A 56,811-nucleotide genomic window follows, 5' to 3' on the forward strand; every position below is an offset into this window, starting at 1 on the left:
AGCGCTGCCGGACATCGTCGAGTTCGACGCCGAGGTGGCGGGCCAGGTTGCGCACCAGACCACCGAACAGCGAGACGACGACACCGGGTCGGAAGGCCATCGGGGTGGCGTCCCCGCGAGCGCTGCCGAATCCCATGGCGGTGCCGGTGTATTCGAAGTCGTCGTAGTTGCCGTAGTCGAAGATCTCCTGCACGGTCACCGATTCGGCGCGCACAACCAGGCTCAGTGCCGCATGCACCGCGGTGTCGCCCGAGTACCCGGGATCGATGCCGTTCACGTAGAGCGAGGCGTTGCCGACCGCACACGCCTGTTCGAGCGGCGCCCGTAGCCAGTCGTCGGCCTGATGGGGTGTCACCAGCCAGACCATCGACGTGCCGACCACATTGACGCCCGCGGCGAGCAGCTTCGACATCTCCTCGACGGCTTCCATCGGCCGGGTCTCCCCCAGCGCGGTGTACACCACGCAGTCGGGGTGCAGCGCGATCAACTCGTCGATATCGCCGGTGGCGACCACACCCGTCGAGTCTGGGAGGCCGCAGAGTTCCGCGGCGTCCCGGCCGATCTTGTCGGCACCGGAAGCGTGCACACCCACCAGTTCGAGGTCCGGCCTGCCGATGATCGCCTTGAGGGAATGCCTGCCGACGTTGCCGGTCGAGAACTGGACCACTCTGCGCACCACGGAATCCACTCCCCCACGCCTACCAGCTGAGTTCAGTCAATGGAGTTCTTTCCGGAGAATCGTTACTGTTGCCCAATGGCAATGGTGGACAAGCCTTCCGCACGCGACGTCCGTCGGCTCCAAACGCGTGAGCGGTTGTTCGGGGCGGCGGTGGCCGAGTTCAAACGGGCGGGACTGGCTGCCGCCGAAGTCCACGCCATCGTGGCGGCCGCGGGCGTGGCGCACGGCACTTTCTTCTTCCACTTCCCGACCAAGGAACACGTGCTGCTGGAACTCGAACGGCGCGAGGAGGAGCGGATCGCCAAGCAGCTGGGCCGGTTCAGCGCCACCGATCGACAACTGGGCGCCGTCTTCGCGGAGTCGGTCCGACTGGTCCGCGGCCTCGAACGACGCCTGGGAGCGCTGCTGTTCAAAGACTTTCTCGCACTGCACTTCTCCCCGACACGACCGCCGATCGACGAGAGCGCACAGCACCCGGTCGTGATGGCGGTGGCCGAAGAAGTCGAGACTGCCAAGGCCGAAGGCCGGGTGGACGACGACGTCAACCCCGTCAACACCGCCGTCTTCTTCCTGCTCGGGCTCTACGCCCTGCTCACCACCACCCACGGGTGGCCGGGCCAGCAGGCGATGATCGACGACTACCTGAATCGAACACTGCGCAGTATCGGTGCCGAAAAGGATTGATTTCCGGAGTTCGTTGACTATCGTCAGTCAACGTGGGAATCCCCGCTCCACCTCCGGCTCCGGCGTCCGGCCTCGACGAACACCTGGAGCGCTCCCGGGAGGCGCAGCGCCAGGCGGACCGGTGGCTGATCTCGGGAAGTTTGCTGATCGGCACGGCCGTGCTGGGCGTGTTCGGCCTGCCGTTGTTTCTGCGCGGCGTCTACCTGCTGCGCAAGGCCCACCGCGACGGACTCTCGGTCCGCCCGATGCTGGTCACACTGCTCGGCTACTGCGTGATCGTCGACGCGGCCATCAACACGGTCGGGTGGGCCCTCGACGTCCTGGCCAATCACTCCCTACTGGCGCGGATTCTGTTGAACGGTTGGGGAAATATGTTCGACGCCGGCTATTTCTGGCACTACAACGAACTCTGGGTCGGCGGCGCGACCGCCTGGTCGGAGAAACCTCTCGAACTCGCGCTCATCCTCAGCGTCTTCACGATGCGCATCGCGGCGGCGATCGGATTCCTGCAGATGAAGCGCTGGGGCCACCAGTGGATGATCATCACCTGCTGGATGGGCGTGGTGATCTGGTGTGTCTACGTGCTCAACATGACGATGTATGCGGACATGCGCTACGCCGGTGTGGTGTTCCCCGTCATCGGCTGGTGGATCTACGACATCTTCTACATCACGCCGTTTCTGGCGATCCCGTATCTGCACTCCGTCAACCGCGAGATCTTCACCGACTAAGTCATCAAATTCGTTGATTCAAGTCAGTAAATAGGTTAGGAAAGAGTGCACCGACCGGGCGCGGTCGAGTACCCGCCGGCGAGGAGGACTGAGGTGGACTGGGTCTGGGAGATCCTGCGGTACGTGGGCGCCTGGGGCGGCACCGGGTTGGTGATCTGGTTCTGGTACTGGCTGTTCTCCAATCTCGGGACGTTCTAGGGATGCCGGAGCTGTCGGACACCTCTGCGATGGCGGTCGAGCGCAGTTGCGCGCTGACCGCCGTCGCGCTGAGCGACCGCCGCCGCAGTGGGGCGCGGTTGGTGACCGGCAGCAATCGCGGTTTCTCGCTGAGCTCGTCATTGGACACGGTGTACGTCCCTTACCCCATCCCCTACCGGGACTGGAATCGCCGCACCCTGAGCTGCGGTGTGGCACTGCAGTGCGCACCGTCGAAAGAACGTCTGGCCGATTACCGGCTGGGCGAGCTCTCGACGCGGGAACTGCTCGCGCTCCATCGGGTCGAAGCGCAGGTGGCAGCCGGGTGGGTGTCCCGCCACTGGCCCGGACTGATGCGGGAGATCCGGCGCCTCCTGCCCGAACTCGACATCGTCGGCGACGAACTGGACGCCGAGGACATGCTGGACCGGGCGATCGCGCTGGCGCGTACCAACCGTCCGCTGGCAACGGACCCGCTCACGGGCAGACTGCCAGCTTCTCATACTGCGCCACAGGGAATCTCGGACAGATTGCGCCGGTCGTTCGGCCGGATGCCGTGGACGACCACCCAGAAACGACGCCCACAGCCTTACTCGGTACCCGTCGGCGGCGACGGCGGTGTGCGCAACCCCAACCTGCCCCCGCCGAGTCGGCCGCAGGACAACGACGCCGACGTCACCCCCGAGCACCGGCCCGGCATTCCGTATCCGGAGTGGAACGCGTGGAACCAGAGCTTCCTGCGCGACCACGTCGCGGTGCTCGAACGCGTCCACCGCACCGAGAAACGGCATCCCGACGCCGTATCGGCCGGACTGCGCCGGTATTTCGAGGAACACACCCATCGGGCGATGCGGAACCGGCTGGAGGACGGGTCGGATCTCGACGTCGACCAGTACGTCGGCCACTACACCGACCTGCTCACCGGGATGGCGCCCGAACCCCGGGTGTTCCGCGAACTGCTGCCGAGCAGCCGCGACGTCACGACCGCGCTACTGCTCGACGGCAGCTCGTCGCTCGGTGTGCAGGGCGGGCGGATCTTCCAGCTGGAGTTGGCCTGCGCGGACGCACTCTCAAAGGCGATGACCGCCGCCCGCGAACGGCACGGAATCTTCGTGTTCACCGGCAACACCCGCCACCGGGTGGAGGTGAACTGCCTCAAGGGTTTCGAGGATCGTCGCTTCGTCCCACCCGGGAAGCTGGGACTCCGCACCGGCGGATACACGCGGCTGGGCGCGCCGCTGCGCCACCTGACCCGCCGACTGCTCGACCAGCCATCGGAACGGCGCCTGCTCATTGTGATCGGCGACGGCATGATCTCCGACGAGGGCTACGAGGGACGGTACGCATGGGCTGATGCGGCTCACGCCGTCGAGGAGGCCGAGGACGCCGGCGTCGCGATGTACTACGTCGGAGTCGGCCCGGCCAGGGTCGACCCGCTGCCGGAGGTCTTCGGATCACGCCGCTCCCAACGCATCCGACGGGTGGAGGAACTCCCCCGCGTCCTGGCCCACGTCCACAGAGAACTGGTGGCGGTATGACAGACAGCACGTACTACGCCATCGGCAACGAGGTCCGGCTGTTCGAGCAGTCCTATCGTCGACGCCTTCCGGTGATGCTCACCGGACCCACCGGATGCGGCAAGACCCGACTGGTCGAGCACATGGGTGCACTGCTGGGCAGACCCGTCGTCACCATCAGCTGCCACGACGATCTGACCAGTTCCGATCTCGTGGGCCGGTTCATGGTGACCGGCGGGGACGTCGTCTGGGCCGACGGACCGCTGACGCGGGCGGTGAAGGACGGCGCCATCTGCTACCTCGACGAGGTGGTGGAGGCCAGGCACGACTCACTGGCCGTCCTGCACTCGCTGACCGATCACCGGCGCAGCCTCTACGTGGACCGGGCGGGCGAAGTCGTCGCTGCGCCCGAGACGTTCATGCTGGTCTCCTCGTACAACCCGGCCTACCGCAGCTCGCTGAAAGACCTCAAACCGTCGTTCCGGCAACGCTTCGTCACGCTGCCGATGCACTATCTACCGCCCGAGCGGGAGGCCGAGGTCATCGTCGCCGAGACCGGTGTGGACCCCGACTCCGCGCACCGGCTGGTGCGCTGTGCCGTCGCCATCCGCACCGCCGACGAGGTGTTCCATTTCGAACCGCCGTCCACCCGGGTGCTCGTCACCGCGGCCCACCTGATCGCCGCAGGCGCAACGGAACTGGAGGCGGCACAGGCATGCATCCTGGCCCCGCTGTCCAGCGACGGCGCCATCGGCGATGGTCTGCGCGAAATCGCTGCGGCCGCACTGTCCGACGCCGACACCGGCTCGAGTCGTTAGGGAAAGGGGGCCACCATGGTCGATCAGCAGGAACGCAAGCGCAAGCGGGCGCTCATCGTCGTCCAGATCGTCATCTACGGATTCCTGCTGACGATGTTCCTCATCCAGCTGTACATGTCCTTCGCCCGGGGGTGGTGGGATCTGTGAAAGTTCCCTCGCTGCGGCGTGGTTCGGCAGACAAGCCGCCGCCGGTCGCGGCCACCGGACCGAGCCTCGAGGAACACCACGAGCAGTCGCGCCTGGCACAGCGGCGTGCGGACAAGTGGATGATCGTCGGCGCGGCGCTGATGGGGATGTGGGCGCCCGGCCTGATCGGCTTCCCGATCTTCATGCGCGGTGTGTGGTTGCAACGCCAGGCGCAATTGGCCGGGATGTCGGTGCGGCCGATGATCGTGACGCTGATCGGCTACCTGGTGCTCATCGACGGGATGCTCAACAGCCTCGGCTGGGCGCTGGACATGGTCGGCAACCACACGCTGATCAACCGCGTCCTGATGGTCGGCTGGGGCAACATGTTCGACGCCGGCTACTTCTGGCACTACAACGAGCTGTGGGTCGGTGGTTCGGGCGCCCCCGGCGAGAAGGCGTACGTCATCGGCCTGATCCTCACGGTGTTCTCGATGCGGGTCGCCGCCGCCATCGGCTTCCTGCAGATGAAGCGCTGGGGACATCAGTGGATGATCGTCACCTGCTGGATGGGCATCGTCATCTGGTGCGCCTACGTACTCAACATGACCATGTACGCCGACGTCCGCTACGCCGGCGTGGTGTTCCCGGTGATCGGTTGGTGGCTCTACGACATCTTCTACATCACCCCGTTCCTCGCGATTCCGTATCTCCACACGGTGAACCGCGAAATCTTCACCGACTGACCCGGTTTCGCGAAAGGATCAGGAGAGGCCCGTGAGCGCACCGCAAACCACCGGCGATACGACCGAAGACCTGCCTCCGGGCACCACCCCGTACTACGCGCGCATGCACCGCTACATCAAGCGGGCGGTGCTGGTGTGCCTGGTGGCGCTCGTCATCGAAGGCGCTTTCACGCTGCCGTTCATGGCGGTGTACTACGGCTACCCGACTTTGAGCTTCACCGAGATCTGTAGCGAACTGCTCAAGGTGCGCTACTCCGACGACGCGCTCGAGTGCAAGGTGCCCTACCCGCCGCTGGGGCCGCCGGAGGGCGCCGAAGGCAAGGACACCGCCCAGGACGAGTGGGGCGTACAGCCGGTCCCGAAATACCACCGGCTCGGGTTCCGCGAACTGGTGCGCATCCATGAGGAGCGCGAAGCGCGCCAGGCCGCGGAACGTCAGGCCGGCCCGACGCCGTGAGCGACGGTTCGGTCATCCCCTGACGGGCCGAGTGGTACCCCGTAGTACCCTGGGCGAGTTCGCCGGGCACGTCCTATTAGGACCACCCGGTCGGCTGCAATACGGGGAGCGGCGGTGATGGCGGCGGCTTGGTCGACTTACCTGCGGTCCGCTGCCCGCCACTACGAGTGGATCAGCGACTACCTGGCATCCCGAGGTATGACCACGGCCGTCCGGGCCATGATGGCCGGCATCGCGGGATCGCTGTCGATCTGCCTGTTCGTCCTGCTCCACTTCGACGGCCCGGTCAGCGATCTGCAGGCCGCTCTGACATGGACCGCGATGGCCGGCGGCATCTTCGGTGTCGTGTTGTGGGCGTGGCGGTGGCCGACCCATTTTCAGTCGATCCTCTTCGCCGTCGTGTCCAACGCCTCCATCGCGCTGTCGTGTCTGGCCTATCCGAATCCGCACGGGACGCTGGTGGGAAGCGTGTCGTTCGCGACGATGGCGGCCTACATCGCGTTCTTCCACTCGACTGCCCTGGTCGTGTACAACTTCCTCGTCACCACGGCGGTCGCCGTCAGCGCAGCGTGGCGGATCGCGCTGACCGGACACCCGGCGATGGGCATCGTCGACCTGTTCATCGTGCTGCAGATCAACGTCGCCATGCCGGTGGCGATCTACGTCCTGGTCCGCGCGCTGCGCAAGGATCTGGTGCGCGCCGAGGAGGATCCGCTCACCGGGCTGCTCAACCGGCGCGCGTTCTTCCTGCACAGCGCGAAGTTGCTCACCGGACAGCAGCCCGGCTCCGAGGGCCATCTGTTGATCGCGTTGGTGGATCTGGACAAGTTCAAGCGGATCAACGACACCTACGGCCACCAGGCCGGCGACGGCGCGTTGATCGCCGTCGCCGAGGCACTGCGCCGGGCCGCCGGGGGTGAGGACACGGTGATCGGCCGTAGCGGCGGCGAGGAGTTCGTCATCGCTGCGGTGCGCAGTTCGGCGGACCCCGGATCGCTCGCGGAGCAGATCTGCGCGGAGGTCGCCGCACTCCCGATTCCCATCACCGCCAGCGTCGGCACCGCGACGATGCCGCTGGCGGATGCCGAAGGGACACCGGACGCGTCGTGGATCGACCGGCTCATCAGTGCCGCGGACGCCGCGATGTACGACGCGAAGCGGGCGGGCGGGAACCGCTGCCACCACTTCGGCGTCGCACACCGCTGAGGGTTCCGGCGCGCGCCGAGATCAACGTTTCGCCCGATTCCACTCGCACTTTTCCGCCCGTTTGATCATTTGGGCGGAAAAAAAAAGGGGGGTCAGGCGGGGGCGAAGACCGCTTTGAAGCGCTCCAGCGATTCGCGGATGTCGTTTTTCAGTGCCGAGGCGACGACCATGCCGATCGGGCCGAACAGCGCGGGGCCGCCGAGGTGCACGTCGAAGGTGACCGTCGAACAGGATTCGTCGCCGTTCTCGGCCGGGCGGACCTTGCCGATCATCTTCACCTTGACGCCGCCCTTGCCGTCACCGTTGAGGGTCATGGTCTGCGGCGGCTTGTAGTTCACGATCGTCCACTGCATCCGGGTCGCCAGGCCCATGACCTCGACGATCGAGTCGATCCGGGTCCCCTTCTCCAGGGTCTCGGGCAGCTTGGACCGCCACACCCGGTGGATGCTCAGCCATTCCTTGTATCGCGCCAGATCGGACGCGCACGCCCACGCCTTGTCCGGCGGCAGCGGCACGTCGACCGAAACCGAGAGCTTGGCCATGGGTCAGGGGTGCAGCGGCGGGTTCTGCGGGTTCACGGGACCGCCGGGGTTGTTCTTGTCGACGTATGACCGCGCGGCGCTCTGCGCCTTGTTCACCTTGTCGGTGTACTTGCCCTGCGTCTTCTGGTCGAAGAAATCGCCGGCCTTCTCGATGGCCTGGCCGGCCTTGTCGGGATTCTTCGACACCCAGTTCTTCACCTTGTCGAATAGAGCCATGACGTCAGCTTACCGGTCACGCCAGAGCCGTCGGCGTTCGCCGAGGACCCGGCCCTGCACCCACCACAGCGCCTCGATCAGCACTGCCCCGAGCGCACCGATCGCGAGCGCGATCGACGTGACCTCGATGTTCGTCGGGTCCAGGATGAACAGTTCCTGCGCCAGGGGCAGCGAGAAAATCACCAGGTAGGCCAGCGCCGAACCCGCCACCAGCGCGATCCGCCACCACTCGTACGGCCGGGCCACCACCGCCAGCACCCATACCGCGCTCACGAGCAGTGTGATCAACGCGGCGGTCGACGCCTGCACCTGCTCGGTCTCGGTGGCTGCGCGGCCCTGGTAGGCCACCAGATACGACACGAACGTCGCGGTGCCCACCACCACTCCCGACGGCAGCGCCGCGGTCATGACGCGGCGGACGAACCCGGGTCGGGCGCGTTCGTGGTTGGGCGCCAGCGACAGGATGAACGCCGGGATGCCGATGGTGAACCAGGCGGCGATCGTGACGTGGATCGGCTGGAACGGGAACAGCAGCGGGTCGGTGCCGAACAGTTTCGAGCCCAGCCCCGCCAATCCGACCAGCACGGCCAGCAGCACCGAGTAGACGGTCTTGGTGAGGAACAGATTCGAGACCCGTTCGATGTTGCCGATCACCCGGCGGCCCTCGGCCACCACGTAGGGCAGCGTTGCGAACTTGTTGTCCAGCAACACGATCTGCGCGACGGCGCGCGACGCCGGGCTGCCTGCGCCCATCGCCACGCCGATGTCGGCGTCCTTGAGCGCCAGTACGTCGTTGACGCCGTCGCCGGTCATCGCCACGGTGTGCCCGTGCGACTGGAGCGCATGCACCATCGCACGCTTCTGATCCGGCCGGACCCGCCCGAACGTGGTGTGGGTTTCCAGCGTGTCGGCAAGTTCGCCGACGGCCTGCGGCAGGTTCCTGGCGTCCATGCACTCACCGTGCAGACCCAGCGAGCCGGCGACCGCGCTCACCGACACCGCGTTGTCCCCGGAGATCACCTTGATCGACACGTGCTGGCTGGCGAAGTAGTCGAGGGTGCCGCGGGCGTCGGGGCGGACCCGCTGTTCGAGCACCACCAGCGCCACCGGGGTGACGGTGCCCGGCGCATCGGGATGGTCGACAGGTAGATCCGAGGAGCCGAGCAGCAGCACCCGCAGCCCCTGCGAGCCGATCTCCTCGGCCTGTCCGGCGACGGGAGAATCCGGATCCAGCAACACATCCGGGGCGCCGATCACCCAGTTGCCGTGGGCACCGAACGAGACGCCACTCCACTTGGTGGCCGACTTGAACGGTGCGGTCGCGGTGGCGGTCCAGCCCGGCGGATCCGGGTACGCCTCCGCGATGGCCAGCATGCTGGCGTTGGGTCGGCTGTCGTCGGCGGCCATGGCCGCCAGGACGTCCTCCACGTGATCCTCGGTGATGGCGCGCACGTCCGCCAGCCGCATCCCGTTCTCGGTCAGTGTGCCGGTCTTGTCGGCGCACACCACGTCGACCCGGGCCAGCCCCTCGATCGCGGGCAGTTCGTTGACCAGGCACTTTCGCCGGCCCAGCCGCACCACACCGACCGCGAACGCGATCGACGTCATCAACACCAGACCTTCGGGCACCATCGGCACCAGCGCGCCGACCATCGCGAGTACCGCACGCTGCCAACCGGATTCGGTGGTGAACAGCTGCGTGTAGATGGTGAGCAGGCCCGCGGGCACGAGTAGATAGGTGATGAACCGCAGGATCTGGTTGATGCCGTTACGCAGTTCGGATTTCACCAGCGTGAACTTGCTGGCCTCCTCCGCGAGCTTGGCCGCATACGCTTCCCGCCCGACCTTGGTGGCCCGGTAGGCGCCCGTCCCGGCGACGACGAAACTGCCCGACATCACGTGGTCCCCGGCGTCTTTCGCGATCGGATCGGCCTCACCGGTGAGCAGCGATTCGTCGACTTCGAGGTTGGCGTCTTCGACGACCTCACCGTCGACGACGATTTGATCGCCGGGTCCCAGCTCGATGATGTCGTCGAGCACGACCTGACTCGGGGACAGCGGCTGCGACGTGGACGAGGACCCGGTGCCGGTGCCGGTGCTCCTGCGCACCACGGGTTTGGCCTGTCCGACGATCGCGAGTTTGTCCAGGGTCTTCTTGGCCCGCAGTTCCTGGATGATGCCGATCGCGCTGTTGGCGATGATCAGCAGGCCGAACGCGCCGTTGATGAGCGAGCCGGTCGACAGCACGATGACGAACAGCACGCCGAGGATCGCGTTGATCCGGGTGAAGATGTTGGCGCGCACGATCTCTCCGGTGCTGCGCGCCGCCCGCGTCGGGACATCGTTGGTCTGGCCTGCCGCGACCCGCTCGGCGACCTGCGCGTCGGTCAGCCCGGTGACCACCGCCAGGCTCATTTGACGAAGACTCCGTCGTGGTGGTCGTCGAAGTACTCCAGCGTCAGGCGGTCACCGTCGAAGGTCGCCTTCGACACCGAGCCGGGCGGGGAGTTCTCCGAGACGAACTCGAACGTGAACACGTTGGCGTCCCAGTGCTTCAACGGCCAGGTGTCGCCGCGCGGGCCGATTCGCAGTCCGAGCGTGCCGCCGGCTTCAGTGACCGTGGCGGGCCCCCAGAACGCGTTGTCGTAGACGCCGGCCAGGCTCGCGGGCGGCGGGGACGGCGCCGGGTTGACCGGGCGCGGCTTGCCGACGAGGTCGCCGACCGGCTGCTCCATCTGCTCGAACGGCGCTTTGTACAGCGCATACCAGTCCTCGCGGACCTCGCCGAACTGGACGAGGTCGGCGAACTGGGCGGTCAGCGACTCGGGCACTCCGGACGGGGTCGCGTTGGTCAGGGCGACGATCGCGACGTCGGCCGACGGCAGGATCACGAAGGTCGTACCGGCGCCCAATTCGAAGGCGCCCGAGTGGCTGAGCTGCTGGCGCGCCCCCGATGTGGTGCCGACGTTGAACCCGTAGCCGTAGAAACCGCTGCGCATCGCGGGCTCCGATCCCCGACTTGCGACGCTCTGCGGGGTGAGCGCGGGCAGCAGCGCATCGGGCTCGATGATCTGCCGATCGCCGGCCTTACCGTCGGCGAGCACCATCGTGAGCCATTTCGTCATGTCGTTGACCGACGAACTCACTCCTCCGGCCGGCCCCTCCGCGTCGGCGTTGCGGACGTAGCGCGGCTCGTACCGGCCGTCCACATGAATGTGGCCCACCGCACGATCGGGTCGGGCCTCGTAGTCGGCGAACCGGGAGCTGGTCGACGTCATCCCCAGCGGCCGGTACAGCACCTCCTCGCTGAGCGTCTCCCACGACTTGCCGGCACTCGTGGCCACCGCCTCCGCGCCGGCGGTGAGCCCGAAGTTGGTGTAGGCGTAGCTATCTCGGAACGGAGCAAGCGGAAGCTGCCGCAACCGTTCGAGAATGGCGCGTCGGTCGTAGCCGAGGTCCTCGAGACGGTCACCGGCGTGGTCGGGCAGCCCGGAGCGATGCGCGTACAGATCGCCGACGGTGACCATCTGCGTGACTGCGGGGTCCGACAGCGCGAACCACGGCAGCTTCGACACCACCGGGGTGTCCCAGCCGATCGCACCCTCGCTCACCTGCTGCGCGACGACGGTGGCGCCCAAGGGTTTGGACAGCGACGCGAGCTGAAACACCGTGTCGGGGTCGACCTTCGCGCCGGTGCGAACATCGGTGACCCCGAAGCCCTTGGCATACACGACGTCTGCCCCGTGCACGACGGCGACCGCCATCCCGGGGATCCCGGAATCGGTCATCAGCTTCTCGGCGAGCCCGTCCAGTTGGGCGACGGCCTTGCCGACCGCGTCTTCGGGCAGCGGCATGGCGGGGACGAGCGGGGGCGGCACATCCGACAGCGTGGGCGCCGCGGCGGGCTGCGTCGACTGCGGCTCGGCGGCCGGTCGGGAATCGCACGCCGCCACGAGGGTCAGCGCCGCGGCGAGCGCCGCGAGCGGCAGAAGTCGGGGGGTCACAGCTGCACGCTAGCGCGTCAGAGTTCCCACCACGGGTCGATCATGATCGCGTCCCGTTCGATCCGCTGACCGGGTTTGGGCACCGCGACGTGCACGCCCTGCTCGTCGGCGGCCGTCAGCAACCGCTCGACCGGCTCCGCCCACGGGTGCGGCGCCAACCGGAACGTGGCCCAGTGGATCGGCACCAGCAGCCCGGTGCCGGCATCGGTGACGTCGCGGTGGGCGCGCACCGCCTCCTCCGGGTTCATGTGGATGTCCGGCCACGCCGGGTGGTAGGCCCCGATGGGCAGCAGCGTCAGATCGAACGGACCGTGCGCCTCGGCGGTGTCGGTGAAGCTGCGGGTGTAGCCGGTGTCGCCGCCGAAGAAGACGCTGTTCTTCGGACCCTTGATCGCCCACGAGGACCACAGCGTGGTGTTGCGGGTGAACAGGCGACCGGAGAAGTGCCGGGCCGGGGTGCACACCAGGGTGAGATCGCCGAGCTGGTGGCTCTCGTTCCAGTCCAGTTCCACGATGCGGTGTTCGGCGATACCCCACACCCGGAGATGGGCACCGACGCCGAGGGGGACGACGAATGGGGCGCGCTGGGTGCGGGCCAACCCGAGGATCGTGTCCATGTCGAGGTGGTCGTAGTGGTCGTGGCTGATGATGACGGCGTCCACGGCGGGCAGTCGTTCCAGCGCCACCGGAGGTTCGTGCAGCCGCTCCGGGCCGATGTTGCGCGACGGCGAACACCGCCGGCTCCAGATCGGATCGGTCAGTACCCGATATCCATCCACTTCGACCAGCACCGAGGAGTGCCCGTGCCAGTACGCGGCCAGTCCGGCGGCGTCGGCGTCGATGCGTGCCGGTTCGACGACCGGGATGGGTGCGCCCGGCCTGCCGTTGCCCGCGGTGACGAGCTCGCGGAGCAGCAGGCGACGCGCCTCGGCGTCGAGGCTCATCGTGGCGGCGGGTTCCGTATTGACGAAGGCGCCGTCGTGGAACTGGGGTGACCGGCGGGCGACTGCCGCGATGTCGGCGGGCGTCGCACCGAGCGACGCCGGGGTGCCCTGCAGTGCGCGCAGCACCCAGCCCCCGGCCAGCAGGGAGGCCGTGCCGAAGCCGAATCGCAGTGCGGCGCGCAGCATGTCAGGCTCCCTTGAACCGCGGCGGGCGCTTTTCGATGCGGGCGACCTGGGCTTCGATGATGTCCTCGCTGGCCCACGCGCGGTCGAAGAGTTCGGTGTGGGCGGGCCACGGGTCCTCGTAGGCGCCGTCGTCGTTGAGGACGCGTTTGGCGTGCTGCAACGCCAGCGGCGCGTAGCCGGCGATCTCCTGGGCCCACGCCTGGGCGTCCGAGAGCGTGCCGAGCCGGTTGGCCATGCCGGTTTGCAGCGCCATATCGGCGGTGAGCCGCTCCGCGGCGAGCAGCATCCCCCGGGCCCGGCCGGCCCCGACCAGCGACGTCAGTCGGCGGATGCTCCAATTGTCCAGCGCGATACCGTATTTCGCGACAGGGAACTGGAAGTAGGCCTCGGGGGCCACCACCCGCAGATCGCAGATCATCGACAGGATGACTCCGGCGCCGATCGCCGGACCGTTGACCGCGCCGATGACCGGCACGGGCGCCTGGTCGATGGCGATGTTGAGCGCCCTGGCCTTCTCGGGCAGCTCGTCGGCGACGCCCTGGCCGCCCGACAGGTCCGCTCCGGAACTGAACACGTGGCCCTGGCCGGTCAGCACGATCGCGCGGACGTCCTCCGACGCGGCCTTCTCGATCGCTTCACGCAGGCCGTCGACGAGTTCGCTGTTGAGGGCGTTGCGGCGCTCGACACGCTGCATCTCGATGGTCAGCACGTGGCCGTCACGGGTCAGTCCAATCATGGCGGCCAGCCTAACTAGCCTTGCTGAGATGAGTCGGATCAGTGCCATACAGCTGCGGGACACGGTGCTCGACCCCGGGTCCTTCCGCAGCTGGGACACCCCGCCGTTGGAGATCGCCACCACCGACGACTACCGCGCCGAACTGGCCGCGGCCGCCGCGGCGACCGGGCTGGACGAATCGGTGCTGACCGGTGAGGGCCGCGTGTTCGGCCGCCGGGTGGCGGTGCTGGCCTGCGAGTTCGACTTCCTCGCCGGGTCCATCGGGGTGGCCGCCGCCGAACGCATCACCGCGGCGGTGCAGCGGGCCACCGCTGAGCGGCTCCCGCTGGTCGCGTCCCCGAGTTCCGGCGGCACCCGGATGCAGGAGGGCACCGTTGCGTTCCTGCAGATGGTGAAGATCGCCGCCGCCGTCGAACTGCACAAGCGGGCGCAGCTGCCCTATCTGGTCTATCTGCGCCACCCCACCACCGGCGGGGTGTTCGCGTCGTGGGGCTCGCTCGGTCACATCACCGCCGCCGAACCCGGGGCGCTGATCGGTTTCCTCGGGCCTCGGGTGTACGAGCACCTCTACGGCGAACCGTTCCCGTCGGGTATCCAGACCGCCGAGAACCTCTACCGGCACGGAGTCATCGACGGTGTGGTGCCGTTGGAGTCGCTGCGGATGACGCTGGACCGGGCGCTGACCGTCGTCGCCGACCCGCCGGATGAACCGCCACCGCCCCCGGCACCGGAGCCGATCGCCGACGTCCCGGCCTGGGATTCGGTAGAGATCTCCCGGCGTCCGGATCGGCCCGGCATCGGGTATCTGCTGCGCCACGGCACCACCGAGCGGGTGCTGCTGTCGGGCACCGATCAGGGCGAGGCCGCGACGACGCTACTGGCCCTGGCCCGCTTCGGCGGTCAGCCGGCGGTGGTGCTGGGGCAACAGCGGCTGGTGGGCGGGATGGTCGGGCCGGCCGCACTGCGGGAGGCTCGCCGCGGGATGGCGCTGGCCGCGGAACTGCAGCTGCCGCTGGTGCTGGTGATCGACACCGCGGGCCCGGCGCTCACCGTCGAGGCGGAGGAAGGCGGTCTGGCGGGTGAAATCGCCCGCTGCCTGGCCGAGCTGGTCACCCTCGACACACCGACGGTGTCGGTGCTGCTCGGCCAGGGGTCCGGCGGGCCCGCACTGGCGATGGTGCCGGCCGACCGGGTGCTGGCCGCCCTGCACGGCTGGCTGGCCCCGCTGCCGCCGGAGGGCGCGAGTGCCATCGTCTACCGGGACCTCGACCACGCCCCGGAACTCGCCGCCGCTCAGGGCATCCGGTCGGCCGATCTGCTGCGACGCGGCATCGTCGACGTGATCGTCGGCGAGCATCCCGACGCCGCCGACGAACCGCTCGAGTTCACCCGCCGGCTGTCGGCGACCATCGCCGTCGAACTGGCCGCGCTACGGAACGTCCCGGCCGAGACCCGGCTGGCGCACCGGCTCGAGCGCTACCGCCGCATCGGGCTGCCCGACTGACATCTGTGGGTCAGCCGCCGAGTTCGTCGACCGCGGTGTTCAGCGCCGCGGCCTGCTCCTCGAGTTCGCGATCGGACAGGTCGGCGCCGTCGGTCCGCCTGAGCAGTTCGGCGCGGGAGATCACCTCGAGCGCACCCTGGTAGCGGTCCGACCGCAGATCGCCCTCCGTCACCACCTCCGCCCGGCCCTCGATGAGGACCAGGGTGGCTTCGCCGTCCGCATCGAGCAGGCCGCGTACATGTGTCGCATCGATCGTCATCACTGTCCCCGTCCGGTCTGGCCCTGCAGGCGGTCGATCATCTCCGAGGCCTGCGCCTTGGTCATGTTCTCGGGCAGCTCCTCCTTGGCCTCGCGGGCCAGGGTCTGCAGGTAGCTGCGCTGCGGACCCGTCATCGGCTCGTCTCCGGTCACCCATTCGGATTGGTCTTTCTGTGCGTTCTCCTGCGGAGCCGCGGTTGGTTGTTCGGTCATGGGGTTCCTATGCCCGCTGGACCGGGGGCCTATGCACGCAGTCGAACATTCGTGCGATGGATCACGACTGCAAGTACCGCTGCAGCGTCGGCCCCAACCATTCCCGCAGCTCGGCGCGTGTCATCGCGACTACCGGCGGCAGCTGCAGGACGTAGCGGCACAGCGCGAGCCCCAACATCTGGGTGGCGATGAGTCCGGCGCGCCGGCTCGCCGACACCCCGTCGTCTCCGGCGACCACCGGCAGCAGCTGGGTCGTGAAGATGTCGCTCATCCGCTGCGCCGCCGCAGGGTTGGTCGCCGCAGAACGCAGGAGCACCACCAGCGCCTCGTCGCGTTCCCAGCGGTCGACGAAGTGCTCGACGAGCCGCCGGCCTACCGCTTCGGGGGCGACCGCCGACAGGTCCGGCAGTTCCAGATCGAAATGTGCGGCCGCGGCGAACAGGCTCTCCTTGTTTCCGAAGTACCGCATCACCATCGACGGATCGATCTCCGCGTCCGCGGCCACGGCACGGATCGTCGTGCGCTCATAGCCGGACTGTGCGAACCGCTCGCGGGCCGCGGCGAGGATGACCGCCTTCGTATCGACGGAGGAACGACGCATGCCAACAACTGTAGGCCAACAGTTGTTGACATCGCGGGCCGACGCGCGCACGATGACTATGCCAACAAGCGTTGGCATAGCTATGAGGAGAGTGGCCATGGCCGATGTCGATGTACTCGTGGTCGGCGCCGGGCCGACGGGTCTCACGCTGGCCTGCGCCCTCGCCCAGCGTGGGGTGTCCGCCGTCGTCGTCGACCGGCAGGCCGAGGGGGCGAACGCGTCACGCGCCGCGGTCGTCAATGCCCGGAGCCTCGAAGTTCTCGCACCCCTCGGCGTCGCGGAGGAACTGATCCTCACCGGCATACCCGCGGCCCGATTCTCCATCCGGGACGCCGCCCGCAGTCTGATCGAGGTCGACTTCTCCCAACTCCCGACGGCGTATCCGTACAGCCTGATGACACCCCAGTCGACGACGGAGGCCGTGCTGTCCCGGCGGCTGACCGAGCTGGGCGGGCGGGTACTGCGGCCCAAAACCCTGGTGGCGCTCCGCCAGGACGAGAAGGGCGTGACCGCCGACCTCGCCGACGGCACGACCGTGCGGACCCGCTATGCGGTCGGCGCGGACGGCATCCACAGCAGCGTACGGACCCAGGTGGGCATAGGGTTCCGCGGCGGCCGCTACGACGAGACCTTCACCCTCGCCGACGTCCGACTCTCCGGTGACGCCCCCGCCGGCGAGGTCATCCTCTTCTGGGCCGCCGCCGGGCTGACCGTCGTGGCCCCACTGCCCGGCGGCGTGCACCGCATCGTCGCGCCCGTATCCGAGGCTCCTGAAGCGCCGTCGCCCGCCTTCGTCCAGCACCTCCTCGACGAGCGCGGCACCGGCGCCGGACGGATGCGCGTCGACGACGTGGTGTGGGGTTCGCGGTTCCGGGTCCAGCACCGGGTGGCCGACACCTTCCGGGTCGGACGGGTGCTGCTTGCCGGCGACGCCGCCCACGTCCACAGCCCGGCGGGTGGCCAGGGGATGAACCTCGGCATCCAGGACGCGGTGGCGCTCGGCGATGCGCTGACAGCGGCACTGGGCGGAACGGATACCGCTCTCGACGATTACCGCAGTGTCCGGCGTCCGATCGCCGAGGACGTGGTGGCCATGACCGATCGGCTGACCCGGTTGGCGACCCTGCCCCGCGCCGCAAGGCCGCTGCGCAACACCGTAATTCGTGCGGCTGGTCGGCTGCCGGCCGTGCGCCGTGGGCTGGCGTGGCGGCTCAGCGGCCTGGTGTACCGGTGAGCAGCGCACCGCGGTGCCGAGTGCGGACGTACAGCACCATCCCGGCGACGATCACCTCGACCGCGGCGACCGCCATCGCCACCGCGATCAGTACCGGGACGTCCCCGGCCGCGGCCGGCGCATGGTGGTGCGCGGGCATCGGGGTGTGGACCGCGAGCATGGCCAGGCTCATCAACGCGACGGTGAGCCAGGCGGTCAGCGTGTCGCGCTGCCACAGGTGCCAGGCGCACCACAGGCAGCCGGCGATCATCGTCGCGAGCACCACCGCCGCCGCCACCCCGCCGGCGTGCCCGAGCAGTGCGGTGTGCACCCCGGCCGAGCCGGCGGCCAGCCCCGCGTAGAGACGTCGCCCCAGCGCAGCCGGCATCACCCCATCCTGACAGGCCGGACGCGCGTCGGCAGCCCAACCGCCGTCGGGATCAGCGCAGATTCGGGGTGAACAGCTCGATGCTGCGTTCGCGCATCTCCACTTTGCGCACCTTGCCGGTGACCGTCATCGGGAATTCCTCGGCGACGTGCACATAGCGCGGGATCTTGTAGTGCGCCAACTTGCCCGACGCGAAGGCCCGCACCGCTTCGGCGGTCAGCGGCGAACGGTCCGGCCGCATCCGGATCCAGGCGCAGACCTCTTCGCCGTACTTTTCGTCGGGTACACCGACGACCTGGGCGTCCTCGACGTCGGGATGGGTGTAGAGGAACTCCTCGACCTCCCGCGGATAGATGTTCTCGCCGCCGCGGATGATCAGATCCTTGATCCGGCCGACGACGTTGCAGTAGCCGTCCGCCCGCATCACCGCGAGGTCACCGGTGTGCATCCACCCGTCGGCGTCGATGGCCTGGGCCGTCTTCTCGTCGTCCTGCCAGTACCCCAGCATCACCGAGTACCCCCGGGTGCACAGTTCGCCGGCCTGGCCCCGATCGACGGTGCGGCCGGTTTCCGGGTCGATGATTTTGACCTCGATGTGCGGGTGCGCGCGCCCGATCGTCGAGGTGCGCCGGTCCATGTCGTCCTCGATACGCGTCTGACACGACACGGGCGACGTCTCGGTCATGCCGTAGGCGATCGACACCTGCGTCATGTTCATCTCGTTGACGCAGCGCTTCATCACCTCCACCGGACACACCGAGCCCGCCATGATGCCGGTGCGCAGCGACGACAGATCGGTCGACGCGAAGTCCGGGTGGCCGAGCATCGCGATGAACATCGTGGGCACGCCGTAAACGCCTGTGCACCTTTCTTTCTCGATCGCGGCCAACGTCAGCGCCGGATCGAAGCCGGGCGCCGGGATCACCATCGTCGTGCCGTGGCTGGTGCAGCCGAGGTTGCCCATCACCATGCCGAAGCAATGGTAGAACGGCACCGGGATGCACAGCCGGTCCTGCGGGCCCAGCGCGATGAGCTCGGTGGTGAAGTAGCCGTTGTTGAGGATGTTGCGGTGCGACAGCGTTGCGCCCTTGGGGAAGCCGGTGGTGCCCGACGTGTACTGGATGTTGATCGGGTCGCGACTGTCCAGCTGCGCCGAGCGGTCCCGCAGCTGGTCCGCGCCGACGGCGTCGGCACCGCGGACCAGCGCCGTCCAGTCGTCGGTGCCCAGGAACACCACCTCGCGCAGGTCGTCGCACTGCGGACGCACCTCGTCGACCATCGCCGCGTAGTCCGAGGTCTTGAATGTCGCCGCCGAGATCAACGTCCGGACGCCGGATTGCCGCAGGACGTAGGCCAATTCGTGCGTGCGGTAGGCCGGGTTGATGTTGACCAGGATCGCGCCGATCTTGGCGGTGGCGTACTGCACGATGGTCCACTCCGCGCAGTTGGGCGCCCAGATCCCCACCCGCTCACCGCGCTGCACGCCGAGCGCGATGAAACCCCGCGCCACCGCATTGATTTCGGCGTCAAGCTCGGCGTAGGTCCAGCGTCGTCCGGTGGCGACCTCGACGAGGGCGTCGGTGTCGGGGTGGGCCGCGACCGTCCGTTCGAAGTTCGCCCCGATGGTGTCCTCGAGGATGGGGGTGTCGGTCGGTCCGGCAGCGTAGGAGGTCATCCGGTCACCAGGTCCTCGTATCGGTATTCGGTGGCGATGGGTGTGCCGGCGGCCCGCTCCTCGCGGTGGCGCAACTCGACGCGGCGAATCTTGCCCGAGATGGTCTTGGGCAGATCGTAGAACTCGATGCGGCGCACCTTCAGATACGGCGCGAGGTGGTCGCGGGCGTACTCGAAGATCTGGGTTGCGGTGTCGGCGTCGGCATTCCAGCCGGCGGCCAGCGCGATGTAGGCCTTGGGCACCGCGAGCCGGGTGTCGTCGGGCTGGGGCACCACCGCCGCCTCGACGACCGCTGGGTGCTCGATGAGCACGCTCTCCAGCTCGAACGGCGACACCTTGTAGTCCGAGGACTTGAACACGTCGTCGGTGCGCCCGATGTAGGTGATGTAGCCGTCCTCGTCGCGGTGGGCGACGTCGCCGGTGTGGTAGTAGCCGCCTTCCGTGACGGCCGCGTTGCGCGCCGGATCGTCGAGGTAACCCGTCATGAGGTTCAGCGGTCTCGGGTCCAGGCGCAGACAGATCTCGCCCTCGTCGGCGGGGGCGCCGGTGAGCGGGTCGACGAGGACGACCGGCACGCCCGGCATGGGGCGGCCCATCGAGCCCGCCTTGACCGGGGCGCCCGGGGTGTTGCCGATCTGCAGCGTGGTCTCGGTCTGACCGAAGCCGTCGCGGATCGTCAGGCCCCAACCCTTCTCCACCTGCGCGATGACGTCGGGATTCAGCGGCTCCCCCGCGCCGAGAACCTCCCGCAGGCCGGCAGGCCTGGCGCCGAGGTCGCTTTGAATGAGCATGCGCCACACTGTCGGTGGCGCGCAGAACGTATTGACCCCGGCGCGGTCGAGTTGATGCAACAGCGCGGCGGCGTCGAAACGGCGGTAGTTGTAGACGAAGATCGTCGCTTCGGCGATCCACGGCGCGAAGAAGCAACTCCACGCGTGTTTGGCCCAGCCCGGCGAGCTGATCGCCAGATGCACGTCGCCGGGCCGCACCCCGATCCACGCCATCGTGGTGAGGTGTCCGAGGGGATAGCTGATCTGTGAGTGCTCGACCAGCTTGGGCTTACTCGTGGTGCCGGAGGTGAAGTAGATGAGCATCGAATCGTCGACCGTGGTGCGCGCGGCGAACGGTCCGTCCGAGGCCGTGTCGTAGGCGTCGGCGTAGGGGTGCCAGCCCGCGACGGGTCCGCCGACGACGATGCGGGTGTAGTCGCCGGGCACGTCGTCGAATTTGGCGGTGTCCGCGACGTTGGCGATCACGTAGCCGGCCCCTCCGCGCGTGATCCGGTCGGCGAGGTCTGCGGGCCCGAGCGCACCGGTGGTCGGCATGATGACGGCGCCGAGTTTGGCGATCCCCAGCATCGCCTCCCAGAGTTCGGTCTGGTTGCCGAGCATCAGAATGACGCGGTCGCCCTTGCCGACACCGTGCTGTTCCAGCCAGGTCGCGACACGATCGGAGCGATCCGCCATCTCGGCGAAGGTGACGCGCTGCTCGCTGCCGTCCTCCTCGACGATCCACAGCGCGGGCCGATCCTGGTTGGCGGGGTCGCGGGCGATGACGTCGAACCAGTCGCATGCCCAATTGAACGAACCGGTCAGCCGCGGCCAGGTGAATGTCTCGGCGGCTGCGCGGTAGTCGCCGATGACGTTCACCAGGTGATCCCGCGCGGCTCGGTAGACATCCGTGTTGGTGCTCATGCTGGCTATGCTCTACATCACACCCGCCCGCCGCTACCCCCGAAAGAGGGTGCTCGTGTCCCGCCCCGTGCCCATGGCGCCGCTGCACTCCCACGGTGCCGATGCGCTGCGGGCGGAGTTGCGTGCGGTGGCCGCGGCTACGGGTCTGCCGGTGACGTTCGGCGGCGAGGTGCAGGACGGCATGCTGCTGCTCAGCGAGTTCTTCGGCACCCGAACCGCCGCGATGCGCGGGTTGGTGGTGCGGCCGAGCGCCGGGCTGGGCGGGGCGAGCCTGGTGGCGCACCGGCCGTTGTCGGTGGCCGACTACCGGCGGGCCCTGTCGATCACCCACGACTACGACGGTCCGGTGCTCGGCGAGGGGATCCGTGCGGTGCTGGCGGTGCCCGTCGTCGTCGACGGGCACGCGCGAGCGGTGCTCTACGGCGCGCACCGCACCGCAGCGCCGATCGGTGGCCGGATCGCCGAGGAGATGATCGCGTCCGCAGAGCGGCTGGCGGTGGAACTGCGCGTGCACGACGAGGTGGAGCGCCGGCTGCGGCTGCGCGAGGCCGAACGCGCGGGCACCAGGGTGGGCGTCGAGCAGATTCGTGAGGTGCACGCCGAGTTGCGGCTCCTGGCGACGCAGTCCCCGGACGGCGACCGGCTCCGCGACCTGGCCGATCGGCTGGCCCAGGCGCTGGCAGGCGACCCGCCGAGCCCGACGTCGCTCACACCGCGGGAAATCGACGTGCTGGTGCAGGTTGCGATGGGGTGTACGAACGCCGAGACGGCGCACCGTCTCGCGCTCAAACCCGAGACGGTGAAGAGCTATCTGCGCAGTGCGGGGACCAAGCTGGGCACCCACACCCGCCACGAAGCGGTCTCGAAGGCGCGGCGGGCGCGACTCATTCCCTAGCGCTGCCCGTGCGAGGATCGACGGGTGTCTTCCGTCACACCGTTTCGCATCGACGTCCCGGACTCCGCGCTTTCCGATCTGCAGCAGCGGCTGACCAACACCCGCTGGCCGGAGGCGCAGACCGTCGACGACTGGAGCCAGGGCATCCCGCTCGCCTACACCCATGAGCTGGCCGAATACTGGGCCCACACGTACGACTGGCGGGCCCGCGAAACCGCGCTCAACCGGTTCGACCACTTCACCACCGAGCTCGACGGCCTCGACATCCACTTCATCCACCAGCGCTGCGGCCGCGACGACGCGTTCCCGCTGCTGATCACGCACGGCTGGCCGGGTTCGATCGTCGAGTTCGCCGACGTCATCGCCCCGCTCAACGACGCCGGCTTCGACGTGGTCTGCCCGTCGCTGCCCGGCTACGGGTTCTCGGCGAAACCCGTGCACGCGGGATGGGGCATCGAGAAGATCGCCGCCGCCTGGGATGCGCTGATGGTACGGCTGGGCTACGACCGCTACGGCGCGCAGGGCGGCGACTGGGGGTCGGTGATCACCGGCCAGATCGGCCGCAACGTCGGCAACTGCGTCGGCATCCACACCAACATGCCGATCGGCCGCGTCCCGAAAGACCTGAGTGCGCCGACCGAGGAGGAGCAGCAGGCGCTGACGGCGATGAAGCGCCGTCAGGACTGGGAGACCGGCTACTTCACCCAGCAGTCCACCCGGCCGCAGACCCTCGGCTACGGGCTGGTCGACTCGCCGGTCGCGCAGCTGGCCTGGATCGTCGAGAAGTTCTACGCGTGGACCGATTGCGACGGCCACCCGGAGAACGCCGTCCCCCGCGACAAGATGCTCGACAACGTGATGCTCTACTGGCTGACCGCGTCGGGCGCGTCGTCGGCACGGCTGTACTGGGAGACGTTCAATGGCGGCAGGAAGGGCGATCCAATCAGCCTGCCGACCGGCGTCGCGTCGTTCCCCAAGGAGATCATCCGGATGCCGCGGCGCTGGTGCGAGGACAGCTACCACATCACACACTGGACGGACATGCCCCGCGGTGGGCACTTCGCAGCGCTGGAACAACCGGACCTCTTCGTCGACGACGTGCGGACGTTCTTCGACACGGTGCGCTGATGGTCGACGCCGATTACCTGATCGTCGGGGCGGGCGCCATGGGGATGGCGTTCGCCGACACGCTCGTCGCCGAGAGCGACGCGACGATGGTGATCGTCGACCGCAACGATCAGCCGGGTGGGCACTGGACGAACGCCTATCCCTATGTGCGGCTTCATCAACCATCGGCGTACTACGGGGTCAACTCCCGCGATCTGGGCAGCGGGGCGATCGACCTCGACGGCCTCAACGCGGGCTATCACGAGCTGGCCGGCGGCGGCGAGGTGTGCGCCTACTTCGACGCGGTGCTGCGTCAGCACCTGCTGCCGTCGGGCCGGGTGACCTATCTGCCCATGAGCGAACACCTCGGCGACGGCCGGATCCGCACGTACGCCGGCGACGAGATCTCGGTGCGCGCCCGCCGCATCGTCACCAGCCACGTCGAGATCGTCGTCCCGTCGATGCGCCGACCGTCGTACGCCGTGGCACCCGGTGTGGACTGCGTACCGCCCAACGCTCTGCCCAGGATTCGTTCTGCCCCATCGCAGTACGTGGTCGTCGGCGCCGGCAAGACGGCGATGGACGCGTGCCTGTGGCTGCTCGGCCACGGCGTTGCGCCGCACCGGATCACGTGGCTCAAACCGCGCGACTCCTGGGTGCTGGACCGGGCGGCGATCCAGCCGGGCGCCCAGTTCGCCCGGCGGGCGCTGGCCGACTTCTCCGGACAGCTCGCCGCGGTACTGGAGGCGGAGTCGTATCAGGATCTGTTCGTCCGGCTGGAGGCCAGGGGTTGTCTGCAACGCATCGACCCCGCCGTCGATCCGACGATGTACCGGTGCGCGATCCTGTCGCAAGCCGAGCTCGCCGAGCTGCGACGGATCGAGAACGTCGTGCGGATGGGGCACGTGCAGTCCATCGAACCGGGGCGCATCACCCTGGACGGCGGGACGGTCGACGTCGCCGACTCCGTGCTCTACATCGATTGCAGTGCAGACGGTTTGAGCCGCAAACCGCCGACGACGATCTTCGACGGCGAGCACATCTCGCTGCAGACCGTGCGGACCTGCCAGCCCGCGTTCAGCGCCGCGGTGATCGCCCACGTGGAGGCCGCCTACGACGACGACAGGACCCGCAACGCGATGTGCGGTCCGGTGCCGTATCCGCACGAACCGGCAGACTGGTTGCGAATGATGTTGGCGTTCAACCGCAATCAGCTGCAGTGGTTCGCCGACCCCGACATGATGGCGTGGGTGGACGCGTCCCGGCTCAACGTCCTGCACCACGTATCGGCCGGTGTGAGTCCGCGGGCGCGGGAGAAGATCGTTTCGATGATGACCTCGCAGCTGCCCGCGATCAACGACAAACTCGAGGCGTTGCTCGTCGAGGCGTGAGAGTGCGGGACGGTCAGGCCAGCGACTGCTGCCACGCCTCGTGCAGTGCGGCGTAATGGCCGCCGCCCTGGCTGATCAATTCGGCGGGCGGACCGTCCTCGACGATGCGGCCGTGTTCGAGCACCAGCACCCGGTCGGCGATCTCGACCGTCGACAGGCGGTGGGCGATCACCAGCGCGGTGCGGTCGGACAGCACCGTCTCCAACGCGCGCTGCACCATCCGCTCGCTGGGGATGTCGAGCGACGACGTCGCCTCGTCGAGGATCAGTACCGCCGGATCGGCGAGGAAGGCCCGCGCGAAGGCGATGAGCTGACGCTGTCCCGCGGACAACCGGCCGCCGCGTTTGGCGACGTCGGTGTCGTAACCCTCCGGCAGCGCCTCGATGAAGCGGTCGGCCCCGACGGCTGCGGCCGCCGCGCGCACCTCGTCGTCGGTGGCGTCGGGTTTGCCGAACCGGATGTTGTCGGCGACGGAGCCGTCGAACATGAAGTTCTCCTGCGTCACCATCACCACGTGCCGGCGCAGTTCACTCTGCGAGAGCCGGCGTAGGTCGGTGCCGTCCAGGCTGATCGAACCCGACGTCGGATCGTAGAAGCGGGCGATCAGCTTTGCGATCGTGGTCTTGCCGGCACCGGTGGTGCCGACGAGCGCGACGGTCTGCCCGGCCGGGACGAGCAGCTCCAGGCCGGGGAGCACCGGGCGGTCGGGCGAATAGCCGAACGACACCGCGTCGAAGGCGATCTCACCGCGCACCGAGGCCAGAGCCACCGGATCGTCGGGATCCTCGATGCCGGGTTTCTCGGCCAGCACCCCGGCCAGCTTCTCGAGCGCCGATGACGCCGACTGGAAGGTGTTGAAGAACTGCGAGATCTCCTGCATCGGTTCGAAGAACATCCGCAGGTAGAGCAGGAACGCGGTGAGGGTGCCGATGGTCATCTCGCCGTGCAGCACCCGGAACCCGCCGTAGAGCAGTACGACGCCGGTGGTGATGTTGCCGACCAGCTTCACCCCGGGCATGAAGATCGCGAGCAGGCGGAAGGTGCGCTCGTTGTCGATGCGGTACCGGTCGGCGACGTCTTCGAAGATCTCCTGGTTGCGGGGTTCGCGACGGTAGGCCTGCACGGCCTTGATGCCGGTCATCGTCTCGACGAACTGCACGATCACCAGCGCGGCGCTCTCGCGCACCCGGCGGTACGTCTTGGCCGACTCGTTGCGGAACCACCACACCAGCGCCACCAGGATCGGGAACGCCGCCAGACACATCAGACCCAGCTTCACGTCCAGGGCGACCAGCAGAACCGCGGTGCCGCCGAGTGTGAGCACCGCGGTGATCAGGCTGTCGAAGCCCGTCTCGAGCATGTCCTGGATCGCTTCGACGTCGTTGGTCGAGCGGCTGACCACCCGGCCCGACGTGTACCGGTCGTGGAAGGCGATGTCGAGACGCTGGAAATGCCGGAAGACCCTGCGCCGCAACTCCAGCAGCACCTTCTGCCCGATCTTGCCGGAGCGGCGCAGGAAGAACATCCGCCCGCTGGCCTGCACCACGACCACCCCGCACAGCGCGCCGACGATCAGCATCAGCTCGCGCGCCGGTCCGCCCTCGAGCAGGGGCGGGATGCCGTGGTCGATCCCGCGCTGCACCAGCAGGGGGACCGAGAGTCGGGCGGCGTTCTCCACCACCACGACGAGGGCGAGCAGGATCAGCGCGGCCTGGAAGGGCTTGAGCAGGTTGCCGAGCAGCGCCCGCGCTTCGCGGCGGCGCGGGATGCTCTCGTCGATCGGGAGATCTGAGCTTTCTGCGCCGTCCTGATCTTCCGGGACGCGTCCGCGCCAATCGGTCGCGGTCATCGCCCGTCCGCCTCGGAGGTGACGAAACGCGGGTCCGCACACGCCTCTTCGGCGGCCTCGTGCGCGGTGTAGGCATGCTGCAGCCGGGCGCGGTCCTCCGCGCTCTCCCAGTCGGCGACGGGTTCGGCGCCGTCGTCGAGCTCGTCGTCGGCGGCGAGCAGATAGCGGTATTGCGGTACGTCGGCGAGCAGCTCAGCGTGGGTGCCGACGTGGGTGATGGTGCCGTTCGCGATGAGCGCCACCCGATCGGCGAGCAGCACGGTCGACGCCCGGTGGGCGACGACGATGCCGGTGACGTTGTGCAATACGCGGCGCAGCGCCTCCTCCACGACAGCCTCGGTGTGCACGTCGAGTGCGGACAGTGTGTCGTCGAGCACCAGGATCCGGGGCTGGGCGAGGATCGCGCGGGCCAACGAAAGACGTTGCCGCTGACCACCGGACAGGCTCATCCCCTGCTCCCCGATGCGGGTGTCGAGACCGAACGGGAGGTCGTAGACGAACTGCGCGGCGGCCACCTCGACGGCCTCGGCGAGTTGCTCGTCACTGGCGTCCGGGCGGCCCAGACGGAGGTTCTCGGCGACCGACATCGAGAACAGCGTGGGGTCCTCGAACGCCGTGGCCACGGCCTGCCGCAGGGCAGGCAGCGAGAGTTCGCGGATGTCGTGCCCGTCCACGCGGATGACGCCCTCGGTCACGTCGTAGAGCCGCGACAGCAGCGAGACGAGCACCGACTTACCGGAGCCGGTGGCGCCGACCAGGGCGACGGTCTCGCCTGGTTCGACGGTCAGGTCGACGTGGCGTAGGGCCCAACCGTCGCTGTCCGGGAAGCGGAACCCGACGTCGACGAGCTCGAGTCGCCCACCGCGCGGGGTCGCGGTGTCGGGGCCGTCGACGATGTCGCGCGGCGCGTCGAAGATCTCGGCGATCCGGTTGGCGGCGGTGAACGACTCCTGGGTCATCGACAGCAGGAAGCCCAACGACGCGATCGGCCACACCAGCGACAACATCATCGTGATGAAGGCGACCAGCGTGCCCATGGTGACCGAGCCGTGGCCCGCCGCGTAGGCGCCGAAGCCGAGCACCACGATCAGCGTCAGGTTGGGGATGATCTCGAGCAGCGTCCAGAACTTCGCCGACACCCCGACGCGCTGGACCTGGGTGTCGTACAGATCCGTGAGTTGCCGGTCGAACCGGTCGTAGACGTAGTCCTCCCGGCCGAACGACTTCACCACGCGCAGCCCCAGCGCCGACTCCTCGACGTGGGTGGCGACGTGTCCGGACTGGTCCTGCGCCAGCCGCGACAGCCGGGTGTACTCGCGCTGGAAGTGCAGCACCGTCAACGTGATCGGCACGATCGAGGCCAGCACGACCACGCCGAGCGGCCAGTACATCGACAGCAGGATCGCGGTGACGACGACGATCTGCAGACCGTTGAGGATCAGGAACACCAGCCCGAACGACATGAACCGCCGGATCGTGGACAGATCGTTCATGACCCGCGAGAGCAGCTGACCGGACTGCCAGCGGCCGTGGAAGCTCATCGGCAGGATCTGCAGCCGGGCGTAGAGGTCCTTGCGGATGTCGGCTTCGACGCCCATCGTCGCCCGTGACACCAGCCAGCGGCGGATGAACCACAGCACGGCCTCGGTGACGCCGATGCCCATCGCGGCGGCGCCGAGCAGCCACAGCCCCCGCTGATCCTGGTGGCGTACCGGACCGTCGATGACCGCCTTGGTCATCAGCGGAATCGCGATGGTGGCGCCGAGGCTCAGGATCGCGACGGTGATCATCGCGATCCAGCGGGCCCGGTAGGGCATCAGATACGGCAGCATCCGCCACAGATCCGAGCTACCGCGCGGCTGCGGACGCGCAGGGGCGATCGCGGGCGCCGAGCGCAGCGCCCGGGAGTCCGGCGTCGTCACGTCATCAGCCCTGTCACTTAGTCAATCTTCCCATTCGCGGCAAGCGAATAACGTCGTGCGGCGATCGGGATCGCCGGTCGGCCGACTGCCGGCCGAACTGGGTGCGGTACAGCTCGGCGTACCGGCCGCGCCGGGCGAGCAGTTCCTCGTGGGTACCCCGCTCGACGATGCGTCCCGCTTCGACGACGAGGATCACGTCCGCGGCGCGCACGGTCGAGAGTCGATGGGCGATGACCAGCGACGTCCGCCCGGCCAACGCCTCGGCGAGGGCCTGCTGGACCGCCACCTCGGATTCGGAGTCCAGCGCCGCCGTCGCCTCGTCGAGAACGACCACCCGGGACCGCCCGAGCAGCAGGCGGGCGATGGTCAACCGCTGCCGCTGCCCGCCGGACAGACGGTAGCCGCGCTCACCGACAACGGTGTCCAGGCCGTCGGGCATCGCCGCGACGACGTCGGCCAGCCGGGCCCGCTCCAGCGCCTCCCACAGCTGCTCGTCGGTGGCGGCCGGCGCGGCCAGCGTGAGGTTCGCGCGGATCGACTCGTGGAACAGGTGGCCGTCCTGGGTGACCATGCCGACGGTGTCGCGCAGCGATGCGAAGGTCAGGTCCCGAACGTCGACCCCGTTGAGCCGGACCGCGCCCGAAGCTGTGATATCCCCGGCGTCGCTTCGCTCCTGCCCGCCGACGTCGTAGAGCCGGGCCAGCAGTGCGGCGATCGTCGACTTCCCCGCCCCCGACGGCCCGACGAGCGCGACCATCTCCCCCGGCCTGGCGGTGAACGAGATGTCGTGCAGCACCTCCTCACCCGCACGCACGTCGGTCGCGGAGAGTTCGGCGACCTCTTCCAACGACGCCAGCGACACCTTGTCGGCCGACGGGTAGGCGAACCGGACGTGATCGAACTCGACGGCGACCCCGCCCTGCACCGGACCGTCGGGCACCGCGACGGCGTCCTCCCTCTCGCGGATCAGCGGGACCAGATCGAGCACCTCGAAGACCCGCTCGAACGACACCAGCGCGCTGGCGATCTCCACCCGGGCGTTGGCCAGCGCGGTCAGCGGCGCGTACAGCCGGGTCAGCAGCAGGGCCAGCGAGACGATCTGGCCGGCCTGCAGGGTGCCGCCGAGCGCGAGCACGCCACCGAGTCCGTACACCAGGGCCAGCGCCAGCGCCGACATCAACGTCAGCGAGTTCATGAACGTCGCCTGCAGCATCGCCGACCGGACACCGATGTCCCGGACCCGGCCCGCGCGCACCGCGAATTCGCGCGACTCCTCGACCGGTCGGCCGAACAGCTTGACCAGCGTCGCGCCCGGTGCCGAGAAACGTTCGGTCATCTGGGTGTTCATCGTCGCGTTGTAGATCGCGCGCTCCCGCGACAGCTGCGCCATCTTCTTGCCGATCCGGCGTGCCGGCACCACGAACAGCGGCACCAGCACCAGCGAGACCACCGTGATCTGCCAGGAGATGGCGAGCATGACGGCGAGGGTGAGTGTCAGGGTGACCAGGTTGGCCACCACGCCCGACAGCGTGTCGGAGAACGCGCGCTGCGCGCCGAGCACGTCGTTGCCCAGGCGGCTGACCAGGGCGCCGGTGCGGGTCCGGGTGAAGAACGCGACCGGCATCCTCTGCACGTGGTCGAACACGGCCGTGCGCAGATCGAGGATCAATCCCTCGCCGATGGTCGACGACAGCCAGCGGGTCAGCATCGACACCGCGGCCTCGGCGAGCGCGACCGCGGCGATCACCACGGCCAGCCCGATCACGACACCCGGTGTGCCGTCGCCGGTGATCTCGTCGACCACCCGGCCGGCCAGCACCGGTGTGGCCACCGCGAGCGCCGCGCTGAGCACGCTGACCCCGACGAACAGCCCGAGCCTGCGGTGGTGGCGCGCGGCGAAGCGCCAGATGCGGCGCAGCAGCGCACGGTCGGCCAGCGACCGCAGATCACCTCCGCGGGCCTGCGCCTGGCGGTAGAGGGTCTGCCTCGCGACCGATTCGATGTTCATGGAGTGCACCGTAGAACCTCAACATTTGTCGAGGTCAATTGTTCCCGGGGCGGCGATTCGGGCCGCGAGGACCCTCGCGCCTCTCCGATCTGCGTTCCTCCATCAGGCAAGATTGCGGATATGGACAGTGGTGTGGGATCGCCCCGGGTGCTGGTGGTGGACGACGACCCCGACGTGCTCGCCTCGCTCGAGCGCGGGTTGCGGCTGTCCGGCTTCGAGGTGTCCACCGCCGTGGACGGTGCGGAGGCCCTGCGCAGCGCGACCGAGACCCGGCCCGACGCGATCGTCCTCGACATCAACATGCCGGTGCTCGACGGGGTGAGCGTGGTGACGGCGCTGCGTGCCATGGACAACGACGTGCCGGTCTGTGTGCTCTCGGCCCGCTCCTCGGTCGACGACCGGGTCGCCGGGCTCGAGGCCGGCGCCGACGACTACCTGGTCAAACCGTTCGTACTGGCCGAGCTGGTGGCCCGGGTCAAGGCGCTGCTGCGCCGGCGCGGTTCGTCGGCGACGTTCTCGTCGGAGACCATCCAGGTCGGCCCGCTGGAGGTGGACATCCCCGGCCGCCGTGCCCGCGTCAACGGCGCCGACGTCGATCTGACCAAGCGGGAGTTCGATCTGCTGGCGGTGCTCGCCGAGCACAAGACCGCCGTGCTGTCCCGCGCCCAGCTGCTCGAGCTGGTGTGGGGTTACGACTTCGCCGCCGACACCAACGTCGTCGACGTGTTCATCGGTTACCTGCGCCGCAAGCTGGAGGCGGGTGGCGCGCCCCGGCTGCTGCACACCGTGCGCGGGGTGGGTTTCGTGCTCCGGACGCAGTAACCCGATGAACGTGCTGTCGCGGATCTTCCGACGGACCCCGTCACTGCGGACCCGGGTGGCGTTCGCGACGGCCATCGCCGCGGCGATCGTCGTCGGCATCGTCGGGACCGTGGTGTGGGTCGGCATCACCGAGGACCGCAAGGAGCGGCTGGACCGCAGGCTGGACGAGGCCGCGGGGTTCGCCATCCCGTTCTTGCCGCGCGGGCTGGACACCATCCCGAAGACACCCACCGACCAGGATGCGCTGATCACCGTGCGCCGCGGCGAGGACGTCAACTCGAACAGCGACGTGGTGCTCCCGCAACTGCCCGTGGGCTACGCCGACACCTACGTCGACGGCGTGCGCTACCGCGTGCGCACCGTCGACATCCGCTACCCCGAACCGATGTCGGTGGCCGTCGGCGCCACCTACGACGCCACCATCGCCGACACCAACAACCTGCACCGGCGGGTGATCATCATCTGCTCGCTGGCCATCGGCGCGGCCACCGTGGCCGGCTGGCTGCTGGCGGCGTTCGCGGTGCGCCCGTTCAAACGCCTCGCCCAGCAGACCCGCCAGATCGACGCCGGCGACGAGGACCCGCACGTCGAGGTCCGCGGCGCCACCGAGGCCGTCGAGATCGCCGACGCGGTCAAGGGCCTGCTCGAGCGCGTCTGGGAGGAACAGGACCGAACCAAGGCCGCGCTGACCTCTGCACGGGACTTCGCGTCGGTGTCGGCGCACGAACTCCGCACCCCGCTGACGGCGATGCGCACCAATCTCGAGGTGCTGGCCACCCTCGATCTCGCCGACGACCAGCGCAAAGAGGTGGTGGGCGACGTCATCCGTACGCAGTCGCGCATCGAGGCGACGCTCGCCGCGCTGGAGCGGCTGGCCCAGGGCGAGCTGACGACCTCCGACGACCACGTGCCCGTCGACATCACCGAACTGCTCGACCGGGCCGCCCACGACGCGATGCGGGTCTATCCCGAACTCGACGTGTCGCTGGTGCCGGCGCCGACGGTGATCATCGTCGGGCTGCCCGCCGGGCTGCGGCTGGCGGTGGACAACGCGATCGCCAACGCGGTCAAACACGGCGGCGCGACGCGGGTGCAGCTGTCGGCGGTGAGCTCGCGGGAAGGTGTGGAGATCGCGATCGACGACGACGGCGTCGGGGTCCCCGAAGAGGAACGCGTCCGGGTGTTCGAGCGGTTCTCCCGCGGATCGACGGCGTCGCATTCCGGATCCGGTCTGGGGTTGGCGCTGGTCGCCCAGCAGGCCGAACTGCACGGCGGGACTGCCGCATTGCAGGCCAGTCCGCTGGGTGGCGCGCGGCTGCTGCTGCGGTTGCCGGGCCCGACGCCGCGCTAACCGCTAGCCGCTAGCGCGTCGAGAGCAGATCGATGACGAAGATCAAGGTTTTGCCGGACAGACGGTGTCCGCCGCCGGCCGGGCCGTAGGCGGCCTCCGGCGGGATCGTCAGCTTGCGCCGGCCGCCGACGCGCATCCCGGGGATACCGTCCTGCCAGCCCTGGATCAGCCCCTGCAGGGGGAACTCGATCGACTGACCGCGGTTCCACGAGCTGTCGAACTCCTCGCCGGTGTCGTACTCGACGCCGACGTAGTGCACCTCGACGTTGGCGCCCGGTACCGCCTCGGCACCGTCTCCGACGATCAGGTCCTCGATGACGAGTTCGCTCGGGGCGGGGCCGTCCGGGAATTCGATCTCGGGCTTCTGTCCTGGGGTGGAAGTCACACTCCCACGTTAGTCCAGGCCGCACTTCGGGCAGACTGGTGCGGTGGCACAGGACCAGGACATCCTCGATCAGGTGAACAAGCTCGTCGCCGAGGAGCAGCAGCTGCGCGAAGCGCTGCAGCACCGGGAGATCGACGAGGGCGAAGAGCAGCAGCGGTTGCGCGCGGTGGAGGTCGCGCTCGACCAGTGCTGGGATCTGCTGCGTCAGCGACGCGCGCTGCGGGAGAGCGGTAAAGATCCGCGGGAGGCCGAGGTGCGTCCGGCCGGCGAGGTCGAGGGCTATCTGAACTGAGCGCGGCAGACGACACCGGAGCCGCCCGGCCGGCGACATTCGACACCGAAGCCGCCCGGCCGGCGACATTCGACACCGTCGTCATCGGCGGCGGGCACAACGGGCTCGTCGCCGCGGCGTATCTCGCCCGCGCCGGCCGGCGGGTGCGCGTCCTCGAACGGCTCGACCATGTCGGTGGCGCGGCGGTGTCCGCGCACGCGTTCGACGGCGTGGACGCCCGGCTGTCGCGCTACTCGTATCTGGTCAGCCTGCTGCCGCGGCGGATCGTCGACGACCTCGGCGCCCGCATCCGCCTGGCAAGGCGCCGCTACTCCTCCTACACCCCCGACCCGGCGACCGGCGGCCACACCGGGCTGCTGATCGGACCGCAGAGCACGTTCGGCGCCGTCGGGGCGACCGCCGACGAAGCCGGGTTCACCGAGTTCTACCGCCACGTCGGCGCCGTCACCGAGCGGCTCTGGCCCACGCTGACCGCGCCGCTGATGACACGCGCACAGTGCGGGCAGCTGCTGGGCCCCGACGACGAGGCGGCGTGGCGGGCGTTGACCGAGCGGCCGATTGCCGAGGCCATCACCGCCGCGGTCGGCAGCGATCTGGTGCGCGGTGTGATGGCGACCGACGCGCTGATCGGCACATTCGCCCGCACCGACGCGTCGTCGCTGCTGCAGAACATCTGCTTCCTGTACCACCTCATCGGCGGCGGGACCGGCGACTGGAACGTCCCGGTCGGCGGTATGGGCGCGGTCAGTGGTGCGTTGGCCGCCGCGGCGGCCGGGTTCGGGGCGGAGATCGTCACCGGCGCGGAGGTAGACGGCGTCACCCCCGACGGCGAAGTGACGTATCGGGCCGACGGCAGATCGCACCGCATCGGTGCCCGGCATGTGCTGGCCAACGTGGGTCCCGCGGTGCTGGCACGCCTGCTCGGCGAACCGCCGCCGCAACCGCCGGCGGGTTCACAGGTCAAGGTGAACCTGATGCTGCGCAGACTGCCTGCGCTGCGGGACACCTCGGTGAACGCCGAGCAGGCCTTCGGCGGGACGTTCCACATCAACGAGACGCTGAGCCAGCTCGACACGGCCTACGACCAGGCCGCCGCCGGTGAGGTGCCGAATCCGCTGCCCTGCGAGATCTACTGCCATTCGCTGACCGATCCGTCGATCCTGTCGGAGAGCCTGCGGGCGAGCGGCGCGCACACGCTGACCGTGTTCGGGCTGCACACCCCGCACGCGCTGATCGCGAACCACGATGAGGACCGGATGCGGAACACGCTGACCGCGGCGGCGCTGCACTCGCTGAATTCGGTTCTGGCCGAGCCTGTTCAGGACGTCGTGATGGAGGATGCGGCGGGCCGGCTGTGCATCGAGACCAAGACCACCGCCGACCTCGAGCACGGCCTGAACATGACCGGCGGCCACATCTTCCACGGTGCGCTGCAGTGGCCGTTCGTCGAGGACGACGAACCGCTGGAGACACCGGCGCAGCGCTGGGGCGTCGCGACCGCGCACGAGCGCATCCTGCTGTGCGGATCGTCGGCGCGGCGGGGTGGCGCGGTGTCGGGCATCGGCGGGCACAACGCGGCGATGGCCGTTCTGGAGAGTTGACCGCGACGCGTTGTTAGGCTCGTTTCCGTGACCGCTCGCTTCGCGCTGACCGCCGCCGGTGCCGTACTGGCCGCAATCGTGCTGGCCCCACCGGCAGCAGGCGGGCCGAGCTACGGCAGCAACGGGGTGTTCGGCGTCGACACCGTGGCCTCACGGGGCTGGGCGACGGCATACATACCGCCGGGGCGCTACCGCGTCGACCAGGCCCCCTCGATGCCGCCGTACCAGAGTGCACCCGGATTCTGGCTGCGCTGCAACGCATTCCCATGCACTGTCGACGTGGGCGGCAACATCATCGCCAGGGGCGACGCGATCCGGGACGTGCCGACCTTCGTCGACATCGCCCCGGGCGACGCGGGTGTGCGGCTCTACAACGTCACGCTGACCCGCGTCTGAGGCTCACCTTTCCGCGCGAAACAGCATTCCCGGCTGCCAAAGCCGAGGCGTGAGCGACGGGAATGCTATTTCGCGGCGGCGGGGCCGGCCAGTTTGGCCAACGTCACGCGCAACGCCGCGAGCTCGCCGGCGTCGAGTCGGTCGAACACATCGGGCGCCGGGTCGTGGATCGCGTCGATGGTGGCCAGCACCGCACGGCCGGCGTCGGTCAGCGACACGGTCTTGCAGCGACGGTTGGCCGGATCGACCGTCCGCACGACCAGCCCGCGCTTCTCGAGATCGTTGACGGCGACCGTGGTGGCCGGGGCGTCCATCGTCGCGGCCGTCGCGAGTTGTTTGACGGTGAGCGGGTGTGCGGCCAACCGGCGTAGCACCCGAATCCTGCTGAACGGCAACCCGGTTCGCTCGATGACGGAGCGCTTCCAGCTGTCCCGGTTGTCGATCACCAGGGCCGCCATCGTGCGCCAGACCTCATCGGCGAGCCCGTCAGCCGGCACGGACCCGCTCCGCGTCCCCGGCGGCGATCAGCGGTGCGAGCCGCTCGGCGGACCGCAACCCGCGCTGGGACGTCGACAGGACGCCGAGGGCGAGGATCACGAGCCCGAAGCCGGTGAACACCAGCCACAGCGGGCGCGCGGCCGCCGCGAAGTCGACGCCCTCGTTCGCGAGCGCCGCACCGGCCACCGAACCACACAGCGCCACACCTAGACTCACGCCGACCTGTCGGCTGGTCGAGGCGATCGCCGACGCCGCACCCGCACGGTCGGTGGGCATCCCGCTGACGGCCGCGTTCGTGATCGGCGCGTTGACCATCGAGAACCCGATGCCGAAGACGGCGAACACGATCAGCAACCACCACACCGGCGTCGTCGCACTCAGACCGATGAGCATGACCGTCGCCGCAGTGATCAGCGTGCCGGCCACCAGCAGCGACGGGCGGGCGCCGAAGCGGCCGACCAGCCGACCCGACAGCGGTGAGAACACCAGCGCGCCGACCGCGACCGGCAGATAGATCAGGCCGGTGTGCACGGCCGAGAAGCCGCGCTGGCCCTGCAGATACAGCGACATCATGAACAGGAACGCACCCCAGGAGGCAAACGCGCAGACCGCGATCGCGGTAGCCGAGGCGAACGGAATGCTCTGGAAGAACCGCAGATCGATGAATGGGTCCCGGCGCCGCGACTCGTAGCGCAGGAACGCCAGTAGGGCGAGCACGGCGGCGACGGCGATCGCGATGACCACCGGGCTGCCCCAGCCCAGCCCCGGTCCCTCGATGAGCACGAACACGAGCCCGAACAGGAACGCCATGCCCAGGAGCTGACCCACCGGATCGACGTCGCGCATCGCGACCGACCGCGACTCCGGGACGAAGACGGCCGTCAGGACGATCGCCAGCGCGCAGATCGGCAGGTTGATCCAGAACACCGCGCGCCAGTCGACGTACTCGATGAGCACCCCGCCGACGATCGGGCCGAGGGCCATCGAGATGCCGACGACCCCGCCCCACACACCGATCGCGCGGGCCCGTTCGACGCGGCCGGTGAACACCTGCGTGATGATCGACATCGCGACCGGGTTGAGCATCGACCCGCCGACGGCCTGCAGGAACCGGGCCGCGATCAGCGTTTCGATGTTGGGCGCGAGGCTGCACAGCAGTGAGCCGACGGCGAACACAGCCAACCCGATGTGGAAGGTGCGACGCCGGCCGATGCGATCGGCCGTCGCGCCGGCCAGCAGCAGCAGTGACGCCAGCACCAGGGTGTAGACGTCGATGACCCACTGCATCTGGGAGGACGACGCGCTCAGATCGGACCGGATGCTGGGGATCGCGACGTTGACGATCGTCGCGTCCATCGACACGATCAGCAGGCTCAGGCAGCAGGACACCAGAATGATGGCCTTGCGCCGTGCGCTGATGCCGACAGAGTCACTCACCAAACAATTGTGAAACTACAACTGTTGCGGTGGCAACTCCGTCGGCCGCCGAAATCGACGAAATGACGGAGATCACTCGACTTTGCCGCCCGTTTGATCATTTGGGCGAGAAAGCGGAGTCAGCGGTTGGCGGAGTCGATGTAGTCGCGTTCGGTGTAGCCGGTGTAGATCTGGCGCGGCCGGCCGATACGGCCCGGCTCCGAGTGCATCTCGCGCCAGTGCGCGATCCAGCCGGGCAGCCGGCCGAGCGCGAACAGCACGGTGAACATCCGCGTCGGGAAGCCCATCGCCCGGTAGATCACCCCGGTGTAGAAGTCGACGTTCGGGTAAAGCTTGCGCTCGACGAAGAAGTCGTCGGTCAGCGCCGCCTCCTCGAGCTGCTTGGCGATGTCGAGCAACTCGTCCTCGACGCCGAGCTTGCCCAGGATCTTGTCGGCCTGCTCCTTGACGATGCGCGCCCGCGGGTCGTAGTTCTTGTAGACGCGGTGGCCGAAGCCCATGAGCTTCACGCCTTCCTCGCGGTCCTTGACCTTGCGGACGAATTCGCGCACGTCGCCGTCGCTCTGCCGGATCTTCTCCAGCATCTCGAGCACGGCCTGGTTGGCGCCGCCGTGCAGCGGACCCCACAGCGCGTTGATGCCACCGGAGATCGAGGTGAACAGGTTGGCCTGCGAGGAACCCACCAATCGCACCGTCGACGTCGAGCAGTTCTGCTCATGGTCGGCGTGCAGGATCAGGAGCATGTCCAGGGCCCGAACAATCTCCGGGTCGACCTCGTACGGCTCGGCCGGGAACCCGAACGTCATCCGGAGGAAGTTCTCCACCAGGGTCAGCGAGTTGTCCGGGTAGAGGAACGGCTGACCGGCCGACTTCTTGTACGCGTACGCGGCGATGGTCGGCATCTTGGCCAACAACCGGATCGTCGACAGCTCCACCTGCTCGTGGTCCATCGGATCCAGCGAATCCTGGTAGTAGGCGCTCAGCGCGTTGACCGCACTCGAGAGCACTGGCATCGGATGCGCATTGCGCGGGAAGCCGTCGAAGAACCGCTTGAGGTCCTCGTGCAGCAGCGTGTGCCGCTGGATCTTGGTGGTGAAGTCCTCGAGCTGCTCCGGGGTCGGCAGCTCGCCGTAGATCAGCAGATAGCTGACTTCGATGAACGTCGACTTCTCGGCCAGCTGCTCGATCGGGTAGCCCCGGTAGCGCAGGATGCCGGCCTCACCGTCGATGTAGGTGATGGCGCTCTTCGTCGAGGCGGTGTTGACGAAACCGCTGTCGAAGGTGGTGTATCCGCTCTTGGCCAACAGCGAACCCAGCGCGATGCCGTCGGCGCCCTCAGTCGCGGGGACGACATCCAGTTCGATCTCGCCACCCGGGTAACTGAGGGTGGCGTGTTCCGTCGCGCTGGACGAGTTTTCGGCCACGGGAAATCCCTTCTGAGCTGGTCGACAGGGCGAGGGGTACCCCCCTCACCGAAGGTAGTCGCTATTGTCGCGCACCGCCTGCGGGGCTGAGTCACCGGTGTCCCATGGCGCCCACAACCGGGCGAACATCGCGTAGGTGTCGCGCAGCCGGCGACACAGCACCGCCGGCTCGATGGGGTCGCCACCGGGCAGCCCCATTCCCCGGAAGGACGTCGCGAACAGCAGCGTCCACGCGTCGGCGACCAGGCGCACCGCCCGGTGGTCGAGCGGTAACCCCATCCGCCGCGCCAACACCACGACCGTCGCCTTCTCGGCAGGTTCGGGGGTGAACGCGAAAGCCGCGGTGTTGAAGGTCTGCGACGCGTTGACGATCGAGATCAGCACCGCCATCCGGTTGAACGCGCCCGGTCCGTTGGGCGCGTCGGGGGCGAAGATCTCCAGCTGCGTGCGCAACAGCGCCTCGAGTTCGGGGATGTCGGTCGGCTGTTCGGCCAGCACGGCCGCCATGTCCTCATCGATCTCGTCGGCGAACGCCGCGATCACCGCTTCCTTGCTCGGGAAGTAGCGGTTGAAGGTGCGCGCGGAGACCTCGGCGGCCGCGGCGATCTGCTCGACGGTGGTGTTGTCGTAGCCCTGGCGGACACACAGATCGGCGGCGGCGTCGATCAGCGTCGTGCGGGTCCGGCGCTTCTTGCGTTCCCGTAGACCGAGCGCCGCTGATTCGTCGACCACGCACGCATCCTATGCGTCTGCGGCCGACGGTCCGGCCTGGCAGTACGCGGGAGACGTCACCGCCGCGGCAGTCCCACGGTGACCGTCAGGAACCGCTGGAAGCTGTCGTCGATGCGGTGCGCCATCAGGTCCGGACCCAACGGATGGCCATCGATGTCGTCGACGAGGTCGTAGCAGGCGGTGGCGATGATGGCCGACGTCACCGACAGCGCGATGCGCACGTTCCGATCGTCCGGGTCGGTACCCATCCGGGCCGCCATCGCGGCGAGCACCCGGCCGGACCGGAACTCCGCCGCGGGCAGTCGCAGCGATTCGGTTGAGTTCAGGATGCGCAACATGGTCGCGATCCGTTCGGGGGTGATGGTGATGGTGTCGTCTTCACCGACCGCGCGCAGGACGTCGACGTGCGACCGGTACAGCGCTTCGAGCGGGGACGCGTCGGCGGGCACGGCCTCCAGGCGGTCGGCCACCGCGTCGGCGAAGTCGTCGAGCAGCGTCAGCAGCACCGCTTCTTTGGAGGCGAAGTAGCGGCTGAACGTGCGGGGCGAGACGTCGGCGAGCGCCGCGATCTGTTCGACGGTGGTGCCATCGAAGCCCTGACGCCCGCACAGTTCGATGGCGGCGTCGACGAGTGTGGCGCGCGTCCGTAGCTTCTTGCGTTCGCGCAGACCGACATCCGGTGCGCCGACGTCTTCAGCCACGGTTCGGATGCTATCGCGCATCCGCGACGCCCATGGGTGTTATGGCATACGACGCATATCGCCGGTGGTCATCCTTTGTCACCTTCCGGCAGTTTCGGGGCGCCGACGCGATAGCGCACGAACGCCGGGGCGAGGGCGGCGGCGACCAGCACACCGATCACGACGAGAGCACCGCCGCCGGCGGCGGCGAGGGTGGTCCCGACCGCCGCGGCGGCCGCGCCGTGGGCGACGTCGGCCACGCGCGGACCGCCCGCGACCACGACGACGAACACGCCCTGCAGGCGGCCGCGGACGTCATCGGAGGCGGCCTGCTGCAGGATCGTCGAGCGGAACGCGGCCGACACCATGTCGGCCGCCCCGCCGATGGCCAGGAACAGCAGCGCCACCCACAGCAGGACACCGACGTGGCCGTCGGCGAATCCGCACGCCACACCGAAACCGACCATCGCCAACCCCCACACGACAATCGAGCCGACCACCGCCAGACCCTGCCGCCGCACCCGCGGCAGCCAGCCGGAGAACACCCCGCCGGCGACGGCGCCCACCGACATCGCCGCGGCGAGCAGCGCGATCACGGTGCCGCCCTCGACCGGGCCGCCGAAGCTCTCGTGGGCGATCTGCGGGAACAGCGCCCGCGGCATCCCGAAGATCATCGCGATGAGGTCGACGACGAACGACATCAGCACCACGCGGTTGCCTGCCAGATACCGGAAACCGTCGAGTACGGCGGTCAGCCCGAATCGGGCCGCGCCCGCGGCGGCTGTCGGCGGGATGGGCGACAGCCGGAAGGTCGCCCATATCGGTGCGATACAGGTGGCGGCGTCGATCAGGTAGAGCGTCGACAGATCCACCCAGTGCAGCATCACCCCGGCCAGTAGCGGGCCGACGATCGCACCGAACTGGAACACCGTCATGTTCAGCGAATTCGCCGCGGGCAGTTGATCTTCGGGCACCATGCGCGGGATGGCCGCCGCCCGAGTCGGCGAGTTCACCGCATAGAACGCCTGCTGAACCGACAGCAGGCTGAGCACCACCCACACGTTGTTCAGCGCGAGCGCGGCCTGCAGCCACAGCAGCACCGACGCCGCCGCCAACCCGCACGAGGTGATGATCAGCAGTGCGCGGCGGTCCATCGCGTCGGCCAGCGCACCGCCCCACAGCCCGAACACCACCAGCGGCACGAGCGCGAACAGCCCGGCCAGACCGACGTAGGCCGAGCTCTGGGTCAGCGCGTAGAGCTGCACCGGCACCGCGAAGATCGTGAGGTTGGCGCCGATGACGGTCGGGATGCCGGCCACCCACAGCCGGCGGAAGTCCGGCGTCCTCAGCGGTGTGGTGTCGGCGAAGAGACCCCGCGCCACCTACGGTTGAAGCCGCTCGACGCGGCCGCCCGTCACTCGAATCCTGTTGTGCACCCGGTTCTCCCGGCCCTGCCAGAACTCGACCACCTCGGGCTCGATCAGATAGCCGCCCCAGTTCGGCGGAACCGGCACCTGCTCGTGCCCGTCGAAGCGTGCGGTGACCTCGGCCAGTTGATCGAGCAGAGCCTGCCGCGAGGCGATCGGGTGTGACTGGTGCGACGCCCACGCGCCGAGCTGCGATCCCCTGGGACGCGTGGCCCAGTAGTCCGCGGTGGCCGCCGCGGACACCTTGTGCACCGCGCCGCGCACATGCACCTGACGGCCGAGGGCGTACCACGGGAAGGTGGCCGACGCGTAGGGCGTCGCCGCGAGGTCCTGCCCCTTGGCCGATCCATAGTTGGTGAAGAAGGTGAGGCCGGTGTCGTCCACGCCCTTGCACAGCACCGTGCGGGTCACCGGGCGCCCCTGGGCGTCGACCGTGCCGACCACCATGGCGTTCGGTTCGGACAGACCGGCCTTCTCGGCGTCGGCCATCCACCTGCCGAGCAGGGCCACCCAGCCGTCGGACACCCAGTCGGCATCCAGGTCGGGGCTGCCGTCCTTCTCCACCGAGCCGTACTCCACCCGCATCGCCGCCAAGTGCTCGTTCTCGAGCTCTGTCACCGCGTCAACGCTACGCCCGACCGCTGCCCACAGCGGGACGGGCCGGGTGCGAGAATCGGCCCATGACCGAGACGTCATCGCCGGTGCCGGAGGACTTCATCGCGGGGCTGGAGGGTGTGGTGGCCTTCACCACCGAGATCGCCGAACCGGACAAGGACGGCGGCGCCCTGCGCTACCGCGGGGTGGACATCGAGGACCTGGTCGGACGCCGCGTCACGTTCGGTGACGTGTGGGCGCTGCTGGTGGACGGGGCCTTCGACGCCGGGCTGACGCCGGCCGAACCGTTCCCGCTGCCGATCCACAGCGGCGACGTCCGGGTCGACGTGCAGGCGGGTCTGGCGATGCTCGCCCCGATCTGGGGATACCGGCCGCTTCTCGACATCGACGACGACACCGCCCGAGCTCAGCTCGCCCGCGCCTCGGTGATGGCGCTGTCCTACGTCGCGCAGTCGGCCCGCGGTATCTACCAGCCCGCCGTGCCGCAGCGCGCCATCGACGAATGCAGCACGGTCACAGAACGTTTCATGACCCGGTGGAAGGGTGAACCGGATCCGCGGCACGTCGAGGCGATCGACGCCTACTGGGTCTCGGCCGCCGAACACGGGATGAACGCGTCGACGTTCACGGCCCGGGTGATCGCCTCCACCGGTGCCGACGTCGCCGCCGCGCTGTCGGGTGCCGTCGGCGCGATGAGCGGACCGCTGCACGGCGGGGCGCCGGCCCGGGTACTGCCGATGATCGAGGAGGTCGAACGGACCGGCGACGCCCGCGCGGTGGTCAGGGACATCCTCGACCGTGGCGACAAGCTGATGGGATTCGGTCACCGCGTCTACCGCGCGCAGGACCCGCGGGCGCGGGTGCTGCGGGCCACCGCCGAACGCCTCGAGGCGCCGCGCTACGAGGTCGCCGTAGCGCTCGAACAGGCGGCGCTCGCCGAGTTGCGCGAACGACGCCCCGACCGCGCGATCGAGACGAACGTCGAATTCTGGGCGGCCGTGATGCTGGACTTCGCCGAAGTGCCGCCGTCGATGATGCCCGCGATGTTCACGTGCGGACGCACCGCGGGCTGGTGTGCGCACATCCTCGAGCAGAAGCGCCTCGGCAAGCTGGTCCGGCCGTCGGCGATCTACGTCGGGCCGGCGCCGCGCAGCCTGGAATCGGTCCCGGGGTGGGACCGCATCAAGACATCGTGACCACCGCCGCATATCAGCAGTTCGTTTCTGCGGCAGATGGTTTCGCGCGCCTGGTCGCGGAACTGCCGGCGGGATGCTGGGACGCTCCGGGTTTGGGTGAGTGGGATCTGCGGGCTCTGGTCGGTCACACCTCGCGTTCGCTGATCACCGTCAGCACCTACCTCGGCACCACCGCGGCAAATGAGGATGTCCGCACCCCCGCCGAGTACTACCGACAGGTCACGCCCGAGGCCCTGGGCATCGATCCGGCCGCCGTGGCGGAACGGGGCCGGCAGGCAGGTCGTGACCTCGGCGACGATCCGGTGGCCACCGTCGATCGGTTGGTCGAGCGGGCGCTGGCCGACGCGGCCGCGGCGGGCGATCCGCTGATCGAGGTGATCGGCGGGATGGGCATCCGGTTGAGCACCTACCTGCCGACGCGGACGTTCGAACTGGTGGTGCACGGACTGGACATCGCCCGTGCGGCCGGGGTGCCGTACGCCCCGCCGCCCGATGCGCTGGCGGCCGCGGTCGACCTGGCGGCGCAGGTCGCCGTCGCCTCCGGGCATGGACCGGCCGTGCTGCTGGCGCTGACCGGACGGGCGTCGCTGCCGACCGGCTTCAGCATCGTCTGAGCTACCACCGCAGATTCGGGACGACCCACTCCAACAGTGGAAGCGGCAACCCGTTGGCTCGGGTGATCTGACTGATCGCCGCGATGCTGGCGGGTTTGGGGGTGCGCTCGAGCTCCGGAGTGGCCGGGTCGGAGCCGAAGAGACCGAACTTCAGGTCGTAGCCCTCGGACCATTCGAGGTTGTCGACGAACGACCAGTAGGTGTAACCGCGGATGTCCATCCCGTGGGCGACGAGATCCTGGACAACCGCGATGTGGCTGACGAGATAGGCCGGCCGTTTGGAGTCGTCGGCGTCGGCGATGCCGTTCTCGGTGACCCACAGCGGTTTTCCATAGGACGCGGCGAGCTCGAGCACCTCGCGGAAGCCGCCGGGATCGGTGGGCTGATTGAAGTCGCTGCACGTCGGGGATGGCTCACACCGCAGCGGAAGCCCGCGCAGGAACGGGAATCCCGGGATCGGGGCGAATCCGAATCCCTGCATCGGCTGCGACCCGTAGTACTGCACGCCCAGGAAGTCGACCTTGCCGACGAAGTCGGCGCGGATCTCGCCGGCGGACCTGCGCCCGTCGAAGTTCGCATCCACCCAGCCGTCGATGACCGCGTTGGGAAACCAGCGGTTGTAGTAGGCGTTCCAGGCGTCGGCGGCTTGATCGTCGAGGGGGTTGCGGGGATCGGCCGGCCGCGCCGGGATCATGTTGTTGGAGAATCCCACGAACGCCGCGGGCCCGTCCGGTGTGGCAGAAGTGGTGTCCCACAGGTGAATCGCGTCATAGGCCGCGACGTGCCCCCTGGCCTGGTTGACCAGCAGGGTCGCGGCGAGGTCGGGGCGCAGCACTCCGGGCGGCCAGGAGGGCACCAGCCCGGGAATCGCCAGCAGTTCGGTCAGCACCGGCGCGAACGGCTCGTTGATGGTGACCCAGTTGTCCACCAGATCGCCGTACTTCCAGGCGACGTATGCCGCGTACTTCTCGAACTCGACCGGCGTCGTCGACGACAACCAACCCGCGCGCGGCGCCGGCAGCCCGAACTGGACCAGCCACCGCGACGCCAGCGGATCGTGGATCCACAGCGGCAGCGTGAAATGGTTCACGGTGACCAGCGGTTCGAGCCCCTGTGCCCGCAGCGCGGTGAACACCTCGCGGTAGTGCGCGACCTCGCCCTGGTTGGCCAGCGCGTCCATCGCCTGCAGATCGGCCAGGCTGACGGTGCCGCCCTCGTCCCTGATGTCGATGGCGGCGGTGGAGGCCGGGAACAGCCGGCTCCATTCGATGCCCATCCGGAACGTGTTCATCCCCAGCACGTCTCGCGCGAGTTCGGCATCCGTGTCGAAGCTGACGTAGGCGCCCGGGCCGTCGTCCGGCACGCCGTGGGTCAGTCCGAACAACTGATTGAACGGATCGTGCACCCACCGATACCAGTCGGAGTAGGGGTCGACGGGTGATCCGGGTCCGCCCTCGGCCTGGAATCCGGAGTGCGCGACGCCCCAGGCGAATTGGTCGGGGAAGCGCAGGTTCATCCCCGCGACGGGGGCGACGGTGACCGTCACGGTCTGCACGGTGCGGTGTCCGCCGCCGGGGTTGATCAGGTTTCCGACGATCGGGATGAGCTGGAGCAGACCGGCGGGACCGTGGGTGTGCGGGCCCGCCGCCTCGTCGCTGACCACGACCGTGAACTCGTCGGTGCCGCCGGTGGCCGCCATCGCGTTCATGGGCCGGTAGGTGAAGGTGCCGGTGTCGTCGATCTCGACCTCACCGCCGTTGCGCGGCCTGCCGACCACGCGGTAGGTGACGTCGTCGCCGTCGGGATCGTCGACCAGGACGCGTCCGGTGATCACGACGTCCCCGGCGTCGTTGCGCGACTGAACGTTGCGCGCGGGGTCGTAGGAGGTCTTCGGTGTCTCGTTGAACAGGGCGCGGCGCGGCAGGGCCCGCGGCGTCTCGTCCATGCCGTCGTCCCGCGGTGTCTCCGTGCGCGACGCCCGGTCGCTGCGCACGCCCGTTGCTCGCGAAGCGCGGTCGGGGGCGGACCGGGCCGGTGCTGCGGAGTCCGACGCGGCCGACGACGCGGGTCCGCGCGAGACGCCCGCCGAGCCGTCGGCCTCGGCGGCGGCCGTGGCGGTACCGGTCCACGCACCGAGCCCGATGCCGAGCCCCACGCCCAACAACCCGATGTATCCGACCCGGGACCGAGCAGCCATGGCTATTGCTATACGCGGTCGAGCGGCGAGTTTTCGCGGAATCGGCGATCAACGCCGCCGCAGCGATGAGAAATGTCGGTGGCAACGGTCAGTATCGACACCACCCGCTCGAGAAGGAGAAACCATGGCACCTGAAGTCACCCCGTTCATCGCGCCGCACCTCGTCGTCGACGGAGCCGCGGCGGCCATCGACTTCTACGTGAAGGCGTTCGGCGCCATCGAATACGGACGCGTACCGGGTCCGGACGGGAAGCTCGTGCACGCGGCGCTCGGCATCAACGGGTCGACGGTGATGCTCAACGACGACTTCCCGGAGATGTGCACCGAAGGTCAGTCGATGACGCCGACCGCCCTGGGCGGGTCGCCGGTGACGATCCACCTGCAGGTCACCGATGTCGACAGCATGTTCCAGCAGGCGGTCGACGCCGGCGCCGAAGTGGTGATGCCGCTGTCGGAGCAGTTCTGGGGCGACCGGTACGGGGTGCTGCGCGATCCGTTCGGTCACCTGTGGTCGCTGGGTCAGCCGGTGCGCGAGGTCAGCCCGGAGGAACTGCAGGCCGCGATGGCCGCCGCGCAGTAGCGGTCAGCGCAGGAGGGCGAGCAGTCGGCGGCCGGCGCTCGGCGCCGGCGCGCCGGCTGCGGCGCCGAGCAAGTCGGCGACGGTGGTGAACTTGCTGCGCGGCCGGGTGTCCCCGCCGCGCGCGATCTCCGCCGCGTCGATGGCCCGCCAGCCCGCCGCGTCGACGACGTCGGCCTGCCGGCTGCGCACCAGCCGGTCGAGCTCACCCCGATGCTGCGGACCGCTCAGGGCACCGTCGTTGTAGTCGGCGACCAATGCGTGCACGGTTTCGGCGGCGCACGATTTGTTGGTGCCGATGAAGCCCGAGGGCCCGCGCTTGATCCAGCCCGCCACGTAGCTGCCCGGCACCGGCCGACGGTCGGCGCCGACCACGCGGCCGCCGTCGTTGGGCACGGTGGCGGTCTGCTCGTCGAACGGTAGACCGGACACCGGCCTGCCGCGGTATCCGATCGACGTCAGGACCAGCCCGGCCGGGACGCGCCGCACCTCGTCGGTGCCGGTGACCAGGAATTCGACGCCGTCGGCGCGGCTGTCGCCGGTGATCCGCTGCGGGGTCAGGCGGTAGGCCAGCCGGATCCGCGGACGGACGATCGGCGCGGACGAGTCGCCCAGCTTCGCCAGGACCTCCAGCTTGTTGCGGGTCAGCGCGTCGGTGTCCCGGGTAAGGTCGCGCCGGACCAGCTCGTGGTCCTCGGGGTCGAGCACGACGTCGCAGGATGCGGTGAGGCCGATCAGCTCGGGCAACGTGAAGGCCGACTCCGCCGGTCCGCGCCGGGCCGCGATCACCACCTCGTCGATCTGCGAGGCACACAGGGTCGCCAGCGCGTGGTCGGCGATGTCGGTGCGTGAGAGCGCGTCGGGGTCGGTGGTCAGGATCCGCGCGACGTCGAGCGCGACGTTGCCGTTGCCGATCAGCAGGGCCTTTTGGTGGGCGAGGTCGACGGGCAGGTCCGCGAAGTCGGGGTGGGCGTTGAACCACGCGACGAACTCCGTGGCCGTGCCGGTTCCCGGCAGGTCCATGCCCGGGACGTCGAGTCGCCGGTCGTTGGGCGCCCCGACCGCGTAGAGAACGGCGTGGTGGTGGGCCAGCAGCTCGTCGTGGGTGATGTGGGTGCCGACCTCAACGTTCAGATACAGGTGCAGATGCCGGTCGGCCGTGATCCGGTCGAACAGCCGGGTGACCTGCTTGGTGCTCTGGTGGTCCGGCGCCACCCCGGCCCGCACCAGGCCGTACGGCGTCGGCAGCCGCTCGAACATGTTGACCTGGACGCCCCGCTGGGTGAGCAGTTCGTCGGCGGCGTACATCGCGGCGGGTCCGGAACCGACGATCGCGACCGTCAGCGGACCGCCAGACCGCCGGTGCACCACCGGCGCCTCGAGTACCGGCGCCAGCTTCGACGTCGGGGGGACCTTCTCGTCGGCCCGGCGTTCGGGGTAGAACGCCGCGTTGAGCTCGACGAACGGCAGCTGTTCAGGCGAAAGCTTCGTGTCCGGGGCGATCGCCCCCACCGGGCAGGCGCTGACGCAGGCACCGCAGTCGACGCACGACGCCGGATCGATGTAGAGCATCTCGGCGGTGGCGAATCCGGGTTCGTCGGGTGTGGGATGGATGCAGTTGACCGGGCAGGCGTAGACGCAGGACCCGTCGCTGCAGCACGACTGGGTGATCACGTGCGGCATATTTGCTCTCAGACGTGTCAGGCGGCGGGCACGACGTGCTGCCGGTGCGGCTCGCTGCGGTAGCGGCTGGGCCTGCCGTCAATCCGGCAGATCCGCCACATCAGCTTTGCCATCGGGTTCATCAACCCGGTGTCGTGGCAGAGCATCCGCACGTCGCCGAACATATCCCGCAGGAACTGCCGCGACTCGGGCGCCCGGAAGAACAGCTCCTTGCGCACCGACCGCGGAATGTCGAATTCCTTCCAGAAACTACGCGGCGGCTTGATGATCGCCTGGCACAACACGCGCATGACCACCGGGACGTAGAGCGACAGCCAGAACCGCTGCCGTCTGGGCAGGTGCGGCAGCCGCTTGCGCAGGTACTCGTGGGCGAACGAGATGTGCCGCGCCTCCTCGGCGACGTGGATCGCCATCACCCGTTCCATGATCGGGTGGATCGCCTTGCCCTCGCGCAGCACGTTCTTCTGCGTGTGGTCGATCGGCTCCTCGCCGGCAAGCACCCCGAAGAAGAACGGGATCGGCAGCGGCCCCGCTACCAGCGGGATGAACGGCGAAATCCAGCGCAGCATCCGCGGCATCCCGGGGACGTCGGCGCCGATGCGGTTCACCATTTCCTGGAACATCATGGTGTGGTTGCACTCTTCGACCGTCTCGTGCATGCAGTAGCGGTACTCGGGTGAGCCGTTGGGCACCCAGAACGCATAGTTCGTCAGACCGCGGATCAGGATGATCTCGAACTGCAGCCCGACCTTGGCGACGTTCGCTTGGCGCCACCGGCCGATCTCGATCTGCCGCTCCCGGGGCTGCGCCTGATACCAGGGGTGGCGACCGATCGGGTCGGTCCCGGGCAGGATCCAGCGCTCGTCGTCGTCGACGACCGCGAACTCCGGGGAGCTCCAGTCGATGTCGGTGTAGGGATTGAAGTTTCGGCGCACCGACCCTTCAGAGAGAGTGGTGAGGGTGTCGACGTAGGCGCGATCCTCGGGGCTGTCCCCGATCTCCATATTGCGGCGCCAGCGCCGGACCATCCGTGTACGAGCCATCAGAGCCTCCCGAGTGGTTTACATTCACCGGTCTGCTGTACACAGTACCGCAGGTATCGGGTAAGTGTCCATGAGAGTTTTGTGAGTTTGCTGCCGGACCGGCGATCTGGGCGCGCTGACGTGCGGACAGCGTCGATTACCGCGCCGAAATCACCGGGAACTACGCTGGTACCCCATGGCCGATCTGACGATTCCCGCCGACCTCAAGCCCCGAGACGGACGTTTCGGCTCCGGGCCGTCGAAGGTGCGCCCCGAGCAGCTCGCCGCACTGGCGGGTGCGGGCCACCTCTTCGGCACCTCGCACCGGCAGGCGCCGGTGAAGGATCTCGTCGGACGGGTGCGCGACGGCGTCAAGACGCTGTTCTCGGTGCCCGACGGCTACGACGTCATCCTGGGCAACGGCGGTTCGACCGCGTTCTGGGATGCCGCGGCGTTCGGTCTGATCGACAAGCGTTCGCTGCATCTGACGTACGGCGAGTTCAGCGCCAAGTTTGCCTCCGCGGTGGCCAAAAATCCGTTCGTCGGCGATCCGATCGTGGTCAAGGCCGATCCGGGCAGCGCGCCGACCCCGCAGTCCGATCCGTCGGTCGACGTCATCGCCTGGGCGCACAACGAGACCTCCACCGGGGTGTCGGTGCCTGTGCAGCGGCCCGACGGTGCGGGTGACGCGCTGGTCGTCATCGATGCGACGTCCGGTGCGGGCGGGCTGCCGGTCGACATCAGCCAGGCCGACGCCTACTACTTCGCCCCGCAGAAGAACTTCGCCGGTGACGGCGGGCTGTGGCTGGCCGTGGTCTCCCCCGCCGCGCTGGCCCGCATCGAGTCGATCGCCGCGTCGGGGCGCTGGGTGCCCGATTTCCTGTCGCTGCCGATCGCCGTCGAGAACAGCACCAAGAACCAGACCTACAACACCCCGGCGATCGGCACGCTGGTGCTGCTGGCCGACCAGCTGGACTGGCTCAACGGCAACGGCGGCCTCGACTGGGCCGTCGGCCGCACCGCCGATTCGTCGCAGCGGCTGTATTCGTGGGCCGAGGCGTCGTCGTACGCGACGCCGTTCGTCACCGACACCGCGCTGCGCTCCCAGGTGGTCGGCACCATCGACTTCTCCGACGAAGTGGATGCAGCGGCGGTCGCGAAGGTATTGCGCGCCAACGGAATTGTCGACACAGAGCCCTATCGCAAGCTCGGCCGCAACCAGTTGCGGGTCGCGATGTTCGCCGCTGTCGACCCCGAGGACGTCAGCGCGCTGACCGCGTGCGTGGACTGGGTCGTCGAACGTCTCTGAGCCGATGCCGCGTGTCAGCACGGTAACGGACGGATAACACAGTAGGGTCACCGCTTATCGGGCTGGCGCCTCGCGTCAGGACGGGCCCGGAGGAGGTCGGTATGCGGGAACTCGAGGTCGTCGGACTGGACGTCGACGGCAAACGCATCGTCTGCGAGACCGCCTCGGGTGAGAAATTCCTCCTGCGATCCGACGACCGGCTGCGTGCCGCGGTGCGCGGTGACCGGGCGGGATCCAGTCGGCCGGCCAATCAGACGATGATGGATGTCGAGGTCCACAACATGCTTCGTCCCAGAGACATCCAGTCCAAGATCCGCGCCGGCGCCTCGGTGGAGCAGGTGGCCAACGCCTCCGGTATGCCGTACGAGCGGGTCGAGCGTTTCGCCCATCCGGTGCTCCTGGAGCGGTCCCGCGCCGCTGAACTGGCCACCGCCGCCCACCCGGTCCTGGCCGACGGACCCTCGGTGCTCACGCTGCTGGAAACCATCACCACCGCGCTCGTCGCGCGAGGCCTGGATCCCGACGACACCACCTGGGACGCCTGGCGCAACGAGGACGGTCGCTGGACCGTCCAGCTGGGCTGGAAGGCCGGCCGCTCGGACAACGTCGCCCACTTCCGCTACGTGCCCGGCGCCCACGGCGGCACCGTCACCGCCTTCGACGAGGCGGCCGCCGATCTGATCGACCCGAACTTCGCCCGGCAGCTGCGTCCGGTCGCACCCGTCGCCCAGCTGGACTTCGAGGAGCCGGTCGCCGCGCCGGCCCCTGCTCCGGCGCCCGCTGCTGCCCCCGCACCCGCACCGGCTCCCGCACCGCAGGATGTCGAGCCGGAGGCGCCCAAGCCGGCGCGGGCCCGCAAGGCCAAGCCGACAGTGCCCGCGTGGGAGGACGTGCTGCTCGGAGTCCGCTCCAGCGGTCAGCGCTGATCCTTCCGGGACTTCCGCAATGTCGGACTGAGAGCGTCGTCATGGATATATATGCGTGACGCGGCTGTCAGCCCGACATTGCGATCGGACCAACCCGTCAGAACACCCCGCCGAGCGTCAGCGCCGCCAGCGCGATCCAGCCGCCGGCCACCCCGACACCGCCACCGAGTACGAACCACCGCCACACCGGCCGCTTGCGCCACCCCCATACGGTGGGGGCCAGGCCGCCGACGGCGACGATGTTCAGTCCGACCGCCAGCAGCGGGTGCACCCGGATCAAGCCGAGGCTGAGTACGACCACAGCCGCCCCGATGACCGCCGCGACCAAGGCCGCCACCGTCAGACCCGTTCCCCACGGGGTGGATTCATCGATCACTTCGTGCTCCCCCGGGTCGCTCCGCTCCTGCCCGCCGTCCCGCTCCCCCTGACCCGTTCGTAGAACGCCAGCGCCGCGGCGGTCGCCACGTTGAGCGAATCGGTGCCCCGCGACATCGGAATGCGCACGCGCACATCGCTGGCCCACATCGCCCGTTCGGTGAGGCCGGGCCCCTCGGCGCCGACGAGGATCGCGACCTTCTCCCCGGCCAGGCGCGGCATCGCGTCGGCGAGCGTGTCGGCAGCCGGGTCAGGGGTCATCGCCAGCATCCGGAAACCGTTGTCGCGCAACGTCTCCAACTCTCCGGGCCAGGATGCCGCGCGGGCGAACGGCACCAGCAGCGCGTGGCCCATCGACACCCGGACCGCGCGCCGGTACAGCGGATCCGCACACCCCGCGCCGAAGACGATCGCGTCCACGTCGAGGCCCGCGGCATTGCGGAAGATCGAACCGAGATTCTCGTGGTCGTTGACCCCTTCGAGCACCGCCACGGTGCGCGCCCCGTCGAGCACCTGCGCCACCTCGAGCTCCGGCGCTCGCGACGCCGAGGCGAGAACACCGCGGTTGAGGTGGAAACCGACCACCTCGGCCATCACCTCGGCGCTCGCGCGGTAGAACGGCGCGTCGACGGCGCACAGCACGTCGCCGAGTTCGGTCAGCCGACGGTCGGTGCCCAGCAACGCGCGCGGCGTGAACCGCGACGCCACCATCCGCTCCACGACCAGCACGCCCTCGGCGATCACCAGGCCCTTACCGGTCGGCAGGTCCGGGCGGCGGTCGATGCTGTTGAGATCGCGGAAGTCATCGAGGCGCGGGTCGGCGGGGTCGTCAACGTCGACGACGGTGGCGGGCGGGCTCACGCGCTCTGGTCGACGATCGCCGTCATCAGGTCCGCGGCCGTCAGCAACGTCGCCCGCTGCTCGGGGTCGAGACGGTCCAGCCGTCGCTTCAGCCATTCCTGGCTGGCGCGCCTCTCCGCCTCGATCAGCTCGGCGCCCGCCGCGGACACCGACACCAGCACCTGCCGTCCGTCGTCGGGGTGCGCGGTGCGCTCGACATACCCGAGGTCGACCAGCGACGCGATCACCCGCGTCATCGACGGCGGGCGGACCCGCTCCCGCTCAGCTAACGCACCCGGAGTCATCGAACCCTCTTTGTCCAGCGTCACCAGAGCCGATAGCTGCGACAGGGAAATCGGCGATTCGGCACGCCGGAACCGCAATTGGCGCGCCAGCCGGATCACCGCGAGCGACAGGTCACTGGCCAGCCGTGCGTCGGTGTCCGCCACAAGGCAAATACTACCCAGGGCCGTGTCACCGATCGTTCGGATGCCTCACTTTCGATCGGATAGGTTGACCACGATGACCGAGGAACGCAGTCCCGACGGCGACGCGGCGCAACCGCCCGCACTTCCCGCGTCGCTGCTCGACCCGCGGCCGGTGATCCTGGTGATCGCCGTCGGCTGGCTGGTCGCCACGGTGCTCGCGTTCACCGTCGCCGGGTTGCAGGAATGGCGGCCGTACACCGTCGCCGGTCTGGGCATCGGGGTGTTTGGCACGTCCCTCTTTCTGTGGCAACGTCGCGCCGTGCGCCGCGGTGCCCGCGGCGCCCAGAGTGGATTGACCTGACGCCCCTACCCCGAGGAGGACGTGTGGCCGCACCGGTTCTGCACGCACAGATCGACATCGACGCCCCGGTGGCCACGGTGTGGGCCCTGGTCTCGGACCTCGCCCGCATGCCCGAGTGGAGTCCGCAGTGCCGCGTGATGAAGCCGCTCGGCCCCGTGCGCCCCGGCACCCGGACCGTCAACCTGAACCGGCGCGGCTTCCTGGTCTGGCCGACCACCTGCACCGTCACCGAAGTGGACCCGGAGAAGAAGCTCGCGTTCCGGGTGAACGCCAACAACACCGTGTGGAGCTACGAGCTCGAACCCACCGCCACGGGCACCCGGCTGACCGAGATCCGCAACGCGGAGAACGGCGTCAAGGCCGTGTCGACGGTGACCGTCAATGCGCTGTTCGGCGGTGTCCCCAGCTTCGAGGACGAGCTGGTGGCCGGGATGAACGAATCGCTGCGCAAGATCAAGGCCGCGGCGGAACGCTAGTCGGCGACCTCGACGACGCCGTCGTCATAAGGGTCGTACAGCGGGGAGCCGGAGCCGTGCGGCGCCGGGGTGTCCGAATGGGCGCCGCAGCCGTACTCGGAGTCCACGACGTGCCCGTCGGCGGACATCTCGTTGGCGCATACCCCGAACAACACCCCCAGGGCGCCCGACAGCGGCAGATAGAAACCGCAGTCGCGGCAGACCCGCTTGGTGGACCGCGCCATCGCCGACCCGGGCCCGAACTCCCCGTCGTGCCACCGCTGGGCGGCGTCGAGGCGACCCAACTGGCTGAGCACCTGTCGCCTGCCGAAACCGAACTCGGCGGCGACCTCGTCGACCTGCGGGTCACCGCTGGACAGATACGAGGGCACCAGCCGGGGATCCTCGGTCTGCGGGGCGAGCAGATCACCGGGGCCCAGATCGCCAGGGCGGACCCGCTCCTCCCAGGGCACCCACTTGGGCGCCAGCAGCGCCGTCGGGCCCGGTACCAGCGCCACCTCGCTGATGGTCGCGTGCTCGGATCCCGGATAGGCCGCCACGACGACGGCCCACTGCCAGCCCCGGTAACCCGGAAGGTCGGCCAGGAACCGGTGCGTCGCCGACGTCGGGTCCTCGAACGACGCGCCGAGATACTCGCCGACGCTGTCGGGTCCGCTGGCCTCGGCGAGCGCGTCGCGGGCCTGCTCGACGGCGCCCATCAGGATCGCCTCGAGATCGGGCGTGCGGGGGGCCACGTCCGTTGCGGTTTCGGTCACGCTGTCCATCGCCCCCCATAGTGCCGCAGTGCACCGGTCGAAGCCACACCGGTCGCCTTCCGCGGCCCCTGTCGGGGTCATGGGGGAGAATCAACGCGTGACCGGCGGACGCGAACGGGGTGAGGGTGACTCCCGGCGCTTTGAGGCCGGGGATGCCCGCTACTACCCGCCGCGGCCGCCCTCCGACGAGGAGCACCCGGGGATGGCCAACTATCCCAGCGACGGTTACTCGCCGCGCCGGCGTCACCAGCCGATGCCCAGCTCCAACCGCTGGCTGCCGCCACTGGAATCAGAGCCCGAACCGGCCCCCCGGTACCGCGCCGAACCGCCCCGCGGCGACGACCCGCCGGGCGGCGACAGGATCACCGTCACCCGGGCGGCCGCCTATCGCAGCCGCGAGATGGGGTCGCGGATGTACGGCCTGGTGCACCGGGCCGCCACCGCCGACGGCGCCGACAAGTCCGGCCTGACGGCGCTGACGTGGCCGGTGGTGGCGAACTTCGCCGTTGACGCCGCGATGGCCGTCGCCCTGGCCAACACGCTGTTCTTCGCCGCCGCCAGCGGGGAGAGCAAGGGCAAGGTGGCGCTGTACCTGTTGATCACCATCGCGCCGTTCGCCGTCATCGCACCGCTGATCGGCCCGGCGCTCGACCGTCTCCAGCACGGGCGCAGGGTCGCACTGGCCGCGTCATTCCTGCTGCGCACCGCGCTGGTGGTGCTGCTCATCGCGAATTACAACGGCGAGACCGGCAGCTACCAGTCGTGGGTGCTCTATCCGTGTGCGCTCGGGATGATGGTGCTGTCGAAATCGTTCTCGGTATTACGCAGCGCCGTCACGCCGCGCGTGCTGCCACCCAGCATCGACCTGGTGCGGGTGAACTCCCGGCTGACGACGTTCGGGCTGTTGGGTGGCACCGTCGTCGGCGGCGGGATCGCGGCGGGCGCCGAGTACCTGCTCAACCTCTTCCATCTGCCGGGCGCGCTGTACGTGATCGTCGCCGCATCGGTGGCGGGTGCGGTGCTGTCGATGCGGATTCCCAAATGGGTGGAGGTCACCGCCGGCGAGGTGCCCACCACCCTGAGCTACCACGGCGGCGACGACGATCTGCGGCGCGATTCCCGCCCACAGACCCGGTCCGGCAAGGCGCGCCAGCCATTGGGCCGCAACATCATCACCTCGTTGTGGGGTAACTGCACCATCAAGGTGATGGTCGGGTTCCTGTTCCTGTATCCGGCGTTCGTGGCCAAAGCGCACGACGCCACTGGCTGGGAGCAGCTGCGCATCCTCGGCCTGATCGGCGCCGCCGCCGCGATCGGCAACTTCATCGGGAACATGACCAGCGCGCGGCTCAAGCTGGGCCATCCCGCGCGCGTGGTGGTCCGGGTCGCCACGGCCGTCACCGCCGCGGCGCTGGTGACGGCGGTGACCGGAAATCTGCTGGTGGCCGCGGTCGCCACGCTCATCACGTCGGGCGCCAGCGCCATCGCCAAGGCGTCGCTGGACGCGTCGCTGCAGGATGATCTACCCGAGGAGTCCCGCGCCTCGGCGTTCGGGCGTTCGGAGTCGCTGCTGCAGCTGGCGTGGGTGGCCGGCGGAGCCACCGGCGTCCTCATCTATACCGACCTCTGGGTGGGCTTCACTACGATCACGGCCGTGCTGTTTCTCGGACTTGCCCAGACGATCGTGAGCTATCGCGGCGAATCGCTCATTCCCGGCTTCGGCGGTAACCGCCCCGTCCTCGCGGAGCAGGAGGGCGGCCGGCCCGCTCCGGCGCGCGGCAGGATGAACGCGCGGACGACGTCCGAGTGAAACGCGTCGTCGCCGTCCTGACGGTGGTCGCCGTGCTGTCGACGGCCGCCACCGCGGCACTGATCTGGCAGCTGACC

General features: G+C 69.0%; 58 protein-coding genes (2 of these 58 cut by a window edge). 27 read left to right on the top strand and 31 right to left on the bottom strand.

Annotated elements, in window-relative coordinates; translation table 11 throughout:
• Nucleotides 1–676 carry the 5' portion of a dihydrodipicolinate reductase gene (locus A5757_RS01395; protein WP_066828237.1) on the bottom strand. Its footprint begins 398 nt before the window's first position, so only the first 676 of its 1,074 coding nucleotides appear in the window; its start codon is at nt 674–676; the stop codon falls past the left edge of the window.
• A 78-nt stretch (nt 677–754) separates the two neighbouring features.
• Between A5757_RS01395 and A5757_RS01400 the strand changes: the two genes are divergently transcribed.
• The 8 genes from A5757_RS01400 to A5757_RS01430 all read left to right on the top strand — a co-directional run bounded on the left by A5757_RS01400 (nt 755) and on the right by A5757_RS01430 (nt 7,159).
• Entirely contained in the window at nt 755–1,363 is a 609-nt protein-coding gene (locus A5757_RS01400; protein ID WP_066828175.1) for a TetR/AcrR family transcriptional regulator, read from the top strand.
• A 32-nt stretch (nt 1,364–1,395) separates the two neighbouring features.
• Nucleotides 1,396–2,094: a hypothetical protein gene (locus A5757_RS01405; protein ID WP_066828176.1), complete on the top strand. Its 699-nt coding sequence runs from the start codon at nt 1,396–1,398 to the stop codon at nt 2,092–2,094.
• A 200-nt stretch (nt 2,095–2,294) separates the two neighbouring features.
• Complete coding sequence (locus tag A5757_RS01410; protein ID WP_066828177.1) at nt 2,295–3,827, top strand: nitric oxide reductase activation protein NorD; 1,533 nt, start codon at nt 2,295–2,297, stop codon at nt 3,825–3,827.
• Nucleotides 3,824–4,624 carry a CbbQ/NirQ/NorQ/GpvN family protein gene (locus tag A5757_RS01415; protein ID WP_066828178.1) on the top strand — a complete coding sequence of 267 codons (801 nt, stop codon included), beginning with the start codon at nt 3,824–3,826 and terminating at the stop codon, nt 4,622–4,624. Before A5757_RS01410 ends, A5757_RS01415 begins: the two co-directional genes overlap by 4 nt.
• Before the next feature lie 15 nt (nt 4,625–4,639).
• Nucleotides 4,640–4,771, top strand: coding sequence for a hypothetical protein (locus A5757_RS23865; RefSeq protein WP_255360347.1), 132 nt, complete (start codon nt 4,640–4,642; stop codon nt 4,769–4,771).
• Entirely contained in the window at nt 4,768–5,496 is a 729-nt protein-coding gene (locus tag A5757_RS01420) for a hypothetical protein (RefSeq protein WP_066828179.1), read from the top strand. The genes A5757_RS23865 and A5757_RS01420 overlap by 4 nt, the downstream gene beginning before the upstream one ends.
• 103 nt (nt 5,497–5,599) lie before the next feature.
• Complete coding sequence (locus tag A5757_RS01425) at nt 5,600–5,953, top strand: hypothetical protein (protein WP_231983853.1); 354 nt, start codon at nt 5,600–5,602, stop codon at nt 5,951–5,953.
• 198 nt (nt 5,954–6,151) lie between these two features.
• Nucleotides 6,152–7,159 (top strand): GGDEF domain-containing protein, encoded by a 1,008-nt coding sequence (locus A5757_RS01430; protein ID WP_231983850.1) that lies wholly within the window; start codon nt 6,152–6,154, stop codon nt 7,157–7,159.
• Nucleotides 7,160–7,251: 92 nt separating this feature from the next.
• Here A5757_RS01430 and A5757_RS01435 read toward each other — a convergent pair whose 3' ends face one another.
• Genes A5757_RS01435 through A5757_RS01460 form a run of 6 tightly spaced genes read right to left on the bottom strand, consistent with a single transcriptional unit; the run spans nt 7,252 to nt 13,787 of the window.
• Nucleotides 7,252–7,701, bottom strand: coding sequence for an SRPBCC family protein (locus tag A5757_RS01435; protein WP_066828182.1), 450 nt, complete (start codon nt 7,699–7,701; stop codon nt 7,252–7,254).
• 3 nt (nt 7,702–7,704) lie between these two features.
• On the bottom strand, nt 7,705–7,917 hold the full coding sequence (locus tag A5757_RS01440; protein ID WP_066828183.1) for an antitoxin: 213 nt from the start codon (nt 7,915–7,917) through the stop codon (nt 7,705–7,707).
• 9 nt (nt 7,918–7,926) lie between these two features.
• Nucleotides 7,927–10,332: a cation-translocating P-type ATPase gene (locus tag A5757_RS01445; protein ID WP_066828184.1), complete on the bottom strand. Its 2,406-nt coding sequence runs from the start codon at nt 10,330–10,332 to the stop codon at nt 7,927–7,929.
• Nucleotides 10,329–11,921, bottom strand: a complete 1,593-nt coding sequence (locus A5757_RS01450) for a serine hydrolase (RefSeq protein ID WP_066828185.1) — start codon at nt 11,919–11,921, stop codon at nt 10,329–10,331. The genes A5757_RS01445 and A5757_RS01450 overlap by 4 nt, the downstream gene beginning before the upstream one ends.
• Nucleotides 11,922–11,938: 17 nt before the next feature.
• Nucleotides 11,939–13,051 carry an MBL fold metallo-hydrolase gene (locus A5757_RS01455; protein WP_066828186.1) on the bottom strand — a complete coding sequence of 371 codons (1,113 nt, stop codon included), beginning with the start codon at nt 13,049–13,051 and terminating at the stop codon, nt 11,939–11,941.
• A 1-nt stretch (nt 13,052) separates the two neighbouring features.
• Complete coding sequence (locus tag A5757_RS01460) at nt 13,053–13,787, bottom strand: enoyl-CoA hydratase (protein WP_066828187.1); 735 nt, start codon at nt 13,785–13,787, stop codon at nt 13,053–13,055.
• A gap of 28 nt (nt 13,788–13,815) precedes the next feature.
• Here A5757_RS01460 and A5757_RS01465 point away from each other — a divergent pair, with 28 nt between their 5' ends.
• Complete coding sequence (locus A5757_RS01465; protein WP_066828188.1) at nt 13,816–15,291, top strand: carboxyl transferase domain-containing protein; 1,476 nt, start codon at nt 13,816–13,818, stop codon at nt 15,289–15,291.
• A 10-nt stretch (nt 15,292–15,301) separates the two neighbouring features.
• Here the strand turns inward: A5757_RS01465 and A5757_RS01470 are convergent, their stop codons facing one another.
• From A5757_RS01470 to A5757_RS01480, 3 genes are all read right to left on the bottom strand, one after another.
• Nucleotides 15,302–15,550, bottom strand: a complete 249-nt coding sequence (locus tag A5757_RS01470; RefSeq protein ID WP_066828189.1) for a hypothetical protein — start codon at nt 15,548–15,550, stop codon at nt 15,302–15,304.
• Entirely contained in the window at nt 15,550–15,762 is a 213-nt protein-coding gene (locus A5757_RS01475; protein WP_066828190.1) for a DUF3072 domain-containing protein, read from the bottom strand. The genes A5757_RS01470 and A5757_RS01475 overlap by 1 nt, the downstream gene beginning before the upstream one ends.
• Before the next feature lie 61 nt (nt 15,763–15,823).
• Nucleotides 15,824–16,363 carry a TetR family transcriptional regulator gene (locus A5757_RS01480; RefSeq protein ID WP_066828191.1) on the bottom strand — a complete coding sequence of 180 codons (540 nt, stop codon included), beginning with the start codon at nt 16,361–16,363 and terminating at the stop codon, nt 15,824–15,826.
• Nucleotides 16,364–16,460: 97 nt separating this feature from the next.
• On the opposite strand from A5757_RS01480, the gene A5757_RS01485 reads away from it, so the two are divergent.
• Nucleotides 16,461–17,597, top strand: a complete 1,137-nt coding sequence (locus A5757_RS01485) for an FAD-dependent oxidoreductase (RefSeq protein WP_066828192.1) — start codon at nt 16,461–16,463, stop codon at nt 17,595–17,597.
• On the opposite strand, the gene A5757_RS01490 is transcribed toward A5757_RS01485, so the two are convergent.
• Genes A5757_RS01490 through A5757_RS01500 form a run of 3 tightly spaced genes read right to left on the bottom strand, consistent with a single transcriptional unit; the run spans nt 17,575 to nt 21,333 of the window.
• On the bottom strand, nt 17,575–17,964 hold the full coding sequence (locus A5757_RS01490) for a hypothetical protein (protein WP_066828193.1): 390 nt from the start codon (nt 17,962–17,964) through the stop codon (nt 17,575–17,577). The two genes, A5757_RS01485 and A5757_RS01490, sit on opposite strands and share 23 nt — an antisense overlap.
• Nucleotides 17,965–18,016: 52 nt before the next feature.
• On the bottom strand, nt 18,017–19,639 hold the full coding sequence (locus tag A5757_RS01495; RefSeq protein WP_066828194.1) for an AMP-binding protein: 1,623 nt from the start codon (nt 19,637–19,639) through the stop codon (nt 18,017–18,019).
• Complete coding sequence (locus tag A5757_RS01500) at nt 19,636–21,333, bottom strand: AMP-binding protein (RefSeq protein WP_066828195.1); 1,698 nt, start codon at nt 21,331–21,333, stop codon at nt 19,636–19,638. Before A5757_RS01500 ends, A5757_RS01495 begins: the two co-directional genes overlap by 4 nt.
• A gap of 73 nt (nt 21,334–21,406) precedes the next feature.
• On the opposite strand from A5757_RS01500, the gene A5757_RS01505 reads away from it, so the two are divergent.
• Genes A5757_RS01505 through A5757_RS01515 form a run of 3 tightly spaced genes read left to right on the top strand, consistent with a single transcriptional unit; the run spans nt 21,407 to nt 24,726 of the window.
• Nucleotides 21,407–22,228: a response regulator transcription factor gene (locus A5757_RS01505; RefSeq protein ID WP_066828238.1), complete on the top strand. Its 822-nt coding sequence runs from the start codon at nt 21,407–21,409 to the stop codon at nt 22,226–22,228.
• Between the two features lie 24 nt (nt 22,229–22,252).
• Nucleotides 22,253–23,356, top strand: coding sequence for an epoxide hydrolase family protein (locus tag A5757_RS01510; RefSeq protein ID WP_066828196.1), 1,104 nt, complete (start codon nt 22,253–22,255; stop codon nt 23,354–23,356).
• Complete coding sequence (locus A5757_RS01515; RefSeq protein ID WP_066828197.1) at nt 23,356–24,726, top strand: NAD(P)-binding protein; 1,371 nt, start codon at nt 23,356–23,358, stop codon at nt 24,724–24,726. Before A5757_RS01510 ends, A5757_RS01515 begins: the two co-directional genes overlap by 1 nt.
• Nucleotides 24,727–24,739: 13 nt before the next feature.
• On the opposite strand, the gene A5757_RS01520 is transcribed toward A5757_RS01515, so the two are convergent.
• Genes A5757_RS01520 through A5757_RS01530 form a run of 3 tightly spaced genes read right to left on the bottom strand, consistent with a single transcriptional unit; the run spans nt 24,740 to nt 30,505 of the window.
• A complete protein-coding gene (locus A5757_RS01520) occupies nt 24,740–26,575 on the bottom strand; it encodes an ABC transporter ATP-binding protein (protein WP_066828198.1) in 1,836 nt (611 codons plus the stop codon).
• Complete coding sequence (locus A5757_RS01525; protein ID WP_066828199.1) at nt 26,572–28,497, bottom strand: ABC transporter ATP-binding protein; 1,926 nt, start codon at nt 28,495–28,497, stop codon at nt 26,572–26,574. Before A5757_RS01525 ends, A5757_RS01520 begins: the two co-directional genes overlap by 4 nt.
• Nucleotides 28,498–28,510: 13 nt before the next feature.
• On the bottom strand, nt 28,511–30,505 hold the full coding sequence (locus A5757_RS01530) for an ABC transporter ATP-binding protein (protein ID WP_066828200.1): 1,995 nt from the start codon (nt 30,503–30,505) through the stop codon (nt 28,511–28,513).
• Nucleotides 30,506–30,616: 111 nt separating this feature from the next.
• Between A5757_RS01530 and prrA the strand changes: the two genes are divergently transcribed.
• Together prrA and A5757_RS01540 are read left to right on the top strand one after the other, a co-directional pair.
• Complete coding sequence (prrA, locus tag A5757_RS01535; RefSeq protein WP_197497226.1) at nt 30,617–31,327, top strand: two-component system response regulator PrrA; 711 nt, start codon at nt 30,617–30,619, stop codon at nt 31,325–31,327.
• Between the two features lie 4 nt (nt 31,328–31,331).
• Nucleotides 31,332–32,678, top strand: coding sequence for a HAMP domain-containing sensor histidine kinase (locus A5757_RS01540; protein ID WP_066828202.1), 1,347 nt, complete (start codon nt 31,332–31,334; stop codon nt 32,676–32,678).
• A 10-nt stretch (nt 32,679–32,688) separates the two neighbouring features.
• Here A5757_RS01540 and A5757_RS01545 read toward each other — a convergent pair whose 3' ends face one another.
• Nucleotides 32,689–33,063 (bottom strand): FKBP-type peptidyl-prolyl cis-trans isomerase, encoded by a 375-nt coding sequence (locus A5757_RS01545; protein WP_066828203.1) that lies wholly within the window; start codon nt 33,061–33,063, stop codon nt 32,689–32,691.
• 43 nt (nt 33,064–33,106) lie between these two features.
• Here A5757_RS01545 and A5757_RS01550 point away from each other — a divergent pair, with 43 nt between their 5' ends.
• The 3 genes from A5757_RS01550 (at nt 33,107) to A5757_RS01565 (ending at nt 35,352) form a co-directional block, all read left to right on the top strand.
• Nucleotides 33,107–33,355 (top strand): DUF2630 family protein, encoded by a 249-nt coding sequence (locus A5757_RS01550; protein WP_066828204.1) that lies wholly within the window; start codon nt 33,107–33,109, stop codon nt 33,353–33,355.
• Between the two features lie 83 nt (nt 33,356–33,438).
• On the top strand, nt 33,439–34,956 hold the full coding sequence (locus tag A5757_RS01560; RefSeq protein WP_066828206.1) for an NAD(P)/FAD-dependent oxidoreductase: 1,518 nt from the start codon (nt 33,439–33,441) through the stop codon (nt 34,954–34,956).
• Nucleotides 34,957–34,983: 27 nt separating this feature from the next.
• Nucleotides 34,984–35,352, top strand: a complete 369-nt coding sequence (locus tag A5757_RS01565) for a hypothetical protein (protein ID WP_369815902.1) — start codon at nt 34,984–34,986, stop codon at nt 35,350–35,352.
• A gap of 65 nt (nt 35,353–35,417) precedes the next feature.
• Here the strand turns inward: A5757_RS01565 and A5757_RS01570 are convergent, their stop codons facing one another.
• The 7 genes from A5757_RS01570 to pdxH form a co-directional block, all read right to left on the bottom strand.
• Entirely contained in the window at nt 35,418–35,849 is a 432-nt protein-coding gene (locus A5757_RS01570) for a MarR family winged helix-turn-helix transcriptional regulator (RefSeq protein ID WP_197497222.1), read from the bottom strand.
• Entirely contained in the window at nt 35,839–37,287 is a 1,449-nt protein-coding gene (locus tag A5757_RS01575; protein ID WP_066828207.1) for an MFS transporter, read from the bottom strand. The genes A5757_RS01570 and A5757_RS01575 overlap by 11 nt, the downstream gene beginning before the upstream one ends.
• 119 nt (nt 37,288–37,406) lie before the next feature.
• On the bottom strand, nt 37,407–38,711 hold the full coding sequence (locus A5757_RS01580; protein ID WP_082929260.1) for a citrate synthase: 1,305 nt from the start codon (nt 38,709–38,711) through the stop codon (nt 37,407–37,409).
• Between the two features lie 45 nt (nt 38,712–38,756).
• Entirely contained in the window at nt 38,757–39,443 is a 687-nt protein-coding gene (locus tag A5757_RS01585) for a TetR family transcriptional regulator (protein WP_066828208.1), read from the bottom strand.
• A 56-nt stretch (nt 39,444–39,499) separates the two neighbouring features.
• The gene (locus A5757_RS01590; RefSeq protein WP_066828242.1) at nt 39,500–40,144 is read right to left on the bottom strand and encodes a TetR/AcrR family transcriptional regulator; all 645 of its coding nucleotides are present in this window, start codon (nt 40,142–40,144) and stop codon (nt 39,500–39,502) included.
• A gap of 68 nt (nt 40,145–40,212) precedes the next feature.
• On the bottom strand, nt 40,213–41,505 hold the full coding sequence (locus A5757_RS01595; RefSeq protein WP_066828209.1) for an MFS transporter: 1,293 nt from the start codon (nt 41,503–41,505) through the stop codon (nt 40,213–40,215).
• On the bottom strand, nt 41,506–42,168 hold the full coding sequence (pdxH, locus tag A5757_RS01600; RefSeq protein ID WP_082929262.1) for a pyridoxamine 5'-phosphate oxidase: 663 nt from the start codon (nt 42,166–42,168) through the stop codon (nt 41,506–41,508).
• A 62-nt stretch (nt 42,169–42,230) separates the two neighbouring features.
• Here pdxH and A5757_RS01605 point away from each other — a divergent pair, with 62 nt between their 5' ends.
• Together A5757_RS01605 and A5757_RS01610 are read left to right on the top strand one after the other, a co-directional pair.
• Nucleotides 42,231–43,361, top strand: coding sequence for a citrate synthase 2 (locus A5757_RS01605; protein ID WP_066828210.1), 1,131 nt, complete (start codon nt 42,231–42,233; stop codon nt 43,359–43,361).
• The gene (locus A5757_RS01610; protein ID WP_066828211.1) at nt 43,358–43,975 is read left to right on the top strand and encodes a maleylpyruvate isomerase N-terminal domain-containing protein; all 618 of its coding nucleotides are present in this window, start codon (nt 43,358–43,360) and stop codon (nt 43,973–43,975) included. The genes A5757_RS01605 and A5757_RS01610 overlap by 4 nt, the downstream gene beginning before the upstream one ends.
• Before the next feature lies 1 nt (nt 43,976).
• On the opposite strand, the gene A5757_RS01615 is transcribed toward A5757_RS01610, so the two are convergent.
• Complete coding sequence (locus tag A5757_RS01615) at nt 43,977–46,172, bottom strand: family 1 glycosylhydrolase (protein ID WP_082929263.1); 2,196 nt, start codon at nt 46,170–46,172, stop codon at nt 43,977–43,979.
• A gap of 124 nt (nt 46,173–46,296) precedes the next feature.
• On the opposite strand from A5757_RS01615, the gene A5757_RS01620 reads away from it, so the two are divergent.
• Nucleotides 46,297–46,752: a VOC family protein gene (locus tag A5757_RS01620; RefSeq protein ID WP_066828212.1), complete on the top strand. Its 456-nt coding sequence runs from the start codon at nt 46,297–46,299 to the stop codon at nt 46,750–46,752.
• Nucleotides 46,753–46,755: 3 nt separating this feature from the next.
• Here the strand turns inward: A5757_RS01620 and A5757_RS01625 are convergent, their stop codons facing one another.
• Nucleotides 46,756–48,432, bottom strand: a complete 1,677-nt coding sequence (locus A5757_RS01625; protein WP_066828213.1) for a 4Fe-4S binding protein — start codon at nt 48,430–48,432, stop codon at nt 46,756–46,758.
• 17 nt (nt 48,433–48,449) lie between these two features.
• Complete coding sequence (locus A5757_RS01630; RefSeq protein ID WP_066828214.1) at nt 48,450–49,475, bottom strand: diiron oxygenase; 1,026 nt, start codon at nt 49,473–49,475, stop codon at nt 48,450–48,452.
• 175 nt (nt 49,476–49,650) lie between these two features.
• On the opposite strand from A5757_RS01630, the gene serC reads away from it, so the two are divergent.
• Nucleotides 49,651–50,763: a phosphoserine transaminase gene (gene serC, locus A5757_RS01635; protein WP_066828215.1), complete on the top strand. Its 1,113-nt coding sequence runs from the start codon at nt 49,651–49,653 to the stop codon at nt 50,761–50,763.
• 101 nt (nt 50,764–50,864) lie between these two features.
• Nucleotides 50,865–51,689: a septation protein SepH gene (gene sepH, locus A5757_RS01640; RefSeq protein WP_066828216.1), complete on the top strand. Its 825-nt coding sequence runs from the start codon at nt 50,865–50,867 to the stop codon at nt 51,687–51,689.
• 97 nt (nt 51,690–51,786) lie between these two features.
• Here the strand turns inward: sepH and A5757_RS01645 are convergent, their stop codons facing one another.
• From A5757_RS01645 to A5757_RS01655, 3 genes are read right to left on the bottom strand one after another with little or no spacing between them, the layout of a single operon-like run.
• Nucleotides 51,787–52,065, bottom strand: coding sequence for a DUF2537 domain-containing protein (locus A5757_RS01645; RefSeq protein ID WP_156618099.1), 279 nt, complete (start codon nt 52,063–52,065; stop codon nt 51,787–51,789).
• Nucleotides 52,062–52,925 (bottom strand): RNA methyltransferase, encoded by an 864-nt coding sequence (locus tag A5757_RS01650; RefSeq protein WP_066828217.1) that lies wholly within the window; start codon nt 52,923–52,925, stop codon nt 52,062–52,064. Before A5757_RS01650 ends, A5757_RS01645 begins: the two co-directional genes overlap by 4 nt.
• The gene (locus tag A5757_RS01655) at nt 52,922–53,353 is read right to left on the bottom strand and encodes a MarR family winged helix-turn-helix transcriptional regulator (RefSeq protein WP_066828218.1); all 432 of its coding nucleotides are present in this window, start codon (nt 53,351–53,353) and stop codon (nt 52,922–52,924) included. The genes A5757_RS01650 and A5757_RS01655 overlap by 4 nt, the downstream gene beginning before the upstream one ends.
• Nucleotides 53,354–53,426: 73 nt before the next feature.
• Between A5757_RS01655 and A5757_RS01660 the strand changes: the two genes are divergently transcribed.
• Together A5757_RS01660 and A5757_RS01665 are read left to right on the top strand one after the other, a co-directional pair.
• Entirely contained in the window at nt 53,427–53,693 is a 267-nt protein-coding gene (locus A5757_RS01660) for a DUF2530 domain-containing protein (protein ID WP_066828219.1), read from the top strand.
• Between the two features lie 23 nt (nt 53,694–53,716).
• Nucleotides 53,717–54,169 carry an SRPBCC family protein gene (locus A5757_RS01665; protein WP_066828220.1) on the top strand — a complete coding sequence of 151 codons (453 nt, stop codon included), beginning with the start codon at nt 53,717–53,719 and terminating at the stop codon, nt 54,167–54,169.
• Here the strand turns inward: A5757_RS01665 and A5757_RS01670 are convergent.
• On the bottom strand, nt 54,166–54,933 hold the full coding sequence (locus A5757_RS01670) for a DUF3027 domain-containing protein (RefSeq protein WP_066828221.1): 768 nt from the start codon (nt 54,931–54,933) through the stop codon (nt 54,166–54,168). The two genes, A5757_RS01665 and A5757_RS01670, sit on opposite strands and share 4 nt — an antisense overlap.
• Nucleotides 54,934–55,126: 193 nt before the next feature.
• Between A5757_RS01670 and A5757_RS01675 the strand changes: the two genes are divergently transcribed.
• Together A5757_RS01675 and A5757_RS01680 are read left to right on the top strand one after the other, a co-directional pair.
• Nucleotides 55,127–56,734: an MFS transporter gene (locus A5757_RS01675; protein ID WP_231983854.1), complete on the top strand. Its 1,608-nt coding sequence runs from the start codon at nt 55,127–55,129 to the stop codon at nt 56,732–56,734.
• A protein-coding gene (locus tag A5757_RS01680; RefSeq protein WP_066828223.1) for a DUF2771 domain-containing protein crosses the window boundary here: on the top strand, nt 56,731–56,811 show its beginning. It continues 408 nt past the right edge of the window; 81 of the gene's 489 nt are visible here — the first part of the coding sequence; it begins with the start codon at nt 56,731–56,733; the stop codon falls past the right edge of the window. Before A5757_RS01675 ends, A5757_RS01680 begins: the two co-directional genes overlap by 4 nt.

Origin of the sequence: Mycobacterium sp. 852013-51886_SCH5428379 (genome assembly GCF_001665575.1) — a bacterium.
GTDB lineage: Bacteria > Actinomycetota > Actinomycetes > Mycobacteriales > Mycobacteriaceae > Mycobacterium.

Bases quoted from the DNA above. Each gene is read 5' to 3' on its own strand.
- A5757_RS01400 (WP_066828175.1), top strand. From the start codon at position 755: ATGGCAATGGTGGACAAGCCTTCCGCACGCGACGTCCGTCGGCTCCAA.
- A5757_RS01410 (WP_066828177.1), top strand. From the start codon at position 2,295: ATGCCGGAGCTGTCGGACACCTCTGCGATGGCGGTCGAGCGCAGTTGC.
- A5757_RS01415 (WP_066828178.1), top strand. From the start codon at position 3,824: ATGACAGACAGCACGTACTACGCCATCGGCAACGAGGTCCGGCTGTTC.
- A5757_RS23865 (WP_255360347.1), top strand. From the start codon at position 4,640: ATGGTCGATCAGCAGGAACGCAAGCGCAAGCGGGCGCTCATCGTCGTC.
- A5757_RS01425 (WP_231983853.1), top strand. From the start codon at position 5,600: ATGCACCGCTACATCAAGCGGGCGGTGCTGGTGTGCCTGGTGGCGCTC.
- A5757_RS01430 (WP_231983850.1), top strand. From the start codon at position 6,152: ATGACCACGGCCGTCCGGGCCATGATGGCCGGCATCGCGGGATCGCTG.
- A5757_RS01435 (WP_066828182.1), bottom strand. From the start codon at position 7,701: ATGGCCAAGCTCTCGGTTTCGGTCGACGTGCCGCTGCCGCCGGACAAG.
- A5757_RS01440 (WP_066828183.1), bottom strand. From the start codon at position 7,917: ATGGCTCTATTCGACAAGGTGAAGAACTGGGTGTCGAAGAATCCCGAC.
- A5757_RS01445 (WP_066828184.1), bottom strand. From the start codon at position 10,332: ATGAGCCTGGCGGTGGTCACCGGGCTGACCGACGCGCAGGTCGCCGAG.
- A5757_RS01455 (WP_066828186.1), bottom strand. From the start codon at position 13,051: ATGCTGCGCGCCGCACTGCGATTCGGCTTCGGCACGGCCTCCCTGCTG.
- A5757_RS01460 (WP_066828187.1), bottom strand. From the start codon at position 13,787: ATGATTGGACTGACCCGTGACGGCCACGTGCTGACCATCGAGATGCAG.
- A5757_RS01465 (WP_066828188.1), top strand. From the start codon at position 13,816: ATGAGTCGGATCAGTGCCATACAGCTGCGGGACACGGTGCTCGACCCC.
- A5757_RS01470 (WP_066828189.1), bottom strand. From the start codon at position 15,550: ATGACGATCGATGCGACACATGTACGCGGCCTGCTCGATGCGGACGGC.
- A5757_RS01475 (WP_066828190.1), bottom strand. From the start codon at position 15,762: ATGACCGAACAACCAACCGCGGCTCCGCAGGAGAACGCACAGAAAGAC.
- A5757_RS01480 (WP_066828191.1), bottom strand. From the start codon at position 16,363: ATGCGTCGTTCCTCCGTCGATACGAAGGCGGTCATCCTCGCCGCGGCC.
- A5757_RS01485 (WP_066828192.1), top strand. From the start codon at position 16,461: ATGGCCGATGTCGATGTACTCGTGGTCGGCGCCGGGCCGACGGGTCTC.
- A5757_RS01490 (WP_066828193.1), bottom strand. From the start codon at position 17,964: ATGCCGGCTGCGCTGGGGCGACGTCTCTACGCGGGGCTGGCCGCCGGC.
- A5757_RS01495 (WP_066828194.1), bottom strand. From the start codon at position 19,639: ATGACCTCCTACGCTGCCGGACCGACCGACACCCCCATCCTCGAGGAC.
- A5757_RS01500 (WP_066828195.1), bottom strand. From the start codon at position 21,333: ATGAGCACCAACACGGATGTCTACCGAGCCGCGCGGGATCACCTGGTG.
- A5757_RS01505 (WP_066828238.1), top strand. From the start codon at position 21,407: ATGGCGCCGCTGCACTCCCACGGTGCCGATGCGCTGCGGGCGGAGTTG.
- A5757_RS01515 (WP_066828197.1), top strand. From the start codon at position 23,356: ATGGTCGACGCCGATTACCTGATCGTCGGGGCGGGCGCCATGGGGATG.
- A5757_RS01520 (WP_066828198.1), bottom strand. From the start codon at position 26,575: ATGACCGCGACCGATTGGCGCGGACGCGTCCCGGAAGATCAGGACGGC.
- A5757_RS01530 (WP_066828200.1), bottom strand. From the start codon at position 30,505: ATGAACATCGAATCGGTCGCGAGGCAGACCCTCTACCGCCAGGCGCAG.
- A5757_RS01540 (WP_066828202.1), top strand. From the start codon at position 31,332: ATGAACGTGCTGTCGCGGATCTTCCGACGGACCCCGTCACTGCGGACC.
- A5757_RS01605 (WP_066828210.1), top strand. From the start codon at position 42,231: ATGACCGAGACGTCATCGCCGGTGCCGGAGGACTTCATCGCGGGGCTG.
- A5757_RS01615 (WP_082929263.1), bottom strand. From the start codon at position 46,172: ATGGCTGCTCGGTCCCGGGTCGGATACATCGGGTTGTTGGGCGTGGGG.
- A5757_RS01620 (WP_066828212.1), top strand. From the start codon at position 46,297: ATGGCACCTGAAGTCACCCCGTTCATCGCGCCGCACCTCGTCGTCGAC.
- A5757_RS01625 (WP_066828213.1), bottom strand. From the start codon at position 48,432: ATGCCGCACGTGATCACCCAGTCGTGCTGCAGCGACGGGTCCTGCGTC.
- A5757_RS01630 (WP_066828214.1), bottom strand. From the start codon at position 49,475: ATGGCTCGTACACGGATGGTCCGGCGCTGGCGCCGCAATATGGAGATC.
- serC (WP_066828215.1), top strand. From the start codon at position 49,651: ATGGCCGATCTGACGATTCCCGCCGACCTCAAGCCCCGAGACGGACGT.
- sepH (WP_066828216.1), top strand. From the start codon at position 50,865: ATGCGGGAACTCGAGGTCGTCGGACTGGACGTCGACGGCAAACGCATC.
- A5757_RS01660 (WP_066828219.1), top strand. From the start codon at position 53,427: ATGACCGAGGAACGCAGTCCCGACGGCGACGCGGCGCAACCGCCCGCA.
- A5757_RS01670 (WP_066828221.1), bottom strand. From the start codon at position 54,933: ATGGACAGCGTGACCGAAACCGCAACGGACGTGGCCCCCCGCACGCCC.
- A5757_RS01675 (WP_231983854.1), top strand. From the start codon at position 55,127: ATGGCCAACTATCCCAGCGACGGTTACTCGCCGCGCCGGCGTCACCAG.